The following is a 57,671-nucleotide window of genomic DNA, read 5'->3' as shown; positions in this document are numbered from 1 at the left end:
TCCCTCGGAGCCAGCTCCAGCTGGTGATGATACTTCTCCATAAATCGCTCGCCCTTAATATTGCGCAAGATAGCGCCTTCACCGCGAACCGCTTCGGATACGAGAAACCTTGGAGCTCCCGGATAACATAGAGCCGTCGGGTGAAACTGAATAAACTCAACATCCTGGATTAAAGCCCCAGCCCTGTAAGCTATAGCGATACCATCACCTGTAGCAATATCCGGATTCGTAGTATAGCGGTACAATTGCCCAGCTCCGCCTGTGCAGAGGATAGTTGCATTCGCTCTCACAAATAATTTCTGACCGTCCTGCCTTTGAACTAAAGCTCCCAGACACTCGCCATCCTCCGTAATCAAATCAATAACAAAATGATCATCCCAAACTTCAATATTCGGATCCAGCTTCGTCTTCTCTGACAAAGCACGAACGATCTCAGCGCCGGTAGCGTCGCCATGTGCGTGTAAAATACGCCGTTGGCTGTGTGCCCCTTCCTTCGTAAGAGCAAACTCACCATTTTCCAAATCAAACTGTGTCCCCATATGTATTAAATCCTTAACGCCTGCAGGTCCTTCATGAACCAGCACATCGACAGCAGATGGCGAACATAATCCCGCTCCGGCAACCAAAGTATCCTGACGGTGATAGGCAGGTGAATCCTCATCCGAAATAACCGCAGCAATCCCGCCCTGAGCATAGCGGGTATTACTATCAAGAAGAGATTTCTTGGTAACCATAAGCACTTTATACTTTTCGCTAGCCTTTATAGCGGTAAAAAGACCGGCGATTCCCGCGCCGATCACCATTACTTCAATATGCACTTGAGGCAATTCATTAATATCAAAATCTACAAGATAACGTGGAATCATAGTTAGGCTCACCTCTTCTTACAAGAGAGTAACGCATGCTACTTCACTAGCAGCATGCGTTCCAGGGATGCTCTGGCTTGATCTGCGACATGTGGCGGCACATAAATTTGCGGCTGCATGGTTTCAAGACAGCGTACTACCTTTTTCAAATTATTTACCTTCATATTAGGACAAACCAAATATTTAGTAGCAAAATGGAATGATTTGTTCGGACTATCCAACCTTAATTGGAATCCTGTACCGTCTTCAGTACCAACAATAAACTCCTGATGTTCGGATTCTTTGCAATATTTAATAATCGCTGTAGTACTGCCGACAAAGTCTCCAAGCTTAACTACTTCAGGACGGCATTCCGGATGAACTACAAACTTGGCATTCGGATACTGAGCTCTCATTTCCTCCACATCTTTTACAGTAAGCATATCATGGGTGTTGCAATACCCTTCCCAAATGATTACTTTTTTGTCGGTAAACTTGGATACGTAATCACCCAAATTTTTATCCGGAACCCAGATGATTTCATCCGAATCAACCGACTCGATTACTTTAATCGCATTAGCTGAAGTACAGCAAATATCCGTCTCTGATTTAACATCGGCCGATGTATTGATGTAAGCAACTACCTTAGCATTCGGATGCTGCTTCTTTAAGGCGCGAAGTCCATCCACATTTACCATATCGGCCATCGGACAGCCAGCCCGCTCATCCGGTATTAAGACAGTTTTGGTCGGAGCCAAAATCTTAGCGCTTTCTCCCATAAAATGCACACCACAGAACACTATAACATCAGCATCGGTTGATGCCGCTTTTTGTGCCAATAAAAAGGAGTCGCCCCTAAAATCTGCTACCTCTTGAATTTCATCACGCTGATAATAATGAGCAAGAATAATGGCATTACGCTCTTTCTTCAATTGAAGAATTCTTTCCTTAAGCTCACGCTTTTGTTCCTCTTTACGCTCTAAAGCCAAAGCTTCCATCTTCACACCGTCCCTTCTGTCCTTGTTCCCCTTTATTAACTGCAAATTACCTAGTGAAAATGTTCACATAATATTTAAAGATTTACACCTAATTTACACAACATCCTTGGTGGTGTCAATGCTTAAATAACCACAAATTAGCCCGAAATTACTATTATCAGTCGGCCTTATTCCTCGTTCTTTCCCTTAGGACTAGTTTCTCGTCTGAAGTCGATATTTAACCTTCTCTAAAGAAGAAAAAGCCGGAAGCATTGGAAAATGCCCCGGCTTATTTCTAATAGTGAAATTAAGATTCTTTCTTCTCGTCATCGCCTGGATCAGCAGCTTTATCGAAATCCAGTTTGTTGGCTTCAGCCGTTGTCTGCTGGCTTTGAATGTTAACCTTCACATCCGTGGAGCTGACCTCGTCTAATTTGCCGGTATCGATTAACTGTTTGATCTGATCCTTCTCCAACGTTTCCTTCACAATCAAAGTTTCTGCAATCAGGCGAACCTGATCCGCATACTTCTCAAGTGTTGCCTTAGCGTTAGCATAACAGCTGCGGATAATCGTCTGCATTTCCTGGTCGATTTCGTATGCAATAGCATCACTATAATTCTGCTCATGTCCCAGATCACGGCCAAGGAATACTTGCCCTTGTACGTTACCGAATTGCATCGGACCCAGCTTATCGCTCATTCCGTACTCCATGATCATTTTACGAACAATAGTCGTTGCACGTTGGAAGTCACTGTAAGCGCCAGTTCCAACTTCGCCAATAAACATTTCTTCAGACACACGACCCGCAAGGAGACCTGTTACTTTATCAAGAAGCTCGGTCTTGGTGTTCATCATGCGGTCTTCGCCATCTTTAGGGAGCATCATTACATAACCGCCAGCGCGTCCTCTCGGAACAATCGTGACCTTATGAACCATTTCCGCATTTTCCACATGGTAACCAACAATAGTATGTCCCGCTTCATGGAAAGCGACCATGCGTTTCTCACGTTCGCTGACAACCCGGCTCTTCTTCTGTGTACCTACAACAACACGGTCGAAGGCTTCGTCCAGCTCTTCCATTGAAATATCTTTACGATTGCGGCGTGCTGCAATCAGCGCCGCTTCGTTCATTAAATTCTCCAAATCGGCACCGGTAAAGCCTGTTGTATAACGTGCCAATGCTTCAAGCTTAACATCTTTATTAAGCGGTTTGTTGCGAGAATGCACTTTCAGTACCGCTTCACGGCCCTTGATATCCGGGCGATCAACCGTAATCTGACGGTCAAAACGACCTGGACGCAACAATGCTGGGTCCAAAATATCCGGCCGGTTTGTTGCAGCAACAATGATAATACCTTCATTGGCGCCAAAACCATCCATCTCCACGAGGAGCTGGTTAAGTGTCTGCTCACGCTCATCATGTCCGCCGCCTAAACCGGCGCCACGCTGACGACCTACAGCATCAATCTCGTCTATAAATATAATACAAGGAGCATTCTTCTTGGCATTCTCAAACAAGTCACGTACACGGGATGCGCCGACACCGACGAACATTTCCACGAAATCGGAACCGCTTATGCTGAAGAATGGAACGCCTGCTTCACCTGCAACAGCACGTGCCAGCAAGGTTTTACCTGTTCCCGGAGGACCATTCAATAGTACCCCTTTTGGAATTCGAGCTCCTACAGCAGCAAATTTCCGAGGATCCTTCAAAAACTCTACAACTTCTACAAGCTCTTGTTTCTCCTCATCGGCCCCCGCCACATCTTCAAAGGTCACGCGCTTCTTCTCTTCATTATACAGCCTAGCGCGGCTCTTCCCGAAGTTCATTACTTTACCGCCGCCACCCTGCGCCTGGTTTAACAGGAAGAAGAACAGGATGAAAATAATAACGAACGGAATAATGGAGGTAAGGAAGCTGATCCAAACGTTGTCTCCTTCCATTTTTTCAACATTAATGGTCGGAACTTCGCCCTTTTCGATCATCTGGATAACTTCTTGGTCAAAAGGTGCACGGGTTTCGAAATTTTTCTTATCCGGCGTAGGCGGATTTTTGTATTTACCGCGAACCAAGTATGTATATCCGTCAAACTTCACACTGACCGATTCTACATTTTTTTCTATTAAGGCCTGTCGGAGCTTATCGTAGCTAATCGCGTCTTTCTGATCATTTTGTGTGCTGATAAAGTGAACGATACCGACAGTGACCAAAAAAATAAGCAAATAAAAGCCTGTATTGCGAATGATTCGATTCATCCCCTACCTCCTCTCAAAAACGGCAACTTTGTTTATTGTACCACAGCAAGTCTTGGCATCACAAGAAATGCTAATGGGAGTACACCTCAGGTTTCAAAATGCCTACATACGGCAGGTTGCGGTACTTTTCCGCATAATCGAGACCGTACCCAACAACAAATGCATCAGGGATAACAAACCCTTTATAGTCTGCATCTAAATCGACCGTTCTACGCGCAGGTTTATCAAATAATGCGGCAACGGTAATCGATAATGCATTACGGCGCTCCAGCACATCGATTAAATAACTCAATGTGAGGCCACTGTCGATAATGTCCTCAACAATTAGAACATGACGACCCTCTACCGAAATGTCCAAATCTTTGATGATTTTTACGACTCCTGTAGATTTAGTGGATTGCCCATAGCTTGAAACCGCCATAAAATCAAGCTCCAAAGGTATGGTGATTTGTTTAACCAAATCAGCCATAAAAATAAACGCTCCCTTCAGCACACAAATAACCAATGGATTGCGCCCTTCAAAATCTTGGCTTAGCTGCTGGCCCATCTCCTTTACTTTGTCTTGAATTTCTTGCTCACTGTAAAGTATTTCTTGAATGTCTTTTTGCAAGAGAGAACCTCCTACTAGAATAATTACACAATTATTTATACTATCTTGACATGCTAAAAGTTAATCCCTCTGGCATGTGAAGCTTCATATACAAAATCAGTCGGGTCGAGTCAGTAACCGTTGAAAGCGATGACCTTCGAACACCAGATAACCAAATAATACGGCCGTGACCATCGGTTATAATTGGAACCTTGGTACGTAAGCTCGGCGGAATTTTGGCATCGATAAAAATATCTTTTACTTTTTTTGACCCGTTTAATCCGAACAGGCTCATACGGTCTCCATCCCTGCGGCTTCGTACTTCTAATGGCTGCTGCAACTGATCCGCATCAAACCAAGCCGTGTATGGATTATCTGAAATCGGCACTGCCGCCTTATTGAAACGCTCGCGGTCCAACCATGTGCATTCCAGGCTCACACCTATTTCCGGTATTTCCAAATGGTTCTGGCCGGGCTCGAATGAGTGAGAAAAAGGGATAGGTGGTACCACATAATTATGTAGATAAACCCTATCATATTCCCTGGTCAGAATCAGGCTGCCCCCAATATTTAAACGTATATTGGAAGGTTCAACCTTAACAATAGCTTCCCGCATCTTCTCCAGCTTCAGGAAATCTATCGAATCAGGGTCTAAGCCAAGATAATTTAATATTAGTTTAATCAAACGCCTTTGTAAAGCAACATGTAACCCTGCGAACCAATTTCTTGACCATTTGGCGCAATCGCTTTCTTTAGCCACGCCCTCTACTAATAGAGCCCTTGCCTGCGCCTGCATATAGTCGTCTTCAGCAGTCATTAGCTCCGATAACCGATTAAGCGCCTGAGGCAGTTGTTCATTATACTGCTTCTGAAGCGAAGGCATCAGCTCCAGTCTTATTTCATTGCGAACATACTTGCTGTCCAGATTACTGCTATCGATACAATAGGATAAATGCTGATTGCGGCAATAATCTAATATTTCTGTTTTATATATACGGAGCAAGGGGCGAACAAGTTCCAATTCTTTTTCCTCGCGGCGTTTTGGAATTCCTGTCAGTCCGGACGGTCCGGTACCGCGGAGCAAGCGCATAAGAACAGTCTCAGCTTGATCGTCAGCATGATGCGCGAGAGCAATTCGATTTGCCTTGAACCGTACAGCCGCCTCGTGTAAAAACCGATACCGAATCTCTCTGGCTGCGCTTTGAGAATTTTTGCCCGTTTCTTTAATATACTCCGGAACACTGACATGAGCAATTTCTATGGGCAAACCAAGCCTTGCCGCCAATTCCGACACGAACGCCGCCTCTCGCTCCGATTCCTCAATTCGAAACCCGTGATTCAGATGGGCTACGCTTAAGCGCCACTTCCATTGTTCAGACAACGCAAAAAGGACATGCAGCAAAGCTACGGAGTCCGGCCCCCCCGATACCGCAACTACGATACTGTCCCCTACTTCAAAAAGGCGTTCCGCTCTGATTTCCTGTTCAACCCTGGACACTAAATCCATTGTTCAATTCCTTTCCTCGAAACAACACGCATTACGATGGCCAATAAAAATAAAGAGCTAGTCCAAACATTAATAAAGAGAGGGTGAAACATAACTTCAGCAAAGAGGACAGGCTGCCCTTCTTGGGGGCTGAGAGCGAAGGTTTGCCGTACCCTTGTCTGCGCCAATCAGCCAAAGCTTGCTTCGAAGTCGAATATTGCCCAAGCAGCGCTTTACGAAGCATCGGAGCAACCTGCCGTAGTGCCGGGTTTGACTGAAGCATGTTGATAAGAATATCCACGCTGCGATTTTGCGGCAGCAGCTTATCGATCCCCTTCATTCTCTGCTCTGTCTCCACACTACTGATGATCAGCACGGCAAAAGCGAACAAGTCATATGCCTCATCTGCTGAACGGGTCCCGGCTCCCCAATAGCCTCGATCATATACTTCTGTGAACTGCTTAACCGAACGGCCTTTAGCAGTAACCCCGCCGAAATCAATCAATTCAACATCACCATAACCGGACACAAGCATATTTTGTACTTTGATGTCGCCAAAAATATAGGCTTGCCCATGCAGCTCCACCAGCTTGCGAAGCATATTGGTCCCAATTAAACCGATCCAATCTCGTCCGTTTCGCCATATGAAGTCAGTCATGGACTGTCCTTTAATATAGCGCATTACATAGAAGGGTAGATTGACACCGTTCTCCTCGTAATCATCCACATCCAGCAAATAATGACGAAACGATGTATTCGACTTCGACAGTTCCTTAAGTGCATTGATCTCCGATTGATGATCCACTGCATCAAAGCCTATTTTCATTGCATATTGAAGCTTTCCCTTCATCACGAGATAGACTTTTCCGTTAGCTCCTGCCCCAAGCATTCGTTCAACACGGTACTGTGCCTTGTTCCATTTTCCGATGATGATTTTACCAGTATGTAGGTCTTGCTCAAACGACGTAATCACCCAGTATCCCTTCCTTGCCTGCAGGCGTGCGCCCTGACGCTCGCCCAGGATTCGCTTCATCGCCTTCTTTACTGATTTTATCGTCAGCAATGCCGCTTGTCATGAGTTGAATTACTTTTAGAAGCGCAGGCCCCGTAGGTGTCGTACCCTTCATGTTTAATTTATAGAACAAACGGTTCAAATTTGCAAGGTCTCGTGTCCAATCCAGGTCCATTTCCACATCAAGCCGTGATGAAGGAGAGCCCGGAAAATGAAATACTGCTGTCTCGCTCACACCCGATCGAGCTTGCAGACTAAGCTGCAAATCATAAATCGCTTCCTTCACGGCTTGCAGCTTGGGTTTCATACTTGCGCTCGTATCAATCAGCAGTGCAACCCTCAAAGTGGCGGTTTCACTTAGATCATCCAGAACTTGAACGACTTGTGAACGCTTATCCGGGGGTAAGCTTTCGATTTTGGAGTCTCCTAATATGTGCTGCAGCTCCTTGCCAATCACCTGCTGAATCGTCTGGGCAACTGTCTTTCGAGTCATCATCTGAACCGTCTGAGATAGCTGGGCCGTCGTAACTATTCGACTCATTCCTCCGCCTGCCAGCGCGATTTCATTGATTTCCTCGGAACCATGCTCTCCCAGCAAACCGGAATCCAAGAGCCCTATGACATTTACGGTAATGCCTTCCACTTTCGCATTCGCAGCTGCAATAACCGGACTAATCCCTACATTTGAACAGCCGTCGGTAATAAGTATAATCTGTTTCATTTCTGTTCCCTCCCAAGAGCAAGCATCGAATGGATCCTACCATTCCTATCAGTTTTTCCACTTTGCAAGTTTCCTAAACTTGGGAATCGAACTCAAACAAGGACTATCCGAAAAGAAATCGGAAGTCCTTGTTATGTCAGATCTCTTATTTGCGGGCTAGTAGAGCTATGAAAACTGTTTCGCATTAACTAACCGTTTTAGGCCGCTCGATACGCTGCATACCTGGCCAACTGAACGTGGCCCATTCCGGTTGATATTTCTCCAAACGCGCTACAACAACCGTCATATCGTCATATATTTCGCCATGGTGATACCGTACAATCCTCTCCAGCAAAATGTCCGCAAATTCCTGCGGTGATTCCGTATCGATTTCTGTAAGCAAACGCTTCATCCATATATCTTTATTGACGGCATGTCCTGGCGCATCATAAATGCCGTCAGTCATCATTATCAGAATATCACCTGGCTGCAGCGGCAGGCTCACCAAATCGACGTCAATTTCGTGAAGAATACCTACCGGCAAATTATTACCCGTAATGGGAAACACTTCGCCTCCTCGTTTAATAAAGCTGGGTGTGGAGCCGATCTTCAAAAAAGTCGTATGCGCATTGTACAGATCAATAATGGCCACATCGACTGTTGCATACATTTCGTCAGAGGAGCGCAGCATGAGCACAGAATTAACCGATTTGATCGCCAACTTTTCATCCATGCCTGACTGCAGCAGCTGCTGCAGAATCGTCAGTGCGGTGCTGCTTTCTGCTCGCGCCCGTTCCCCATTGCCCATGCCGTCGCTCAACGCAACAGCAAACTTCCCATTACCAAGCTCCACCGTACTGAAGCTGTCCCCTGACAGCAGATCTCCTCCTTTTGCCGCTGCGGCAATCCCCGTCTCTACCTCATACTCCTTAGCTGATCCGAACACTACGGTGCTGTAACCTTCCTTTCGCTCCAGCATCTGTTCATTTTTCACCGCGATATGCTCACCTAATATATCCGTCAATAAAGGAGCTATAATTTTACGGCATTCGTCAAACCCCCTTGTATACTGGTGGATGATTTCAATTTCCACGTTCCCTTCGTCCAGGCTGATGATATCAATACTGTGAATAGATAGGCCCAACTCCTCCAGTCCAACTCGTATTTGCTCCTCCTGTAAAAACAGCTCCTGCCCCTCTCGTTTGATTTCCTTAGCCAAATCCTCCATAACCTGTGACACACCGGATAGCTGATCGGCTACTAATTGACGACTATCGATAATTTGTTTTTTCCAATGCTGGTCATTTCGGTATAGGCTATACTGCTGTTTCATCACTGTAAGCACCTGATCGGGCTTGATACAGACCTTCTTCCATTGCGGCAAAATATCTTTACGTCCCATCTCCTCCCTAAGCTCGACTTCCGTCATCATATCGGTCATGAACTTATGCGTTTGATAAAATTTATCATTCCAGCATTGATTTCGTTTCCAGCAAGAGGAGCATGATCGTTCAGCCACCGAGTTCATAAAATGCCCGACTTCCTCTTCCTTCTGCCTCGGCTGGGAGTCTACGGTAATTTGCTTAAAGCTTTTGGAGAGCTGGCGGAATACCTCCGAGAATTGCTCCACACGATTTGCTGTAATATCTCTTACTCTTTTCGCATAATCATGTTGAGACTTCAAATTTTCCTGAGTACCCGGCACGTATTTAGCCAATGTATCAATGACCCCTCTAGGGGTGAGGAGAAACAGCAGGACAGCCGCTACTGATTCCCAAGTAGAATTAATGACTTCAGCTTGATTGCCAATATAAAAAGAGAGAATCGAAGAACCAAGCAACATCCCTAGCCCCACGGCGAGCTTATTGCCTTCTTTTAATAAACCTGCGAGCATCCCAGCAAATGCCAGCAAACTCATCTGGTAAATGGCGTTGGAGTTAGCAAGGCTCAGGATTAACCCTGTAATGACACCGACCGAAGCTCCCAGCGGCGCTCCTCCGACTAACGCGAATAGTAAGATAAGATATCTCGATAAAACATGCTCCACAGTGACAGGCCCGATCGACCAACCAACTGTTCCCGTCATTACGGAGGCAAGCAGAATGATAAGACAGATGACTTCCTCGTTTTTTAAACTGTAGTTTTTGCGGGTAAGGGTAAATACAGGGACGGCTTGCAAAAAGATATGGGTTAATATTAAGCTCAGCATCGCCTCGACCCCGGTCAACATAAAGGAGTACCAGCTCAATTCCGTTGAAACGAGATGCACGAACAATTGAACGAGAAAAACCGATACAAAAACAATCACGGGGGAATACGAAATATCTGAGCGCTCAAACCTTTCCACACCTTTCTGGATAAGTACAAACACGAGTATTTCTGACACCATGTAACTGGTATGCTGGGGATCTCCCGAGAGTAAACCGCCCAAAACCAGGAAGAATCCAGTCATGAACAGAAGCTCTCGCCGCAAAAAATACACAACAGCAAAAAATGCAATCGCAAACGGAGATAACTGATCAAGAATCATAGCTCTGCCTAGCAAAAATGCCATTAACAATAACAAGATTGACCACTTCTTAGTGTTCACCGACTGTACCAGCCGATTCTCCAGCAACACGCTCGCCGTCTTCTGCTTCGCTTTCTGACTCCATCTGTTCCATGTAAGCCCAACGTGACTGAAACCTGATTTTCTTTGCATACTTTATGAACACCACCCATAGCCTATTAGTGGTCTTAGTATAACGGCACTCTATTATAAAGTTTGTCAGAATGAGTTGGTAGGTATAAAGTTTTTTCCGACAAAAATCAAGACTGACGCGCTAATGACGAAAACCCGCCGCCCCTATATATGAAAGCGTTTCCAATAATTTTCGTAATACCTGCTTCTTCTCAATACTTCATAACAAAGGTCTACTAAACGTACGTTATTGCCGTTAGATGTTGTCGATTCACTCTATTCATAATAATATACGACAAAAGCTCCAAATCCAAAGAAGCTATTCAACACAAAAAACGCCCCGCCGGAATCAAAGTTCTCGGCAAGGCGCCTTTTTTTCATCTTACAATAGCGGCGAAGGGGATCGAACCCCCGACCTTACGGGTATGAACCGTACGCTCTAGCCAGCTGAGCTACACCGCCACAACAAGCATGAGTATATAATAGGCCTGGACATTTTGTCAAGCAACAATAAGGGGTGATTTCGCTGCCAATAGCTTGAAATAACTAAAAAGCCGTGCAGGCGAATTCCGCCCAAACGGCTGCATATGCTATAGTTAATCGCGTCTAGCGCCTCGGCCTCCACGTTTCCCTTCGGTGTTCTTCTTCAGGGACGAGATGCGTTCCTCGCTATCTTTTAGAAAGCGCGATACTTTGTCTTCGAATGTAGGTTTACCAGCAGGAGGTTTGCCTCCACGGCCGCCGCCGCCAAATCCACCGCCTCGGCCTCCACGGTCTCCACCGCCGCCGCCGCCAAAACCGCCTCCACGGCCACCGCCGCCAAATCCACCACCAGGGCGACCTCCACGATCTCCGCCGCCAGCGCCAGGTCCGCCGGGTCCGCCACCTTGTCTTTCAAAACGAGGGGGCCTTGGAGCTTCAACCGGTTTGTCTACCGCTTGTTTAATCGATAGGCCGATTTTGCCATCCTTGTCAACATTAATCACTTTAACGGTAACCATGTCATTCAACTTAAGATGATCGTTGACATCCTTAACATAGTTATCTGCTATCTCCGAGATATGCACCAGGCCCGTACCGCCCTCAGGCAGTTCAACAAACGCCCCAAAGTGAGTAATGCCCGTAACCTTTCCTTCCAGCTTGCTGCCGACTTCAATTGCCATAAAGTAAAATGTTCCTCCCTTAAATAGTTAACGAAACCCTGACAATGCAGATTATAACGTACAGCTACAATATGGTCAACTAAAGGTTTGATAGCGCTATCGTGCCTATCTCTTCTGTTCCTTAGGTACATAGAACAGGGTTTCTCCCTGCTTAACATAATGTAACTCTTTTCGAATTTTTTGTTCTACGTATTCTGGATCGTTCAACCGAACAATTTCACGTTTCGTAATCCCATTGGTTTGCTGCGTTTCTTTGTATTTCTGCTCCAATGCGGTTAGTTTCTCGCTTCTGTCATTGATTTTACCGATTTGATTCCACAGAGTGACTCCAGCCCAGCTTAGAAAGCAAGCAAGAACAATCATGACCAATCGGCGTCTGCGATAAGAGCCTTTGTTAAACGGCTTGGTATTGTTGCTTGCCAATCGGGCAGAATTCATAGCTGTAAAACCCTCCTACGTCCGACCAAAAAGCCGCCGAATAAACGACGAGACCACTTGACCTGATTTGTTTATCCATGAAGGAATGTGAATCCGACGGATTAGCGGCTTACTTAGCCACCATAACAGTTTCCACACAGGATAAAGCAATTGTAACATAATTTTATACAGGAAAATAGCTATGGCTAATAAAAATCCTAAAATTATAATAGTTGCCCTATACATCCATACGATAGGTTTTATTATCAAAATTTCAATTGTGCGTTTACCTATACGGATTAAAGCTCGAACAAACCGAATCATCCATAGAATCATTTGGACGACCGCTCGGCTGAACAGCATAAAGTACACAGCAATTCCTAGCAGCAAGCCAACAAAAATGAACATCCGCACTTGTCCTAAATTGCTTGCATACAAAAGCTTGAATACAAGCAAGGTTCCGATGAGCCAAAACACGAGATCCAGGAGGTAGTAAGCATACCGCGGCGCCTTCAGCTGGCTTGCAAGCACCCGGTATAAATCAAACAATCCCCCTAAGGATAACCCACCCAGCAGCATCATGCCCATCGTAACAAACTGAGTTTGCAGTGTCACTTAAAGAGCTTGCCCCATAATCCCTTGGATTTCCCTTGGGAGTTTGCGTCAACATAGGCCAGCTCGTTCACTAATCCTTCAATCGCCACCAGCCCCTGCTCGAGGCTTAAGTTTTTAATGTGCAGGTTCTGACCTCTGATCATAAGAAACCCAAATTCGGTTTCCAGTAAAAACTCTTCGCTGTCAAAGCTTTCTACGTTCATAACTCCGGACACTTCGAGCAGCTTGCGATTGAGCATTTTTATTTCTTGTCGCTTCACTTTTCCCGGCTCGATTGCCATGGACGATCCCTCCTGGCAGCTTTGGTTGTTTGGATGCGGTCTTGCCATGACTTCGTCAGGCTGCGGATCAGTGTAACGACCTCCGGCCGCTGTTGAAAACGAGTTTCTTGATTAGACTAAGAGGTGAAAACTCGTTTTCAAAGGCGGCACGTAAACTCTCCGGTTCGTTACACTGCCCTCCGCCCACTAACATGGCAATAAAAAATACCTAACAACAAAGCTTGTTTACTTAAAAATATGGGGGGATGTCCAAGAATAGAACTACAAAAAAAAGAAGACTGAACGCGTCAGTCTCCCTGGCTTTGCCATAATTCGGTTTTGTGCATTTCTTCTTTAAGCAGAGTGTACATGTTCGCCGCATCTTCCTTGCGGGTAGATTCGGCAAGTTGTTCCACACGAACCGTCACGCTCTTTTGCCCGAATTGAATTTTCAATTCATCGCCGACCTTGACGGCACTGCTTGGTTTTGAGTCTTTCCCATTAATCCAGACACGCCCTTGATCGGATACATCCTTAGCAACGGTGCGCCGCTTGATTAACCGGGAAACCTTGAGAAATTTATCAAGCCGCATTATTTTACCGCTTCTTTAAGCTTGTTACCTGCTTTGAAAGCCGGAACTTTTGACTCAGGAATTGTAATTTCTTTACCTGTTTGAGGATTGCGTCCAGTACGTCCGGAACGTTTGCGAATTTCAAATGTTCCAAAACCGATTAGTTGGACTTTGTCACCAGTAGATAAAGCATCGGTTACTTCGCCCAAGAAGTTGTTAAGAACGGTTTCCACGTCCTTCTTGGTCAAACCGCTTTTTTCTGCAATGTTGCTGATCAAGTCTGTTTTGTTCATGGATACTTTTCCTCCTCAAAATAACTCTATGTTATGTATTCTTTGTTTTTCAGGAAATTCCTGCTAGTTATTGTCGATATATAAAACTTTTTTTGCTTCCTGCCACAAAGATTCCATCTCTTGTAGATCAGTTTGGTCAAAATTTTTGCCCTTTAAACGCAGCTGCCGCTCTATATACCCGAATCTCTCAAAAAATTTGCGATTGGCGCCAGACATAGCTTCCTCCGGCTCAATTTTAAGAAAACGGGCCAGATTAACAACCGAAAACAGCAAATCTCCAAGCTCTTCCTGCTGCTCTTTTTTCGAAAATTGAGCTATTGCTTCTTTCACTTCAGCCAGCTCCGATTCGACAACCTCCAACACTTCATCCAATCGGCTCCAATCAAAGCCGACAGCAGCAGCCTTCTTCTGAAGCTTATAAGCCTTCATCAAGCCCGGCAGCTCACGGGGAACACCGCTCAGCAAAGGAAGCTCGTCAGGATCAATCCCTTTTTGACGTTTCTCTTCTTGTTTAATCTGCTGCCAGTTTTGAAGAGCTTCATCCGCATCCCCGGCCAAAGCCTCTCCAAAAACATGAGGGTGGCGGCGAATCAGCTTCTTATTTAAAGCTTCAATGACGTCCAGCACTGTAAATCCGCCTTCTTCAGCTTCAATCTGGGAGTGCAGCATTATTTGCAGCAATAGATCTCCCAATTCCTCAGCCATATGATCAGGATCTTCTTCATCGAATGTTTCCAAAACCTCGTAGGCTTCCTCTATTAAATTTTTGCGCAAAGATTGATGCGTCTGCTCCCGATCCCAAGGACAGCCCTCCGGGCTGCGAAGAATTGCCACAATTTCATGCAGGCGGGCAAAGGTCCGGTTGCGAAGCTTATCCTCATCCGTCCGCGGAATCCAGACAAGCGACAGATTGCCGTAATCCTGGAGATGATCCAGCTCGAACAGCGGTATGCGATGTATCTTTTCTTCATCGGCTACACCCAAAGCATGTCCGACCACGACTTCCATGTCGTCCGGGTACAGCTCCATTAACGTAAGCTTCACATCTGAGGCTGTAAAAGTGTCATACACTTGACCGATCACTGTATGCAGCTGCGGGTTCAAGCTGTGAACGGATAGTGCCGTTCCATTAAGCAATTGGAACCCGTCAATCGGATCAAAGCCAAGGCGCAGAAACGCTTGGTCCAGAAAGCTTTCTCCACCCAGAAGCGCAAGCGTCACCCCCTCCTGCGGACAACGATCACGCAGCAGCTGTACTGTCATCTCAGCCACCATCGGATGGCCGGGAACTGCATAGATAATACCTGCCGGCGCGGACTTGGCCAAAGCTAGCAGCTCAGCGGCAATTGCCTCATATACACCCTCGAAGGTGTCATGACTTTCATATAACGCGTCAAACGATTCATAAGCGATATTGTTGTTTGTCAGCATGCCGATCATTGGATGCTGATCCGTTCGCAGATACAGCTTATCCGCTGCCTGCAGCTTCTTCCAGACGCCTAGCGTCAGCTGATCTTCATTGCCGGAGCCTAAACCGACAACTGTGATTTGAGGTTGCATGAATATTCGCCTCCTTCGTTCAAGTGGGTCGAGAATGGGGTAAAGATTATGAGTGGGAAATATAAGTCACGATAAGTAGGAGTTCAAACCATTCTTATCTCAGCAGCTTCGTTCTGCGCAGCAGCGCGAGAGGTTTGCCTCTCAGCTGCGGAACCTGCTCCAGCTCGGCGGAGGACACGACGCCGAGACGAAGCAGTGCGAGCGCGTATACAAGCGCTCCAACGGCTACGCCTGCGAGCGAGACCACGGTGGCCATGCCCCGAAGGGGCAGGCCCACGTGGAGCGCTCCCAGCAGCGCAGGCAAGCCGCGCGTCACGGCGAGCAGGCCCACCGTCATCAAGCCGAGGCTGAGCATCGGTTTGATGACGGTCTGGCCGAACGCCGGCGTGACGCCGGTGGCGCGCAGCGCGTGGGCGAGCGCGAGGCCGCCTGCGAGCGCGTAGGCGACCACCGCCGCGGTCGCGGCGCCATCGATGCCCCAGCGGGGCACAAGGGCGGCGTTCGCCGCGATTTTGGCCGCCGCCGCGGCGAGCAGGTAAAACGCCGGCGCAGCCACGGCGCCGAAGCCCTGGAGCACGCTGCTTGCGACGATGTTGAGTATGCTAAACAGCGCAGTAAAGCTAAGAATAACCATCGCTAACGATCCTTCACCGCTTCTGAAGAACATCACATTAATCGGTTCAGCCAGCACGGCCAAACCAACCGAAGCAGCCAACCCGATCAGCCAGGTTAGACGAAGCGATTGCTCCGTCCGGCTGCGAAGCAGCGCAGAATCCCCCTTAGCCTTCGCCTGAGCTATAGCAGGCACCAGCGCTGCGGACATGGAGGAGGCCAGCATTGCGACCAATTGAACCAGGGGGAGTCCATGATTGTAAAGACCAAACTGATATAACGCCCCCATTTCATCCAATCCGTGATGCTTCAGCAGCCTGGGCACGCTAAACGAATCTACAAGGGTCAGTATCGGCAGAGCAATGGTCCCGAGACAAATCGGCAGGGCGTAAAGCAAAAGACGGCGTATTAGGCTGCTATTGCTTTCCCTTGCATAGCAAACTTCTCCAGACTTCGCTGGAGCAAAAGCCGCAGTCTTCAGAAGAGAACTATCTTTTCCTTTCCTCCGCCCCTTCAAGTAATAATGAAGCATTACCAGCAATCCGGCAACAGCTCCCATTACCGAGCCAAATGTTGCCCCAGCAGCAATCCAATCGGCCCCGTAGCCATAATGAACGAAAAGCAACAATAGCCCAAACATAGTCGCTACACGAATGGTTTGTTCGACCACTTGAGAGACTGCGGTAGGTATCATATTCTGATAGCCTTGAAAATACCCGCGCAGCGCAGACATCACAGGCACTAACAGCAGTGCGAAGGAGACGCTGCGAATAGCCCTGCTTGTTTGACTCGCCCCCATCAATCCTGCCAGCCAATCAGCGCCGCAAAACAAAAACAAAAAAAACAAGAAGCCCGTAGCAGCCAGTACCGCTGACGATACCCTGAGTACGCGATGAGCCTCCTCATGACGTCCAGCAGATACATGCTCCGACACAAACTTGGAAACTACAATGGGAAAACCCGCCGTTGCCAAAAACAAGATTAATATATACAGTGGATAAACCGCATTATAAATACCGAACACTTCATCCCCTGCCACGTTTTGCAGCGGAATTTTCTGTATCGTTCCAATTAACTTCGATATAACAGCAGCTACACCTAGAACAGCTGCTCCTTTCAGCAGAGTCGCACCTGCTAGCTGCCCTTCTTTGCCTTGAGCCTCTGAATCTTCTTTCATCCCGCTTCCCCTTCGTGCAAACAGAGCTTATCCATCTTCCTGCTTTTTCCTTCTTACAATCCATTTATTATATACTATCTGGACACAACAAAAAAAGGGATCCCTAGACCCCCTTTTCAGGTTCCTCTATCTCTCCCTTTAATTTGTTTTACTATTTCACTGCTCCATTTGTTTGGCCAAAAACCCTGCGGCCGTTTCAGACATTTTAACTTCCATTTGCCCCATCTTAACATTTTCGTCCTTGCTGAAGAGAACCACTGATCCAATTGGATCGCCACCTGCAATAATGGGGGCAATGACATAAGAGGTATACGTATCACTTACATCCTTGATAACCTCATATTGGCCTGTGCTGCTTTCCATTGAAGTTTTACGGTTTTCCATACACGCTTCCACCAAAGAGCCGATTGATTTCTCCAGATAGTCTTTCTTGGACGCTCCAGCAACGGCAATGATGTTGTCACGGTCCGTGATCATAGTGATATGATTCGTGCTCTCATACAATGATTCCGCATATTCCTTCGCAAAATCACCTAATTCACCGATTGGAGAGTATTTCTTCAAGATGACTTCTCCATCGCGATCCACGAAAATTTCCAGCGGATCCCCTTCCCTTATCCGTAATGTGCGACGAATTTCCTTGGGGATAACCACTCTTCCTAAATCGTCAATACGACGAACGATTCCAGTTGCTTTCATGTTTCTTGATGCCTCGCTTTCCTTGAAGAGTTAGTTACGACTGGATAGCTAAAGTTTTATTCAATGTAGAGGGAATTTCATATTGTAACCATAGTATTCTTCGATTCCCATCGGCTTATACATGTGTTGCGTGTAAGACGTCATTTGAGCTAATTTAACCCATGTTGTTGATCTCTTTGATCAGCCACTTTGAGTTTATGTACCCGTGACGCTGACGTCGTTGCCTTCATTATGTCCATATTTGAGAAATAAAAACAGAGTACCCTCTCGGGTACTCTGGTAATATATTACTTAGCCGGTGTATCCGCCTTCGGTGCCTCAGGAGTTGGTGTTCCTGCTGGCGCCGTCGGGGCTGGAGCTGGGGCTGGCTTAGGCAAATTATTAGTTTCAATTAAAGTAGGCAGTTCTTTTTCTACAAATTCATACACTTGCGTTTCCGCCGCTTCCGAGCGCAAGCTTGGTTTTACCTCATCAAATGTTTTAGTTTTACGGGATTCTACCTTCATAATATGGTAACCGTAAGAGGTTTCAACAGGATCGCTAACTTGGTTTATAGGCAGTTCAATTGCAGCTTTCTTAAATTCAGGAACCCACTGAGAAATTTCAGCATTCTCATATTTACCGCCTTTATCCTTGGAGCCCGGATCTTCGGAGTACTCCTTGGCCAGTGCAGCAAAATCACCGCCATTCTTCAGCTTGTCCTGAACTTCGATTGCGCGTTTCTTCGCATCTTCCTTCGTACGGCTTTCCTTTTGGGTGGCCGGATCCATTGTTCCAATTAGAATATGGCTGACCGTTGCAATGTCATACGCATTTTTATCCTGCGCAAGATGCTTATCATACGCATCCTTCACCTGTTGATCCGTAACCTTGCTCTCCATAGCTGCAATTCCCTGCATACTGCGGAGAATAAAATCATTAATATCCTTTTCTGTCAGGCTGGCATCCTTAAGCTGCTTCTCTAAACCGCCCTCCTGCATGCCAAGAAACATTTTGATCTGATCCATTTGTTCTTTCGCCTTAGTTTCCGCTTCCTTTTTCGCTTTATCGTCCGCACGAGCCGAAAGCACACGGAATGTAACAAACTGCTTCATCATATCCTGCTGAAATGCAGGGTCCTCTTTGTATTGCGCATATTCTTTATAGAAAAAAGTATTGATATTCAGGAACGTATTGAATTCGCCACGCGTTACTTTCCCGCCATCCTTGTAGGTTACCAGCACCTCACTAGGGTTCGCTTCAGGTTTTGCCGGTGTTGTAGCACCTGGAGCCGGTTCTTCAACCTTTTTCCCACAGCCTGTAGCAACCACCGAAATCAAGGTTACCGCGGCTAAAACAGCAATAAGCCCCTTTTTTGTTTTCATCCATTTACTTGACAGCATTTTGCAATTCTCCCTTCGATTTCAAAGCACGCTTGTATTGATTCAGGAATTTTTCGAGCAATTCGATGGATTGCTCCGGCTGCAATCCCTTGCCCTTAAGATGGATATGAATTTGCGGACCGGCAATCAATTTCACACGGCCTTCAAACTCACTTGCTATGCTAAACAACAACTGCCCATCCAAATTGCCGGTTTGATCCGCATGAATCTTAATCTCATAATCCAGCCCTTTTTGCGAAATGGATTCGATGGCATACATGGAGCCATATGCCTTCAATCTCGCAACGGCAAGCAGATTGTGCACAGCTTCCGGCAAATCACCAAAACGATCTACAAGCTCATCATGCAGTTCAGCAGCCTCTTCCAACGACTTAACGGCTACAACCTTTTTGTAAATCTCTATTTTTTGCACGCTATCGTAAATATAATCACCGGGAATATAGGCATCCAATTGGATGTCCAAATGAGTTACCCAAGATTTAATTACTTCCGGCTCTTCGCCTGTAATCTCATGTTTCCGTTTGGCAATTTCCTCAGCAAGCATTTGGGAATACAAGTCAAAGCCTACCGATGCAATAAAACCATGCTGCTCGGCTCCAAGTAAATTCCCCGCACCGCGGATGGACAAATCCCTCATGGCAATTTTAAACCCTGACCCTAATTCTGTAAACTCTTTTATAGCTTGAAGCCTCTTCTCAGCAACCTCGGTCAGCACTTTATCACGCTGGTAAGTAAAGTAGGCGTAAGCAATCCGATTAGAGCGCCCTACACGGCCTCTAAGCTGGTACAGCTGGGATAAACCCATCTTATCGGAGTCATGAACAATTAATGTATTAACATTCGGGATATCAACACCGGTTTCTATAATGCTCGTGCTGACCAGTACATCGTATTCTCCATCTAAAAAGTCGAGAATCGTTTTCTCCAGCTCTTGCTCGGACATTTGGCCATGGGCAACCGTTACCCTCGCATCAGGGACAAGCATCGAAATTTGCTCAGCCATCTGATTAATGCCCTGGACACGGTTGAACAAATAATACACCTGTCCTTCACGAGCCAATTCACGTTCAATAGCTTCACGAGCCAATGCATTGCTCTGCTCCACCACATAGGTCTGTACCGGGAACCGGTTCTCTGGCGGCGTTTCGATGACTGACAAATCACGGACTCCAAGCATCGACATATGCAGTGTCCGAGGGATCGGCGTAGCTGTTAGCGTGAGCACATCTACATTCATTTTCAGCCGCTTCAGCTTTTCTTTGTGCGACACACCGAAGCGCTGCTCCTCATCGACGATAAGCAGTCCAAGGTCTTTAAATTTCACATCCGCTGACAGCAATCTGTGAGTACCAATGACGACATCCACAGTTCCCGCCTTGACACCCTTCATAGTCTCAGTCTGTTCCTTTTTGGAACGGAAACGGCTCAGCACTTGAATATTAAAAGGGTATCCAGAAAAACGCTCGCGGAATGTTTCATAATGCTGCTGCGCCAGAATCGTTGTCGGCACCAATACGGCCACTTGCTTGCCGTCGATGGCTGACTTGAACGCAGCGCGGATGGCGACCTCCGTCTTCCCATAACCAACGTCGCCGCAAAGCAGCCGATCCATGGGACGCGGTTTTTCCATATCCTCTTTGATCTCACTAATGGCACGCAGTTGATCCACCGTTTCCTCATAAGGAAACATACCTTCAAACTCCTGCTGGTATGTGGTATCCTGACTGAATCCGTATCCTGTTGTCGCCTGGCGCTCTGCGTATAATTTAATCAGGTCATCCGCAATGTCTTCAACAGAAGCCCGCGCCTTGCTTTTGACACGATTCCAATCAGCACCGCCAAGCTTATAAATCTTCGGCTCCTTCTCTTCGGAACCTACATATTTTTGGATATGGTCAATCTGGTCAATCGGGACAGACAGCTTATCTCCCCCGGCATACACAATATGCAAATAATCTTTATGAATTCCATTGATTTCGAGTGTGCCAATACCAACAAACTTGCCGATACCATGGTTAACATGAACCACATAATCGCCAACCTTGAGCTCCTGATAGCTTTTGATGCGCTCGGCGTTTTCTATTTTTTTATCAACTTTACGCGCTTTACGCTGCTTCTGAGTGAACATTTCCCCTTCGGTAATGACCACTAAATGAATATTCGGAAGCTCGAAGCCTGCCTGCAAGTTTCCCCTTAGAATGGTCGGCTCGTCAATATTATAATCAGCAAGCACACGGCGAACCCGATCCACGCGCTCTTCCCCATTGGCCAGAATCAGCACCTTGGCGCCAGATTTTTTCCAACGTTCCATCTCGGACTTCAGCACATTCATCTGACCGTGGAAATTTTGCATAGCCCGGCACATGAAGTTCACAATATTTTGCGGTTGCGTTTGTGGAACTTGCCGCAAAAATAAAGACATATACAGTGTCGGATAAGGCTTCCGCTGTAGTAAAGTTTCATAGGACTTCGACAGCACAAACGCCGGAATGCTCTTTCCATCCTGTAGCGACATGGTCGTCCATTCCGCTTCATCCCGCTCCAACTGCTTGGCTGTTTCCAACAATCTTGCCGGCTCATCGATCAGCAAAATAGTTTCCTTAGGCATATAATCAAGCAGAGTTTGCCGTTCCGGGTACAGTAAAGAGATGTATTTGAAAATCCCCGGGAAATATTGTCCCTCCCGCATCATTTCAATCTCATGCCCCACACCTTCAAGAAGACGGTCCTTGGCTCCCCGATCCGCCATCTTCTCAAGTTGAGCCTGCAGCAGATCATAAGCGTGCTGGGCCGCAACTTGTAAACGTTTTCCATCCGTAATAATCTCACGGCATGGCGTGATCACTAAAGCATTTAACTTGTCGATAGAACGCTGGTCCGTAACATCAAAGGTACGAATGGAATCAATATCTTCATCGAACAGCTCGACCCGGTAGGGATGGATTGAATATAGCGGAAAAAAGTCAATAATACCGCCCCGCACACTCATCTCACCCTTTGCTTCGACACGTTCCACGCGCTCGTAGCCCAGTCCAACCATGCGGGCAATAAAATCATCCAATTGAAGCGTCTCGCCCACCTTGATCGGAATCCTCGCTTCGGCAATCAACCCTTTGAGCGGAAGAACGCGTCGCATCCCTGCATAGGGAACAACGACAATGCCGTGAAATCCGGCTGCCAGTCGGGTCAACGCATCAATACGCTGCGCCAGCATCTCCGGACTTGCAACAGCCGTTTCCGCAGCCATAAGCTCCTGTGCCGGGAACAACAAGACTTTGTCGGCAGGCAAGCACTCGATCAAATCTTCAAATATTTTTTGCGCCGAGAACATGTTATGTGTCACGATAAATAACGGCTGCTGTAACTCCTCATAAAGAGCCGCCAGCATGACCTGTCGTGAGGAACCCGACAAACCAGACAGCAGCTGCTCTCTCATCCCGGAGCGTACGCCCGATACAATACTCTGCAAATCAGGATCTGCGGAGAATGCTTGAATTAAAGCCTGCAAAAACGTACACCCCTCTCACCCATTAACAAAAGCAACCCAAGGATAATTAGTCGCATCGTCTTTTAAGGACGAGCCATCCTGGGCTAGATTATACATATCCCATCCGTGTACCTGAAAAAGCGCCTAGACATTAATTCAGCCTAGGCGGTATCCGTCAACATTTGTAAATCTGTGTTAAAATCAAACCTTACTGGAGCGGACTGGTAAGAAGCGACAGCTCCGGGTTACTATCCAAGGCTTCCTTGCAATAGTCGCACACCACTTTAACAGTGACATCCCCATTTGGGTTATACGATATTATATCTCTCCGTTCCTCAGGGGTCAAGAAATGGAAGCCTAACAGCTCCTCACTGATATATTGTTGCTCCAACTCGCCTATCAGTGTCTGGCAATGACGGCAAAAATACTTTACTCCCACAAGCACTCTCCTCCTTTTCCTTCATTATGACCAAAAAAGGAGGAATTTAGCCCGGATTTCCAAATCTGTCATCCCGCAGCAGACCATGACTGGCTTCGAAGCCAAAGCAATGAATTAAACATTAAACTTTGCCATTGTCTTTTCAAAAGGATTATCAAGGGTGTATTCCAATGCTTCACAAGTCGTATCCAGGATTTGCGGCATGGACTTGAATTCCTCCTTGGAAAAAGAAGACAATACATAATCTGCTATATTATATCCGGGAGCAGGCCGATTAATGCCCATCCGGATGCGATAGAAGGACTGTGTCCCCAAATGTTGAATAGTGGACTTAATTCCGTTATGTCCTCCGGCACTGCCCTGATAGCGTAACCTTATTTGTCCGTAGGACGTATCCAGATCATCATACACGACGACTAAATCTTCTATCGAGGCTTTGTAAAAGTCCATAAAAGCGCGGATGGATTCTCCGGATAAATTCATATAAGTCATCGGCTTAATTAAATAAACCTTAGTCCCATTTACATTTCCCTCGCCTATAAGCGCTTTGCATTTGCTCTGGGTAATTTTGATACCATGCTTGTCAGCAAACCGATCCACTGCCATAAATCCAATGTTATGCCTTGTCGATTGATAAGGCGTTCCAGGATTCCCTAAGCCTACAAACCATTTCACGTTGCACCTTCTCCCCTTCCTTGAATCGATCATACCAAACTTTTCTCCATACATGAAGCCTGATAAAGGACACAACAAAAGAGCGCATCGCATATCGACACGCCCTCAGACAAGGCTCACTTCAACAGATTCGACCGATGCATGCTGCTTTACTCTTGATCAGCCGCTCCTGCAGGCACCGCTTCCGCCTTCTGATCCTTTTCATCTTCCGCATCATCAGCAATAACTTCTTTCTGAGGCATCAGCACTGTAGCCAAAACATCATTCATATCCGTTTTGATTTCAATAGTGGCTGGAAGCTGCAGCTCTGAAACCAGAACGTTGGTTCCAATCTCCAGAGCGCTGATATCCACCTGAATGGAAGCAGGAATATCCCTTGGTAAGCATCGAATTTCTATTTCGTGATGCTGAATTTGCAGAATGCCGCCCGCTTGTACACCGGCTGACTCACCTGTAAAATCCAATCGAACGGTCGTTGTTACGGGCTCGTCCATATTGATTTGATGGAAATCGACGTGCAGAACACTTCTGGAAAGAGCATCACGTTGCACCTCGCTGATCATAACGGGTTGTTTCCCAATCTGCGGCACATCCATCTCGATAATGGCATGCGGATTGGAGCGAAGCAGCACCAAGAGCTCCTTTTCTGATATAGCGATAGGAGTACTGCTAACCTTCGAACCATATAGAACTGCCGGAATTTTCCCCTTCGCGCGAAGCCCTTTGCGTTCTGATTTTGTGCCTCTGTTTCGTTCTTCCGCTTTCATTGTAACTGTCATAAGGGTAATACCTCCTTCAATTTAGCAAATCGGGATTAGGCATTTACAAATTTCCTAATTTTAATTTACCCAATTGAAGGAGAATCAAACCTCTTATTTCTAAGCGAGCCTATGAAGCGTCCGCTTAGTTCTTTTGCGGCCGCTGTTTCTTCTCGGAAAACTTATTGCGTAATTTCTCCGCATAACCCGGTTTGTTAACCTGCCGCTCACGAGCAATAGCCACATCATTATCGTCCACATTATGCGTAATCGTTGAACCGGCCACTACATAAGCGCCCTTGCCTATTTTGATGGGAGCAATCAAATTCACATTACTGCCGATAAATGCATCTTCTTCCACTTCGGTCAGCTGCTTATTGAAGCCGTCATAATTAACCGTGATCGCGCCACATCCGAAATTCACATTTTTACCTATCCTGGCATCACCGATATAGCTAAGATGCGAAACCTTAACGTCATCAGCCAAAATAGCATTTTTGATTTCAACAAAATCACCGATTTTCACATTTTCCCCAAGCTTGGCACCTGGACGCAAATAAGCGAAAGGTCCAACCGCACTTTGGCTTCCCACTTCAGCATCCAAAAGCACCGATTGCTTGATGTGTACTCCATCTCCAATCGTGCTGTCCGTAATTTCTGTATTCGGGCCGATTAAGCAGTCTTCCCCAATAACCGTATGACCTTTTATAATAGTTCCAGGCAGCACAACCGTATCCGATCCAATTTGCACATCAGCATCGATATAGGTATTTGCAGGATCAATTAAGGTAACCCCGTTCAGCATGTGATTACGGTTTATACGCGAACGCATGATTCGCTCCGCCTCGGACAGCGCTACACGATCATTAACGCCGAACGTATCCATCGGATCTGGAGTGCAATAAGCCTCGACAATCTCATTTTGACCAACTAATATACCTAACACATCAGTTAAATAATATTCATTCTGTGAATTGTTGTTCGTCACTTTGTTCAAGGCGTCAAACAGCTTGCGGTTAGAGAAGCAATACATGCCGGAGTTAATCTCTTTGATCTCTCGTTCCTCGGCATTGCAATCCTTCTGCTCTACGATACGGGATACACGGCCATCCTCGCTCCGGATAATACGCCCTAAACCGAATGGATCATCCATGATTGCCGTCATAACTGTCGCGGCCGCACCCTTTTCACAGTGAATACGGATCATTTCCTGCAGCGATTCACTAGTTATCAATGGAGTGTCGCCATACAGTACAACCGTTAACCCATCTTCATTTCCTAACAGAGGCTCCGCTTGAAGAACTGCATGTCCAGTACCAAGCTGCTGATCCTGCATAGCATATTCAACTCGGTCTCCCAGATACGATTTAACCGACTCAGCCCCATGTCCAACCACTACTATGGTTCTTTGTGTCTCTATTTTCTCTAATGCCTGAATCACATGCCCAACCATTGGCTTCCCGCCAACTTTATGCAAAACCTTGTACAGTTTCGATTTCATACGCTTGCCTTGTCCTGCTGCCAGAACGATCCCCAATATATTCAATCCGGTCACTCCCTCTATCAAAAAATACTCACTAGTGTCATGTCGCAAAAAGAAGCGAGCCAAAAACACGCGCGCCCCATTATTTCAAACATCCTCATTATCAAAATAATCCTAAAAACAGCTCCTACTATCTTATGCGCAACATACTACGCCCTGCATTCAAATATATATGAATTTATGCAAAAAGAAAAGAGAGCCGCTTGCGGCTCTCCCAAACTCGTCGATTATGCCCCTTCAACGATTACTTCTTCCTCAGTCGCTGCACGGTCGTACTCTGCCAAAACAGCAGCTTGAATCTTTTCGCGGGTAGAGGAAGAAATCGGATGAGCGATATCCCTGAACTCTCCATCGGGCGTTCGTTTGCTTGGCATCGCCACGAACATACCGTTGTTACCGTCAATCACACGAATGTCATGAACCACAAATTCGTTGTCGATGGTTATGGAAGCAATGGCTTTCATTCTTCCTTCGGAGTTAACCCGACGGAGTCTCACGTCTGTAATCTGCACTAGTGTTCACCACCTTTTCCCATCTAGAAGACTTGGTCTATAAAATTCCACATTTTAGGGCAAATTCCTTCTTATTTTATATAAATTTATTTAATTTAATAAATATTTGATTAATTTTAAATTATTCGACAATAACTGTTGCGATCAGCTCTATTTCGACAAAAACATCCTTCGGCAGCCGCGCTACTTCGACAGTTGAACGAGCCGGTTTATGGTCTCCAAAGTACTCTGCATAGATTTGGTTGACCTGCGCGAACTGATTCATATCTTTAATAAATACTGTCGCTTTAATTACATGAGCAAAAGATGAGCCTCCCGCTTCCAAAACCGCTTTCAAATTTCGAAATACTTGATGTGTCTGTTCTTCGATCCCACCTTCTACAACTTGTCCATCAAGTCCAAGCGGAATTTGTCCGGATGTAAAAAGAAGCTCTCCAAATTGTACAGCTTGCGAATAAGGTCCTATAGCTGCTGGAGCTTGATTAGTTGCAATTATATTCAATCCCATAATAGGTCACTCTCCATCGTAGAAATAATTACCGGGCACAACCGTAATTTGCTTGGTTTTCGGATCAACTCCAGACAGCTTGGCCAGTGAAATATACTCTTCCACCAGATGCTCCTCTACTTCTCCGGACTCCACAAATACGCCGACCCCTTTTACTGTCGCTCTAAACTCTTTCAACAAGTCCATCATCCCATGCACCGTACCGCCAACCCGCATAAAATCGTCTATAATCAGCACTCGCGACTCTTCCTTCAAAGCTCTCCGCGACAAAGACATCGTCTGAATACGCTTGTTGGAGCCGGATACATAGTTGATGCTCACTGCTGAGCCTTCCGTTACTTTGTTATCGCGTCTGACAATTACAACAGGCAGATTTAAGAAAGAAGCCGTTGCATAAGCAATCGGAATTCCCTTGGTTTCCACTGTCATAACTACATCAATGTCCTTCGAAGAAAAAGCGGTTGCAAACATCTTGCCTACTTCATTCAAAATGAACGGCTGGCCCATAATATCCGACATGTACATATAACCGCCCGGCAAAATGCGTTCCGGCTGCTCCAGCTGTTTGCATATACCTTGAATAAACTGCAGGGATGCTGCTTTGGACACTTTAGGGATAAACTTCACCCCTCCGGCCGCACCCGCTAAAGTTTGTAAATCACCAAGCCCCTCTTCCTCAAACACTTCCTTTATAATCGCTAAATCTTCGCTTATAGATGATTTAGCCGAATTGTACCGATCCGCAAATGTAGTTAAAGGAATAAGTGTATGGGGGCGAAAAAGCAAGTATTGCGTCATTTCGACCAATCTTGCACTTCGTTTTAACTTTTTCATTGGTGGCACCCCTCATCGTAAAATGGCATAAAATCCGAATAATATAACATGAATATACCATTTTTATACGTATTTTTTCAAGATGTCCATGAAAATTATTCTAACATGTATGTGACATCACGGAATTTAACATCATCAGGTCAAAAGACGAACGGCGAATACATCCTTGCAAAATCCCCGCAGTCCATTATAAATTCTGGCTACCTTCGCTTCCTTGGACACCAAACCGAATACGGTAGGCCCGCTGCCCGACATAAGCACACCATCAGCACCAAGCCGCAGCATACATTCCTTGAGCCGTCTAACCTCCGGGTACAAATCCAACGTAACTTCCTCCAGCACGTTTCCCAGTCGATCACACAACAAATCAAATCGCTTCAGTCGAATAGCCTCCAATACCAGCTCCGCTGACGGATGATGCTGGATGGCGTTAGCTCTCAGCTTACCGTAAACATCTGCCGTCGAGACGTTAATTGGAGGCTTGGCCAATACAACCCAGCATTGCGGCGGCGCCTCGATCGGCTCCAGCTTTTCGCCACGCCCACGAGCAATTGCGGTTCCGCCAGTAACACAGAAAGGCACGTCAGAGCCGAGTTCGGCTCCTAATCGCTGGAGCTCTGCCATCGGAATGCCAAGCCCCCACAGCCGATTCAGACCGCGCAGAGTGGCAGCCGCATCACTGCTTCCTCCAGCTAGGCCTGCAGCGACCGGTATTTTTTTATCCAAATGTATGTAAACACCTTGCTTCACATCGTAACGATCTTTGATTAATCTGGCTGCCTGGAACGCCAAATTTTTCTCATCCAACGGTATGTATCCGGCTTGGCTTGAAATCATAATCGTATCTCTGGGCAGCTCCTGCATTTCAATACGGTCGGCGAGGTCTACCATGGTCATAATCATTTCAACCTCGTGATACCCATCTTCCCGTTTACGCAGTACATCCAGCATGAGATTAATTTTGGCCGGCGCTTTCTCAAAAACTTTCATAGGACACCTTCTTTGCAGCTCTATTGCTTCACAGCAGTCATTCCACTAACGGAAAAATGCTGGAAAAGTTCTAATACTAATACTATACCAAAAAAGCAACAAAAAAAAGCTAAAGCCGCGCTCTGCGCACTCTAGCCTCCGTTGAACGGTTTTGAACTACTTAATCAATACCTTGGCGGTTGCTGCGGTTGCTGTTTGGATGCTTGCTCGGCAATTTGAATCGCTCTTTTTACCATGTTGCCCGCATCCTTCGTACGTATACCTCCCCAGCCTTCACGCTGCACAGTTTCATAAAAACCCAAGTCCTTCGCAAGCTCGTATTTGAACCCTTCCGACATTACTCCACGGTTCCTGCGTGACATGCGTGTTTCCTCCTTTGCGGTAAGATAGGAGTAGTATGTCCGGAGGTTTAGCGTTACATGCAGGCAATAATAGGGGCATATACAAAAAACAGCACGCCCCGCAGGCATGCTGTTTATGTATATTATTGCTGTATAGTGATCCGTACTTGTCCGTCATCGTTACAAACGGTAACTTCCACGGACTCCGTAAGTATGTCTGCGTAACTGTATGAGACTCGCTTAAACGCGTTTTGTTCCTGATCCAGCTTCACGATAAAAACGGAAGGGTAGGTCTCCTCCAATACACCGGATCGTTCGATCGTTTTACGGCGACCACCATTTGCTCTTAGCATGATTTTCTGTCCGACATGAGGTTCCAAACTGCGTTTGATCTCCAACAGCGCGTTTTTAGCCATTGACCACTCCACCTCTTTCCTTACAAAGTATACAGCAATAGTGGTAGTATGTCAAATTAGAACAAATATTATATCAGTCACACAAACCTGTTGTCAACGGCATATTTCCTATATGGAGTAAGGTTTTGGCTATAAAAAGACCTCGTCCGTTCACAAAATCGTCTTATTTTCAAAAGAAAAAGCACCCTAGGGTGCTTGAACAGGAATATTTTTTTGAACTCTGGGCACTCCACGACGGTAGCTTCCCCGGGATTCAATCCCACCCATGCCTTCCAATCCACTGTGCGTAAGCCTGATAACATCGACCATATTAACCGTATCCTTAATAGATGTGAAGGACACCTTGGCTGCTACACACAGTGGATCAAACGCATGAATCAAGACCCTTGCCGGTGAACTGGCATAGTTGGCCCCCGCTTGCAGCAGTGCTTCAAAATGAGATTGACATGCACCCGCAATGACTGTGAGCGTATCTTTATTCTTCTCATATTGTCTGGCCACCCTGACCGCTTTAACAAAGTTGTGTGAGTTCTTATAGCTGCTGAGCTGGCCGATATCTCCGTTTCGTCTACCTTTTAGTATGGCATCATGACCTGTTATGACTACTATATCCGGCCTGATTTGCGGCAGCATTCGATATAAAGCATCGGCCATATCCACCTCAGCCACATAAAAGCCCTCTACAGGTACTCTAAGCTCCCCGTACAGACTCATGCATTTTCGCAAATAAGCAGGGTCTCCGTCCAAATGAAGCACCTTTCCAGGCATTTCAAAGTAACTTTGAGCAGCATTCTCTGCTGATGGCATACTTAGGCTATCCTGCAAGGGTGCAGTGGCAGATTGCACCTGTTTCCTGCGCATCGAGTCCATCCATGCCGGTTTAACAGATCCTGCATATTGATAGGGGTCAAATTGTGACGCTGTGGTTAAATCTTGAATAGGAGCATCGGCTAGCAAACGATAGTCTACCCCTCGCAGCACTGCTTGCTGCTGCAGGATGTCCTGAATTCTAAAAAGGATGTCACCACCATAAGATCTACGAGTGACCAGGTCTCCCTGTTTCATGGGCAAATCGCCTCCCTCGTCTATCCTATGGCCTTTATAGGCATTTGGTGAATAGCGATACCCCTTTTACATTCAGATGACCTGTATGGAATGATTTTGTCGATCTACTGCTATCCATTCTCAAGTTTTCCCAAAGCTGCTGATAACGCTCGGCTGAGTCGCGCATATTCTTGCATAGAAAGCGTTTCTCCCCTACGGGAAGGCTCAATCCCCGCCCCCTGTAATATGGCCTCCAGCTGCCCTTTCGTCTCTTTACTGAAATAACGGGCTGCCAAGTTGTTATATATCGTTTTTCTGCGCTGTACGAAGGACGCTTGAACCACATCAAAGAAAAAAGCTTCATCCTCTACTTCAACGGCAGGCTGCTGGCGCACCTTTAATTTAATGACAGCAGAATCCACATTGGGCTGAGGAATAAAGACTGTACGCGGAACTATAGTTACAATCTCCGGTTCGCAATAATACTGTACGGCAATGCTTAGGCTGCCATACTCTTTGCCGCCCGGCTTTGCAGACATCCGATCAGCTACTTCCTTCTGAATCATGACAACAATATTCTCAAGAGGAAGTTTCTCTTCCAACAGCTTCATAATAATCGGCGTCGTTATATAATAAGGCAAATTTGCAACAACACTGACTTGTTCGAACCCTTGAAACTGCTCGTCAAATAAAGGACTTAAATCCACCTTCAGTACATCACCATGAATGACACTAGCGTGAGAATAAGCACTTAAAGTCTCCTGAAGAAGCGGCAAGAGCCGCTGGTCGATCTCGATAGCTACTACTTTACCTGCGATTTTGGACAGCTGCTGGGTTAATGCGCCGATCCCTGGACCGATCTCCAGCACTCCTTTAGATACATCCAGCCCGGCAGCGGAAACAATTTTATGTAAAATGTTCGGATCCACCAGGAAATTTTGGCCCAGACTTTTTTTCAATACAAGACCATGTCTTTTCAAAAGTTCATTGGTTCTCTTTGGGGAAGCTATATCCTCTTGTACGGTTGGTTTGACTGTATCCATGGTTAACTCTACTTACCCCTCTTCTTTATCCAGCTGCCGCCAAGCAGCCGCAAATTCTTCACGTGTGATTTGGAACATTCTGCATCGTTTATAAAATTGCTTGCCGTTACAATAGCCAATCCCCAACACTTTCCCTACAGCCATACGTCGCGAAGCAGCTTGGGGATGAACTATTAATCCTGCCGCAACCAGATCGTCTAAAGTAATATCGGACTCTGCTGACTCATAATCCGTACGCAAGTTAGAGAGTGCTTCACGGATCGTCTCCACAGATGCATTCTCTACCCCAATATCCCCTTTGCTTGTCGCATTCTCCTGCGTTATAAAGGCATGCTTGCAGCCAGGCACTTGGGCAGTAATAATCTTACGAATCCGCTCTCCGGCATGATCCGGGTCGGTCAGCACAATTACACCACGCCGCTGCTGGGCAAGCTTGATTCGTTTAATAATGTCCTTGTTAATCGCCGATCCGCCGGTCTCAATCGTTTCCGCCTCAACCGCTCGTTTTATAGCCGTTGTATCATCTTTTCCTTCAACCACAATAATTTCCTTGATCACTTATTTCACCCCTCCCAAACCCTCCGGATTTCCCCCTCCCAAACCCTCCCCGCCGGGAGGGTTTGGGGGAGGAGGTTTGATTGGCGCTTCCTTGGAGCCTTATGTACTTACATCGCTACCGTCCCTACGGGACACGCTTCACCTCTGATCTCCTGCCTTTATGAATGGGACACTCTGATCTAGCCTGTTACCGCACACTATGCAAGCGTGGAGTGGCTTGCTTCGCGAAGCCAAAGCAGCCACGACTAACGCGCTCATATCACCTCCACCCCATCGAAGAACTGTCGAAGCTCCTTCCCCAATAAAGCGGGTGTCCAGAGGGCGGTAGCCCTTGGAGCCCTCCCGGCGGGGAGGGTTTGGGTGGGGGACTCTGGAGGGTTTGGGTGGGGGCGGAACACTAACTGAAAGCGTGTCCCCTAGGGACGAAAGCGATCCTCCACCTATAATAGCATACGAAACGCCAATCTGCCTCCCACCCCAAGACGTTAGCGGGTGTCCAGAGGGCGGCCAGCCCTTGGAGCCCTCCCGACGGGGAGGGTTTGGGTGGGGGACTCCGGGGGAAATCCAAATGAACAGAAAAAAGAAGAGGATGCCCCCTTCTTCTTTCAAAACCTATATATGATGAGTCTGCCCTAATTGCAGGCCTTTAGTCCGCTGTAGGTTTCTTGGGTCCAATTACGTAAATGGTATACCCGCGTTTAGTGCCGAAACGGTTCGCATAATCGTTGTTGTCAAAATAGACATCAACTTTGTTACCCTTAACTGCACTGCCGGTATCTTCGGCTCTGCGGAATCCAAGTCCGTCAATATAAACCCACCAACCGAGCGGAATTACTTTAGGATCCACTGCAATCGTTCGACCTTCCGTTACTCTCGTGCCTGAGGACGTTAGTCCATACTGCGGGTGTTCGGCGCTTTTGCCAGTTGATGATGCTCCAGCCGAATAGGCCGTTAGCGTCACATTGTTAATAACCTGCTTCACTCCGAAAGAAACGCCGCTCTTCATCACATCTTGCAAATTCGGCGAGGATGCTGATAATACTACTACCGGATTTTTCGTTCCTATTGCAACAATTTTATTGATGCTTTCAGACTTTACCTTTTCATCAACCACTTGTTCGGATACAAGCTTACCATCTTCAAACAGCTTTTCTTTCGTTTTTAGGAGCAGCCCTTCTTGTCCTTCTTGAACTATTTGCTCTTTCCCCTTAACAAGCTGAGGATCATTCTTTTTCTCCACATCAAAAGCAATCGGTTCCGTTACCTCTTCCGTCTCTTTCTTGACACGGACGATCTGGATTGCCCTATTCTCCGCCAAATTGGCATCAATAGCCGGACTAACCTTGTCTAGCTCGCCAACCGGCACTTTTAATTCGCTTAAAGCAGTCCCCACGGTCTTAGCCACCGTATACAGGGTCTTGGTTTCTCCATCCGCTGTTAAATGCACCGGTTGTGCATGTTCTATCGCAATCCGGTCCCCGCTCTTCAGCTTGGCTCCAAGCTCTGCAGAGAGACGATCGTGCTCTCCAACAGATATTCCTTGCTCATCCAGTAAACTCTGTAGAACCCATTGTTTAGTATAAACAACCGATTCCTGTCCGTTCACAACTACAGATACCTTCTTGGTAGCCGTACCGTGTAACATCATCATAAACATGAAAGTCATAGCGATTGAAATAAGTCCAATGATCCAAATCAAACGCAAGTTTTCATGCTTCCATCGCATTGCGAAGGACATGCTGGATGATCGTCTTACATGGGGTTGCTCATGGTGAATAGCTCCCACTTGTTCGGTCCTCCTTCAAAGCCCCGCCGTCGTGTGTTACGCATGATTCATCTGACGCGACTATGGTTTAATTTTGCAATCTTTTCGTTAATCAACTAGGGGCTGCAATCTTACTTTCCATATCGTTCTTCCTGCGTGCGGCTAGCACCTCCTTGGTTACCTGAGCAGCTATGTACCCGGTCTGTGAATTGAATATCGTAACGAAGAACACAAAAAAGTCGCGGAAAGAGGACTCTTCCCGTGACTTTGAGTTATTTCAGCAATATGAAATAAAGCGCACGACAATCGTTACCTCTCTCTTAACGCTTACGAGGTTAGCTGACGGATTCGGACTTGAGAGTCGCCCTACTTGGGTCGGTTCACTGTAACATGACCTAACCATGATTCACCCCTGAAAATGCGACCTTTGTCTCATTGAAAAAATGGGACAGTCACTTTGCGGTTCCCCCGTTTCCCTGATGGAAACTCAGCGAAAATGAAAACTTGGTAAACGTATTAAGTTAATATTGAGTTTACGCTGTCTGATACAAAGTTGTAAAGTATACAAACTGGTCAAAAAACCTTGATTTTTGACCATATTAGGTATTTTCATCCGTTTTCAGGAATAAAACCATTGTTTTTCTGTTGAAATCGTACAATATACCATATATTTCTTTGATTATCGTGTTTTCGACGAAAATAGACTCGTCCAAACCCTTATAACCAAATTAAAGTAACCCGAATAATGTAACCGCATTTTGGGTAGTTACCCGAGCTAATTCTTCCAAAGTCAGCCCTTTAAGCTCAGCAGCCGTTTCTGCGACTAATTTCACATATGCCGTCTCGTTCCTCTTGCCGCGAAATGGGTGCGGGGTTAAATAGGGGGCATCTGTTTCAATCAAAAGACGATTTAACGGTACCTTTTCCAACACTTCTTTTGGCTGCTTTGCATTCTTGAATGTAACAGGACCTCCGAAGGAAATGTGAAAATTCATATCCATACAGAGCTTCGCCGTTTCCCAGCTGCCTGAGAAGCAGTGCATGACCCCTCCAACATCTGAAGCCTTTTCCTCACGAAGAACCTGAAGAATGTCATGGTGCGCATCGCGGTTGTGAATCACGATCGGCATACCCAGCTTACGCGCCAACCGGATTTGCTCCCGAAATACACGATCCTGCACATCTTTAGGCGAGGTGTCCCAATAATAATCAAGGCCAATCTCACCTATGGCTACCACTTTCGGATGGGCACATAATTGTTCGATCCAATCTAAATCATCCGCCGTCATATCCTTCGCATCCTGAGGATGCCAACCAACGGTTGAATAAATAAAATCATATTGCTCCGCTAAGGCAATGGAGCTAGGGATGGTTTCCCGATTAAATCCGACATTAATGATTCGACTGATTCCGCTCTCCAGCGCGCGCTGAATAACGTCATGTCGATCTTCATCGAACTGGGGAGCATTAAGATGAGTATGCGTGTCTGTTAACATTGAAGTAGCCATTCTCCTTTATTTGCTTTATGTAGGTAAAACTTTCGCTTAATCTATGCCCAGCAGCCTGCGAATATCCGGTGCAAAAGTCTGCCGCTGGCTATGAAGAAGCAGCTCTTCCGGGAAATACAAATGATATTTCCCCATATGAATACCACTGATTGATCTTACAATGTCGGATTTAAGCGATATCTCAGTTAATCTATCCTTGTTATCCAATAACAAAATGGGCAGTTTTTCGTCATGATCGCCAGGGCGGTACACATCATAGGAAAGATCGGACGGAAAATCAATGGCCAGATAAAAAATAGGGTCCATTCCAAGTCCTTCCATCGTTTCCCTCAGCCGTTCGATCTGTTCAGCTTCAATCCGCTCCAAGGACACATATTTAAAAAGATTACGATTCAGAAACCGTGAGCACAGGTCTGACAAAATTTCATCCTTTTCATACGCCCACTGCATCAGCACCGTTTGCATTAACGCCTCATCCAGCATGTGATATTCCTGAACGGTAAGCGATTGACGGAATAAGCTCAGCAATGGCGGCAGCATGAAGGCGAAGCTGTAGCCTTCTTCGAATAACTGCTTTGCTCTTTGAAACACCTTATGTAATACAATCTCAGCGCTGCGTGTTACCGGATGGAAATATATTTGCCAATACATCTGATAACGTGACATTAAGTAGTCTTCTACAGCATGCATACCGCTTTCTTTCATTACAATATGTCCTTGAAAGGGCCGCATAACACGCAATATCCGCTCCAAATCAAACGTACCGTAATTCACACCAGTGAAGTAGGCATCGCGCAATAAGTAATCCATACGATCCGCATCCAATTGACTCGAAACTAGACTGACCACAATTTCTTTATGATACGTTTTGGCGATGACACCCGCTACTTGCTGAGGAAAAGTGGGTGAAACCTCTCTTAACACCCGATTGATTTCCGTGTTGCCAAGTACAATGCGGCAGGACCAGTCCTCATGATGGGTTCCAAAGGTTTTTTCAATGGAATGGGAGAACGGACCATGACCTACATCATGAAGCAGCGCGGCGCATAAGCACAACAGCCGTTCTTCACTAGGCCAATCCTCGTATTTGTTGCGTTCAAATTGCGAGATGATTTTACGGGTTACTTCATATACGCCCAGAGAATGAGAAAACCGGCTATGCTCCGCGCCATGAAACGTTAAAAAGCATGTCCCCAACTGACGTATCCGGCGAAGCCTCTGAAATTCCTTTGTATTAATAAGATCCCAAATGGTACGGTCCTGCACATAGATATACTTATGAACCGGATCTTTAAATACTTTTTCTTCTTTTAAGGGACTGGACATAAGGGGTCACCTCCTGGAGTTAAAGTATATTTTTCGACATAATAGGTTTTACTGGCCACTCGTTATGTCGAATAATGTCATATTCATCTTCCAATTACAAGCTGTAAAATGCTTACATTTTTTAGGTTAATAGCAAATAGCTGCAAAAACACCTTCTAATAGGTTTGTTCACAAATTTGCTTTATTCTCAAGGTTTATCTAAAAAAATAATAAATTTTTGGTTAAATCGGTTGGTTTTTACCAAATATTGAGAGGCAAAATGCCAATATGAAGGTTGACTATTATGGGAATGGTTGGTATCATGAATAATAAGAATTATGTCGAAACATGACGATTTATTTTCCGAGAGGGGTACTTATATTATGATGAAATCTACTGGTATCGTTAGAAAAGTCGACGAATTGGGTCGCGTTGTTATACCTATCGAGCTTCGCCGTACTTTGGGCATAGGCGAGAAGGATGCATTGGAAATCTATGTGGACGGCGAACGCATTATGTTGAAGAAGTACGAGCCAGCTTGTATCTTTTGTGGCAATGCCGAAAACGTTTCTTATTTTAAGGGAAAAATTGTTTGTCACGAATGTTTATCAGAAATGCCAATACCTGTGACAAAATAAGAAAAATAGGTTATAATAAGGATAGCACTTCTTACTTAGGTAATTCTAACCTTTTTCATATCTCCTCTATGTCCCTGATTTGCAGGCTTTCTGCAAATTAGGGATTTTTTTTGGGGTGGTGGTGGGAGTTTGAAAAAGTGTAACTAACGGTGATAAGGGATGTGCCTCCGGCCGCTGTTGAACCTGTGTTCCCTAATTAAACTAGGAGGTTGGAACACAGGTTCAAAGGCGGCGCGTAAACTCTCCAGCACAAACCCTTATTCACCTATCCCCTTTTTCAAACTCCACTATATTATAGTAGAGAGACGAGCGCTTGGGCTTTGCAAGTCAAGCGGGAGTTACATTGCCGTAATTGGCAATGGCCCACATATAAACTCAAGATATCCTAAATGACTTACTTATGCAAAAAATTATAAAGCTCGCGCTTAGGCATCTGCCGATCGGCGGCGGCGCGTTTGATCGCTTCTTTGCGGTCGAGCCCCTGTGTCACATAATGCTCCACATGCTCCTCCAATCCGAATGCCTCCCACCATGCTACAGATGCGGCATTCTCGGACGCAGTCATGCCTTCAACTACAATGCAATACTCACCTTGGGGAGGCTGTTCCAGAAGTAAATCATAGCACTCTTGAATGGTACCTCTGGCCGCTTCCTCGTACTTCTTGGTGAGCTCGCGAATCAGGCACATTTGCCGTTCCGGGTTCCACACCTCAAGCATGGCTTCCAAGGTCTTCATAATCCGATGGGGGGATTCATAGCAAATTAGTGTTTCCTTCGCAGAATGAAGCAGCTGAAGCTCCTGGAGCAGAGGTTTCCTGTCTCGCGGCAGGAAGCCGAGGAAAGTAAAGCGATCCGTAGAAAGCCCCGATATGATTAACGCCGACAGTGCCGCATTGGCACCAGGTATCGGGATGACATCGATCCCCGCCTCCACAGCTTGCCTTACCAAATCAGCCCCAGGATCGCATATAGCAGGGAGTCCCGCATCGCTCACCAATGCTATCGATTCACCCGACTGCATGATACGAATCAATTCAGGGCCGCTAGCCTGCTTGTTATGCTCATGGTAGCTGATTAACCGGGTCGATATTTCAAAATGCGTCAGCAGCTTGCGTGTCTGCCTCGTATCCTCAGCCGCAATCCACTGTACTTCCTTCAAAATCCTGATAGCCCTGAAGGTGATATCCTCCAAATTGCCGATTGGGGTACCTACTAAATAAAGCTTGCCTGCTCCTGCATCCTGATGATAGCTCTTTTGAATTTTCACATGCGTTCCCTCATTATAGTACGGGCGGTTGGATGAGTTCAGTTCGCTGGCCATAATAAATCTCCAACAGCTCATCGCAATATTCCGTTTTATTTTTGTAAACAATCAATGGAGGCAGCGTTCTAATCTCCGGCTTCCCATCCCTAACTGCTTCTATAAGCACCATATTTGCTTCTTCGCCAGCTCGCGGATGCACATAGCGGATTCGCTTAGGCTCCAGCCTGTACTCGCGCATTGTACAGAAAATCTCTACTAGTCGACTGGGCCGATGTACCATGGCTACACGTCCGCCATTTCTGACCAACCGACTGCTCGTCCTGACTACATCCTCCAACGTACAGTGGACTTCATGCCTCGCGGCAGCAAAATGCTCATTCATGTTCTGCTCACCGTTCGGGACCGGCAAATAGGGCGGATTAACTGTAACCACATCAAACTCCCCGTAACCCAGCTTCTTATCGACATTGCGCAAGTCACCGTGTACGATTCGAATTTGCTGCTCCAGCTTATTGATCCTTACATTGCGCTCTGCCATATCAGCAAGTCTGTCCTGAATTTCTACGCCGATAATGGAAGCTTTGGTTCTGGTTGTAAGCAGCAGCGGAATAACGCCATTACCTGTACACAAATCCACAATACGCCCTTTAGATGATAGAGGAACATAACTGAAGCGCCCCAACAGCACAGCGTCCAAAGAAAAGCTAAATACTTCATCGCTCTGAATGATTTTTAAATTTTCGGTTAGCAGATCATCAAGCCTCTCACTGCTATTTAATTGAACATTATCCATAATATTGTTTTCCTCTTTCTTCAAAAAAACCGCAGAGAAGTGTATACTTCCCTACGGTGGTTCTTATTACATGAAAGTTTTCACACTGCACATGCAGTTATTTATTTAGAAATGACATGCAGAACAAGCAGTCTCCTTCTGTTCGTAAATGTCCGTAATAAACGTTGCATATATGGAAGCCTTCGTGGTACAGCTTAGCTAAATTATCGTGGCCAACACCCGTAATTTCTTTGGCTTGTGCTTGCGCTGCCGTAATAGGCACGAGTGGCACCCCTGTGTTTACTGGGCTGGCATCCTTCTTCAGCACCTTGCGCAGCTGCTGATTTTCTATGCTTAATCTTTTATTCTCTTCCAAAAGCTCAATAATTTGCTGTTTCATCTGACCTAATTCCGCATATATGGTACCCATCTGTTTTTCCAACTGATCGATTTGCACAAAAACGTCCCGTTTATCCACACGCTCACCTCAAAAGCTTAATGCTGCGCTACCACATCGTCAAAGGAAAGATCCATTACTTTTCCTAACTCGTAAATCTGTACTTTGGCTATTCGCCCACCAATGTTCAGCGACACCACGCGACCATTACCTAACGAAGTAATGACATCACTGCCTACTCGCGGCACGTCCTCTTTGGCACTTTCATAATTATCGTGCTCATATTTCAAGCAGCACATTAACCGGCCGCAAAGTCCGGAAATTTTCGTAGGATTTAATGATAGATTCTGATCCTTCGCCATTTTAATGGAAACCGGTTCAAAATCACCTAAAAAGGAAGAACAACATAAGATACGGCCGCAAGGACCGATTCCTCCCAGCATCTTGGCTTCATCACGAACTCCAATTTGCCGCAGTTCAATCCGTGTACGGAACACACCCGCCAAATCTTTTACCAGCTCCCGGAAATCAACTCTTCCTTCGGCCGTGAAGTAAAAAATAATTTTATTGCGGTCAAATGTATATTCAACATCTACCAACTTCATCTTCAATTGATGATCTTTAATTTTTTCCTGACATAATGCAAAAGCGTTCTTGGCCGCCGACTTATTATCTTCTACAAGCTGGGCGTCCGTCTGATCTGCAATCCGAATCACTTTCTTCAAAGGCAACACAACATCTGATTCCTGCACCGTCCGTTTGCCGATAACCACTCTTCCGTATTCTATCCCACGAGCCGTTTCAACGATAACCGCACTTTCATTGTCTACAGGTAGATCAATAGGATCAAAATAATATATTTTACCCGCTTTTTTAAAGCGAACGCCAACCACTGAGTACATGCTACACCCCCTTCAGTTGCATTAACATTTTTTCCAGCACAAGCTGCGGGTTAGCGTGAAAGCGGAGTCTTTTTTGCAATTCAATCGCTTGATCCAAGCAGGTTACCCAGTGCTTCATATCATAAGACAGGGATTGTCCTGCCATCCATTCCGTTTGGTCTGCATAAACCAAATCGTTTCGATCACCGAGACTTAGCCGTACCATATCTTTAAGCCAAAGAATCAGCATATCCATAAACATAGGAAGCTGGTCCGAAAGCTCCGATTTAGCCATCTTTTGCTGCGCTGTAAGCATAGCCGTCGGCAATCGGGTCAAGCTTTCCTTAGTCAATTGTATCACTAGGTTTCTTATTTCTGCAAACCCATTTCCTTGAATAAGTTCACGAGCGGCATCCGTGCCTGCAGCCAGGCGAACAGCGGCCTGAATTAGCACAGAAGAATGGCCTTCGGATTGAAGAGCAGCTACCATCAACTGACGATTAAGCGGTGCAAAAGGAACCCATTGGGATCTCGACCGGATAGTCGGTAAAAGAGCTTGTCCATTATCCGTAATCAGTATCGCTACGACACGAGAGGTTGGTTCCTCTAAAAATTTCAACAGGCTGTTAGCCGCCTGCACGGTCATTGTATCGGCATTCTCGAGCACATACATTTTTAGTCCTGAAGCAACCGCACGATATGAAAACTGCTTTTGCAGCTCGCGAATTTGTTCAATCTTGATCGATGCGCCGTCCGGCTTCACCCAATGAAGGTCCGGGTGATTGCCATGCTCTACCTTGCGGCAGTCCAAGCATTCCCCGCAAGCATCGTCAGGCAGCACCTGGCAGTAGAGCGCTTGAGCAAAAGCAAGCGCCATCTGCCTCCGCCCTGTGCCGGAAGGGCCTGTAAAAATATAGGCATGCGAAACTTTATCTGTACGCAAACTGTTTTGTAATATACGTTTAACACGATCTTGCCCTGGTATGGATTGAAAAGACATCTCGGGTCCATTAAATCCTTTCCTAATTATCTATAGATGTATAATGCATTTAGCCAATATTAAAGTTAAAAAGTAAGATTAATCAGCATGCCTCGAATCTCGCCGATTTTATGAAGCAAATCGATACGTCCCTGCTCACTCTCCAGCATGTCATCAGCCATCATGAGCAGCTGTTGATCCACTTCCTCAAGCAGCTTGTAACGTTTGGCGCGCCCACGGCGATCCCAACCCCTCGTATCGCGAAGTTGAACGCCGCGGCGTGCCGTTTCCTCCAGAAACTGTTTGACGAGCAGCTTATACTGGCGCAGCTCGCGCACCGTCATAGACTTGGCCAGCCTATCGCCCTGCATGCTGATCTGCTGTAAAATGCGCTGCAGCTGTTCCTGTGACGCTCTTTCGTCCTGATTCTGCATCATATCGGAGAATGATTTATTTTGCAGCTGCTGAGTGGATGAACTTTCACTGCGCTGAATTTCTTTGCCGAAAGTACGTATGCCGGGATTTATTTTCACGCTGGTGTCCAACCTTTCTGTTCTTTCAAGGATACACGGCTGCGCTATCCTTTGAGAACGGGGTCGATCTTAGAAATGCTCAAACCTTTCAACCGGAAGCACGAATACTGCTGCGCCGCCAACCTGTACCTCGACAGGGAAAGGGATATATGAATCCGTAGTGCCGCCCATGGGGGATACCGGTGTTACCATTTGCTCACGAATCTTACAATTCGTTTTGATCACCTGCATGACTTCGCTAATACGTTCGTCTTCTATTCCGATCATAAAGGTCGTATTACCGGCGCGTAAGAAGCCACCTGTACTTGCTAATTTCGTTGCCCGAAAACCATCTTTAATCAAAGCATTAGAGAGACGGTTACTGTCTTTATCCTGTACTACGGCAACAACTAATTTCATGGCATTGCCCTCCTTTAACGTTTATGAGACGACTTTTTTCTTCATTAAAGTATGATAGTAGTGCGAGTTCACGAAGCGGCTATTTTATAAAACCACTACTCTAATAATTTGACATAAGTACTCATAATTCCTGCTTACCTAAGGAAGCGGTCCCAAAAGATGAGAAATGTTTTCCGCTTCAAACTATTCGTGGTTACCAGAACGGCTGCTCCAACCCGTCTATCTATAGTATATGAAGAAAATGCCTTCCAGGTTCGGACCTCGAGCAAGGGGTTTACCATGGTGCTGCAAATATGCCGATAAAATAAAAAGCTGACCATAAAAGGACAGCCTGTACAGTTAAAGTCATGACCCGCTTCTTAAATCTTCAGAAATAGCTTAAGAGCCTGCTTCACGCGTTCAAATACTTCTTCTATATGATGGTTCGCGTCCACTTTAACAATTCGATTGGGAAAAAGCTTTTCAACCTCCAAATAACCCTCACGAACCTGTTGATGGAACGCTAATGATTCTAAATCAAGTCTATTAATCTCTCTATCCTCATGGGCATGAATACGTTTAAGTCCAACTTGCGGATCAACGTCCAAATATAGCGTTAAATCGGGCAACACATTATCTATCGCAAAGTTGTTAATTGCCAATACCTCTTGAATGCCCAAGCCTCTCGCATACCCTTGATAGGCCAGGCTGCTGTCGATAAACCGGTCGCATATCACTATCTTACCTGCAAGCAGAGACGGTACGATCTTTTCTACCAGGTGCTGCCTTCTTGCTGCTGCATATAGTAAAGCTTCAGTGCGTCCGTCCATTAACGTATTTTTTTTATCTAAAATAACCGATCTTATTTGTTCGGCAATTTCTATTCCGCCCGGCTCACGGGAAGTAACGATCTCATAGCCTTTCGAAGCAAGATATTCGCTGGCCAAGGTAATGACGGAAGTTTTTCCAGCTCCCTCACATCCCTCTACGGTAAAAAAGTACCCTTTTTGCATATCTATATATATTCTCCATTCATTTTGTGGATCATACTCTGTAAAAAAACTTCCCTTAAAACCCCTTCAAGTTTACCATTATTATAATGGGTTTGTGCCGATAATGAAAGAGCCCCTCCGTTAAGAGGGGTTCATGGAGCTGTTCATCCAATCGCGAAGCTCTTCAAGCATTTGTTTGATCGTAGGGGTTTCATATTGTATAGAGCGCGTGCTTTTCAACGTCCTGTCAAGGTCAATAACATCATTTGGTTTAATCTGGACATCCCTCTTTTTGAAAACAACTCGACATTGCTCCAGCAAGTTGTATTTACTGACCATTTCCTTGCCTGTAAGGTGAATAATCCCATTAAGCCTGGGCTGCTTTTCTATCAGAAAACAAATAAATTTAGCTAATTCCAGTGTTGTTACTCCATTCCATGCTACATTGACGAAGCCCTTGACGCCTCCCCGTTGACGCATAAACCATTCGAATAAACCAACAGGCTCATTTACCAGCTCCGGCCCAAACATCGATACCCTAATGGTCACATGGGGAGCCTTCACTTCCCCCAATGCCTTGGTTTTGGCAAACACACTTGTTCCATCAGGCACATGAATTTCCTCGTAATTCCCTCTGCTCCCTTCAAATACACCATCCGAGCTAATCTGCACCAGTCGAGCTCCATAGCGTTCTGCAAGCTTTGCCAGCTGATGCGGCAGCAGAGCGTTAATCCGGTAAGCCGAGATCTCTTGCTGACGTGCCAAATCGTACCAGACGCCGCTTGAATTCACGATAACATTGGGACGAACCAGAGCGACCAGCTTTTCCACCATCACCATATCCTCCGGATCCCAGAAGAGAGCCCTCTCCGGCTTTACTTTGGGATGCAGTTCCGTTGCTGTATAAAACAGCTCATAAGGGGAGCAGCGGGATAAGTAATTAAATAACATATGACCTGCCATTTCATGACCGCCAAGGATTAATATTCTCATAATAGTATCACCTTTAAAGCTTCTTCAGAGTCTTCCGCCTTGTAGAGCGGATTCTTTTGGATGACATGAATGATTTCCTCCTATGGCTTATCTTAAAATGCAGCTTCCGTTTTCTTCGGGATGGCGCCACTTTCCTTGCACGCCTGATGATCCGTGACGAACTTAGCCGGCGTTTCACCAGTCTTCGGCCTCGGGCGGTTCGCTTGCGCTTCTTGCCTGCCCTTTTATGAGTAAATAAAAGAGGTTTCGATTGAGAGGGGGGACTCTGTGACCGCGGCGGGGCTTGAATAACTGGTTGCTGCTGGATTGTAGGACCGGTCACCTCGGGTACAGGAATGTTCGAAGGTGTTGGAGGCGTTGAATCAGTACGTGCTTCCTCCGAATGAGTAAGACGAGCTGCAGGTGCGTCCGATGAGAGAGGAGTCCCGTTCGGGATACCAAGTAACCACGCTTCTGGAACCTGGATCACATCTTCCCACCGATACCCGCAAGCTTCAAAGCTGTCTGGTGTAGGAATATGTCTCTTTTTTCCATTCTCAACAACAAATACAACTGGGGATTGCACTCCGGCATATAGACCACCTTCATTGGGTACAGGTTCGAGACTTGATTGTATGTTTTCAAGCGCCTCGCCAGCCTTGCTGCGAAATTGACGAAGGAGAGGCTTCAATCGGCTTCGATAGGCTCTCAAGCCATAAACATCCATGACCGCTTGACGCTGCAGCTGTGCTGACGCACCTGTATCCGAAAGCCGTTCCAACACATGGTGAATAAGGCTATCCAGATCTTTTTTGGAAACCAATCCGCTCCCTTGGCCTGTGGACATTAAAATTTCCTCCAAGCCTCCGGATCGGTAAGCGATAACGGTTTTCCCAAAGCCCAAGCCCTCCAACGCAGTAAGGCCAAAGCCTTCATCCACCAAGCTGGGGACGACAAGAATGTCGATAACAGGATAAATTCTCTCCAGTCGACTCTCAAATCCGGTGATCAGGAAACGATCTCTATAACCGGATGCTTCTATCAGCTTCATCCCTTCATCTAAGTAGTCCCCTTCGCCTCCAGCGATCAGAAAACGGACATCGGGCCGGGATTTCCCCACCTCGAGTGCCATCTTGATGAAATGCTCCAATCCCTTCTGCTTGTGCAGGCTTGCGGAAATAAAGCCTACCACCGGATTGGACTCACCGATACCCAATCTTTGTCTCTGGCTTTGAGACTGATCATCCCAGGTTTCGGGATGGTACACTTCCTCACGCCAGACTGGAGGGAGAAGATGCCATTTATGTTCGATATCCCGATGCTCGAATGGCAGGCGAACCGTTTTGGATATTCCGATGATCCAATCGGAATATCGGTCAATTTGCTCTACCGCGAGCGGAGTCCAAGCGTTCTCATTGATTTTTTCCGTAATCAACCAAGCAACGGGTATTCCCAGCTTTTTAGCAGCCATAGCAGGCAAAATATTCACGCATGTATTAACAATAACCAGGTCGGGGGCCTGAAGCAGCAAAAGCTCCAGCAGTTCTCCATAGCCCTCGCTGTTTCCTATGCGCACTGCTTGCTGACGAAGTGTTCCTTCGGGCTCATACAAAGACCATAATAAAGGATAGCTTTGTTCAATAACTTTAATTTCTAATTTTGCAGCTGCTGAGGAAAGAATACCCTTTTCGGGAACAACCAGCACACAATCCAGATAGGGTGACAGCTCCTGTACCAGCATTAATAACGATTTTTCAGCTCCGGTCATGAATTGGTCCCCGCACATATGGGAAAACAACATTACTTTCATCCGTTCCCAACTGCCCCAACGCTTAATGATTGCCTCCTGCATCCTAAATCACCTCCTGCGAGCTTTCCATAGGAAAGCTGTCTTCGTAAGCATTTGCAGAGCTTTCCCAAGGGAGCCTAGTCTCTCCAGCATCTAACGGATCTCCCCAGAGGACTCTACCTACCCTTTCTCTTATGGCGCATAGCCTTCCTATAAATGGCGAGGGTAGGATCGACCATTCGCTGAAGCGACCAGCGCTCCCGCCCCCAATTCCTCGCTTGTGCAGCTAAGCTTGAACATAGCGCAGAGCTGCTTAATGCGGCACGCAGCTGCTGCAGCAGCTGCTCCTCGTTGCCGGCAGAGAACATAAGCCCCGTCTGCCGGTGAGTTACCATCTCCGGTATTCCCCCTGCATCGGATACGACAAGAGCAACACCGGCAACCTGCGCTTCCATGACCGCCTGCGGATGATTATCCTGAAGACTCGGGAACACAAACAAATCAGACAGCTTCAACAGCGCAGGAACATCATGACGGTTGCCCAGAAAAAGGATGTGATCCTTCAGGCCAAGTGCCTCCGTCGCCTCCCGCAGCTTGCCTTCAAGGGCCCCCTCGCCAGCCAACCAGCACACCCAGTCCCTACGCTCCCCCTTAAGCCTTGACAGGCTTTTGAGTAAATTCATATGCCCTTTGACCACATCGAATCTCGCTGTGCAAATGATCACTTTTTTCCCTTCCGGACGCTTGATGTCGGTTCTTTTCTCCAACTGCCCAAGGAAAGAATCTATATCCATTCCATAAGAAGCGATATGCATTCGCTCCCCTGGGATATGAAAGTGCTGCATCATGGTGTTCTTTAACCATTGCGTTGGTGAAATTACCGCATCGCTGCACATTACGCCTTGCTGCTCACGAAGCATGGTATACGACCAGAGCTCTCCGGTCGGATCAGCTTCAGGCAGCCTACCCGCTTCCTTCAGCTGAGAAAACCACTCCGTAGCCAAACAGCCGTGTAAGGTAGTTACTAAAGCCGTTCCCGAATGCTTAACCCGGGCAAGAGCTTTAGCTGAAACTACATCATGGGCGTGGAGAAGATCATATTTTTTAACATTAAAGTATGCGGCGGCCACTTCGTAACAGCAGCGATCCAGCTCCAGCTCCTTAATCATAGGATGCAGTACCGGAAATCGCTCCTCCCAATAATGCTCCAGCTTGACACGAATCATTGGCTGGATGCTGCTTTTGACCAAAACAGTCTCTGGCTTATTCACAATATACCAGCCGCTCTCATCAGGAGTCTTGGAGAGTATATCCACGATGTGCCCCTGCTGTTCCAGCCCTTGCTTCAAATAATGCAAATGGGTTTGTATACCGCCTACTAACGGAAGACCCCAAGATGTAGCCATAAGGATTCTCATGATGATCTTCCTTCCATTTAGAAGTCCATATAAGTGTATGTCAGAAGATTTGAGGAGGATAGGGATAGATGACCATTTTTCTGCAGGGCAGCTTGTGACATTTACTCATTTAGTTCGGGTGCAATCTCTCTTAAAATATCCACTTATAAAGTAAATCGTGTGAATCTAACAACCGGAATCATCCAACTTAGACAGATGGTCAGACAAACTCGGGTCACTCTACCATTTTTTGATCATACAGGCTGTAATCTATTACGAAAATCATAGCGAGTGCGTAGGATGGAACAGTAATTACGAAATATAAAAGGGAGAGTGCCAGAGGTGAAACAAAGTACCACGTATAGGATCGCTGTGATCGGGCTTGGTTATGTCGGTCTTCCTCTCGCAAAGCTGTTCTTGGAACGAGGCCATACCGTTTATGGTATTGACTTGGATGAAAGAAAGCTAGATAAGTTGAACAAACATCAACCCTATTTATCCGACTTCACAAGAGCAGAAATGAAAGAAATGTTCGCGAGAGGCACCTTTCATGCTGGCAGCTCATTTGAAGTGATCTCAGAAACGGATGTCGTCATCATATGTGTACCAACACCGCTTAATGAACAGGCACAGCCTGATCTCACCTATGTAACCGGAGCTATGCGCAGCTGCCTGCCTTATCTTCATGTAGGACAATTGATTGTCCTTGAAAGCTCCACATACCCGGGTACAACAGAAGATGAGCTGCAGCCATTGATTGAATCACGCGGATTCGAAATCGGCAAGCATATCAGCTTGGCCTATTCACCCGAAAGAATAGATCCTGGGCAAAAGGCCTTTCCGCTTCACTCCATTCCGAAGATCGTAGGCGGTGTAACTCCGCGATGTACTGCTTTTGCAGAAGAAGTTTATGGCTCTGCTTTCGACCGGGTTGTTCTTGTATCTTCCCCGCGAACGGCGGAAATGACGAAGCTGCTTGAAAACTGCCAGCGTTTTGTCAACATTTCCTTTATGAATGAGCTCCTTCCCCTTTGCGAGGAGATGAACATTAATCTATGGGAGGTCGTCGCAGCGGCCAGTACCAAACCATACGGGTTTACCCCTTACTATCCGGGGCCAGGTATTGGCGGTCATTGCATCCCTATAGATCCTTTATATTTACTTTGGAAGGCAAGGACCCTTAACCAGGATATACCATTTATCGAACGATCCCATGAAGTGAATGAGGCGATGCCGGCCTATGTGGTAGAACGTGTGAAGAAAAGCTTGCAAGGCATTCCGCTGTCCGAGAGCAGTGTGCTTGTAGTTGGCGTTACTTATAAAAAAGATGTCAACGACCTTCGCGATTCGACCGCCATTCCGATAATAAAACAGCTGGCTGAGCTTGGAGTCCTGGTGAATTACTATGATCCGTACTTCGATCAGCTGCAGATAGGCGATAAAATCTACAAATCTTTGCCCCTTACGGCCAAAAATGTGAAGAAGCATAAATGTACGCTCATCCTAACCGATCATTCCAATCTCCCTTACAATCTAATTGTCGCTCATTCTTCCATTGTCATTGATACCCGTAATGCGACAAGTAAATTGCTGGACCGAAGTAACGTGATCATGCTGTAAATCCCACAAAAGGAGAGGTTTGACTTTGAACATATTGGTCACAGGCGGTGCAGGCTTCATCGGCTCCAACTTGGTAAAGCAATTGCTTGAGGCAGGGCATGATATATGGAGTCTGGATGATTTATCAACAGGGCGGACTACCTATCTAAAAGACGTACTTCAGCATAAGCATCATACCTTTGTAAATGGCTCGGTGCTTGACCGCGGCACCTTGGCCATTTTGATGGATCATGTAGACGTCATCTTTCATTTGGCAGCCGTACTTGGGGTAAAAAACACGGTCGATAATCCTATTAAAGTGATTGAGGGTAATATAGACGGAACACGCAACATTCTGGAGCTTGCCTATTCGAGGGGGCTTAAAGTCATATTCGCTTCCACATCCGAAATTTATGGAAAAAATGAAAATCTCCCGTTCCACGAAGCCTCTGACCGTGTCTATGGAACGTCATCGATTCATCGTTGGTGTTATGCCACCGCCAAATCATTGGATGAGCATCTATGCTTCGGCTACGCGCAAAAAGGCTTGCCCGTCACGGTGCTCCGTTATTTCAATGCATACGGGCCTGGACAAACGAATACCCAATACGGGATGGTAGTTCCCCGTTTTATACAAGCCGCTTTGGCCGACCGTCCGCTTGAAGTGCACGGTGACGGAACCCAATCGCGCTGCTTCACCTATATTGATGATACGGTAAAAGGAACAATAGCCGCTATAACACCGTCTGCCAACGGACTTGCCGTCAATATCGGCTCCAGCCATCGTATTACCATCATGGAGCTTGCCCAAAAAATCATTGCATTGACCGGTTCAAAATCTAAAGTTGTACTTAAATCATACAATGACGCTTACGGCCCTGGTTATGAGGATATGCATGCCCGAATTCCTGACTTAACCAGAGCTCGTAATGTTCTCGGCTACGAGCCTGGAGTCACGTTGGATGAGGGCTTAATGCGGACCATCGCTTGGTACCAAGCCGAAGCCGAAGCTGGTGCTGCTGCTGCGGCAAAGACTTTCACGGATTCAGGCGAGGGCAGGTGAAACCAATGAAAATTTTGGTGACAGGCGGAGCCGGATTTATTGGCTCTCATCTTACGGATGCTTTGATTGCGCATGGTGCTGAGGTACATGTAATTGACAACTTGAGCACAGGAATCCGTTCTCACGTTCACCCTCAGGCTCTTCTGCATATTATGGATATCCGAAGTCAGGAAGCTATAGAGGCCATCCAGCGAATTCGTCCGGAGCTGGTCTTTCATCACGCGGCTCAAGTCGATGTACAGCATTCCGTCAAAGAGCCTGCTAACGATGCAGGCATCAACATCGCCGGCACTGTGAATGTGCTTGAGGCTTGTCGGCTTGCCGGGGTGCGCAAAGTAGTCTATGCCTCCTCTTGTGCGGTTTACGGTGATAATGCCGCATCTATGGTGAAGGAGACTGACCCTATTATCCCTATATCCTATTACGGCATATCCAAGTATACTCCCGAGGCCTACTTACGGGTATATCGCGAGTTATACGGCTTGTCGTACACGGTGCTCAGATATGCCAATGTTTACGGCCCCCGGCAAACTCCCAAAGGAGAAGGTGGCGTTGTTGCGATTTTTATGGAACGGCTGCTCCATAAAAAACCGATGATTGTGTTTGGCGACGGTGAACAAACAAGAGATTTCGTCTGCGTACACGACGTTGTACGCGCGAATCTCGCTGCCATCCACCGCGGCGATCAGGAGACTCTTCACGTCTCGACGGCTATCCGCACCTCCGTGAACACAGTCGCAGCCGAATTGCAGCGCATCCATGGGGCTCCGCTTGAGCTTGTCTATGCTGCGGAACGTCTGGGAGATATCCGGCATAGCTGTCTGGATAACTCATGCATAGCCTCCTCACTCGGCTGGTCACCCATATACACACTGCGGCTCGGTTTAGAAGAAACCTATCGTCATGTCATGAGTGATTCATAGCAAACGCAAATATCCCTGCTGAGCAAGCTTCCTTACAAATAGGAAAGCTGTTCAGCAGGGATATTTTTCATTCCAGATTCGTAGGAGCCAACACTACCTTTTGCCAGCTATCGATGGGTCCCTTATACTGTGCTTTGAACTTTCCTCCCCAACGTTCAAGAGCCTTATCCGTAAAATATTGAATGACCTGATTATACTGTGCAGCATTTTTATCAGCACTTAGATTGTCTTCATAGGTTCGAAAATGGTACAAAATCCGGTTAACAAAAGCATATTCATACTGATCTAACAAGCGCAGCAAAATTCGTCGATCCTCCAGCATCCTGCCCTGTGTCAGATCATCCGTTTCCCAGCCACCTACCTCCCGAACACATTTAGTACGGTAAAATCGGGGCTGAACCATCCTAGGATATGTGGCAAAATCATATCGGTTCCTGAACAAGTGATGCTGCCGAATGCTCCCAAAATGATCTACGTTATTTCCATGGTTCCATTGAGCGCTGTTAGCATAGGCCAACGCCGTAGTCTCGCTCTCTTTTTCCATCGCTTCATAGAGAGCACGCAACGTATCCGGTTCTAACCAATCATCCCCATCCACCTGGACAAAATATTTCGTATCTATATACTCCAGTGCGTGATTAAGTACATGGCAAATTCCTTTGTTCTCTTGAAGCTCCACAATTCGAGTGCGATCCGGGTCGGCATACTGTTTGGCTTGATGCAGCGTATTGTCCGTTGAAGCATCATCAATCATAAGGATCTGCCAGTCTTGAAAGGTTTGCCGTCCAATCGATGCTAGCGTTTGCGCAATAAATTTTTGCTTGTTATAAGTAGGGACAACGACCGTCACTTTTTTGAATCCATCAGGTGATCACCTCTGGCTATTCATTTTCTTGTTTTTTAAGTTCCAAAAAGGAAATTCTTTTCCAGCCACCCTCCGTTTTCTCAAACGCAGGCTCGTACAAGTCACCCCATCGTTGCAGAGCATTCCTGACGCTCCATTCCATTACTTCCGTGTAAGTATCCACTTGACGTGTATGGTTGTTTTGATGAATCCGATGCTTATAGAGAGTCTTATCGACCCAATGAAAATGATAATCCTCTATGAGGCGGTATAGCGTAAGCATATCTTCCCGGTACCTTCCCTCGTAAGGGTCGTCCACTGGCCACCCGCCAATGTCATGCAAAGCTGAAACCTTGTAAAACCTAGGACATAAGGAAGTGTTAGCCATCAAAAAAGAGTAACGATCATCAAAGGCTGCGCCTCTTTTTGTTATCGTTTTTGTAATCTCACCCTGTTCATCCTCATAAAAAACAAGTAAATTACTACAAATCAAGCCAACCTGCTCCGGTTGATCCCTTGCTTCATTTAACAGTACCTCCAAAGCCTCCGGAACTAACAAATCATCGCTGTCCAGCTGCAACAGGTAAGGTGTCTTAGTATAAGCCAGACCTTTATTCAGGCTCATAGATTGGCCCAGGTTCCATAGATGCCGGATCAGTCTTACCCGGTCATCCTTCAAGTACTTTTGAATGGAAGACAGGTATTCTTCTGTAGAAGCATCGTCAATCAGGATCAATTGCCAGTCCTCATAGGTTTGTTGGAACACACTTTTGATGGCTTCAACAAGATAAGGTCCGCTGTTATAAAATGGAATTAGCACCGTTACCTTACTTTTCATAGCTTCCCCACCCCACACCTATCGAAAATATCCCTTAGCTTCATAATATGTGATCAGCAGCAATTAGTTTGGGCGGCTCCAAGCCTATCTCGGTCTGTTGTTTGGAATGGAAAAACTATCTGGCCTCCACTTCTGCCGTTACTAGCTATCTCTTATATACATAGAATGGGGAAGTAGAAATTCAAACTATGTTCGAGGTGAACCTATCCATGAAGGCTGAAGTAACTGTTGTTATCCCTTCGTACAATCCGGCGCGCTATTTAATCGAAGCATTGGACAGTGTGTTTTTGCAGACGTATAAAGGATGGAAAATCATCATCGTAGATGATGCATCAACAGACCATAGTCTTTCCTTGGTCGAGGAGTACATTGACAACAAAAGAGTCAAGCTGGTACAAAACGAAGTCAACATGGGGCAATCCGAATGTATGAACATCGGGCTAACATTAACCACTACGCCTTACCTGATACAACTGGACGCAGACGACTGGCTGTATCCGAATGCTTTAGAAATATTGATGGCAGAAGCGGAAAACGTATCCGAAAAGGTTGGATTAATTAGCGGAAATATCAATGTGATCATGGAGAATGAACAGGGGGAAGCGGTCAACAGCTTTCTAATGAAAAATCGCTCTTTTAGCGATCCTTATGACTATTTGCAAGCCAACGTGTCCCAATGGCCAAGATTTTACCGCACATCCGCATTGAGAGCAATCGGCGGCTGGCCAACGGACGACCCTTATAATGGAAGATTCATGGAGGATAAACGCGTACTAACAAGACTGATAGAAAAGTTCCGGTTTCATTGGATTGACGTTCCACTATACTATCACCGGAGACATGGCGCCAATCAAACCCATTTGTTCGAGGTTTATCAGCATATTACGGAGTGGAATATAAGAGATGCTTTGGTACGCTGGGGTGACGTATACGAGCCTGAATTCGGTATAAACAATGATGGCTGGATTTATTTGGCCAATTTAAGGGAAAAGTAAAGCCTCATATCGTGGAAATCAAAAGCAAAAGGGGATTCTTTTGGCCAACACTAAAACAAGAATCCCCACTTTTTATTCCAAATATATACGGCTGCCCTGTTCTTTAAGGAACGAGCTCGTTTGTGAGCAATCCTGCTATTATTCTCTTCCTGCTATTAATACAGGCAGCATGGGTACCTCCCCGGAAATCATCCCATGGATTCGCGCTCCCATTCTGACCAATTGGGTTAAATATTTAACCACTTCCTCTGTAATACGCTCACCCGGACATAGAATGGGTATTCCCGGAGGATAAGGCACAATCATCTCGGCCGACATCTGTCCTATTGATTCTTCAAGTGGAAGCTGAGCTGTCCCTTTTTGCCTGTACACATGCTCATCGAACGAAACAGGCTCAGATAACCCCGGTACAATGGAATACGTATAAGTTGATTGCCCTTGCTCCACATTGATCTCAGTGCGATGTGCCCTATCATCAATTGCTGTGTTCCCTATATTCTCCAATGCCTCAGCTAGCCTGCCCGCATCGGTTTGTGTGGAAGCTAAGCTGAAGACAAGAAGCACGGCCTGCGGGTCGGCTAGCTCCACGAAACAACCCCGCGCCTCAAGTGCATCCTTCAGCTCAAACCCGCTCATTAAGCCCTCGCGATCCCTCAGTATCACTTTAAACGGGTCTTGACGGATACTGCCGTAATCCACCGGTTTAGTCTCCAGCAGCTCAAACCTGCTCAGCTCCTTCATTCTTTCCTTAAATTGCTCCACGACAGCTATGCCTTGTCCTAGAAGCTCTTCACCATTGGTATGCATCTGCTTTCGGCTAATATCCAAGCTTGCCATTAAAGGATAAGACGGACTCGAGCTTTGAAGCATCGTCAAATACAGCTTGATTTCCTTCCGCTCAATAAGATTGCCCTGTACATGCAGCATGGCTCCCATAGTCATGGATGTTAGCAGCTTATGAGTTGATTGAACTACTACATCCGCCCCGCAGGATAACGCCGATTTAGGCAGCGCTGGATGAAATCCGAAATGCGCTCCATGCGCCTCATCCACTAATAGCGGCTTCTCCCTATCATGAAGAAGCTGCACAATGGGTTCAAGCGGCATAGCCCTTCCATAATAGCTAGGACGTGTTATGAGAAGCCCCTTGGCTTCAGGATACTTATCCAGTGCCAGTTCTACTGCTTCAGCCGGCAGACCAAGTGTCATACCTGTTTGCGGGTCTACCTCAGGGTTTAGAAATACCGCTCTCGCTCCTGCCAGCATAAGTCCATGAATCACTGATTTATGCACATCCCTCTGAACGAGCAGAAGCTCACCCCGTCGACAGACGCTAAGAATCATCGCCAGATTACCTACCGTGCTTCCGTTCACAAGGAAGAAGGTTTCCTCAGCCCCAAAGCAGTCTGCTGCTAATTGTTGTGCCTCCAATATCGCCTCTTCTGGATGATGCAGATCATCCAAACCGGCTATTTCCGTCACGTCCAGCCGCAGCATGGCTTCATAATAAGGCCGGGCGGATGCCTCCAAGCCTTGTCCTGATTTATGACCAGGGACATGGAAGCTGGCGTGCTCTCCCCCGGCGTGCTCGATTAACCGCTCAAATAGCGGAGCCTTATGTTTATTCATGTCAGTTATTCTCCCTATCAAACCAATAAAATGTATAAGCCTATTGTAACAAACAAAAAGCTCTCAACCAACGGGTAGCCGCCGAGATGAGAGCAGTTCTTTTTTCATAGACGAACTATGCGTCTTTTTTATATAAAATTTGCTTCATTTGATGGATAAAAAAAGAATACTTGGCATCCATAACATCGGTTTGGACCATCTCGTGTTCGCAGTCCTCGCAAATAAATTCTGATATAATTATAATGCCGTATTCCTTTGTTTGCCCGCAGATGATGCAGTTATGGGTCATAGTCTCAAGCATTGGGTCTCCCACACAACTCACCTCTATTCTTCTTTTCTATCAGTATGTCCTCATTCTCTTAAAGTAAACCTTACTGCTATATTTTTATGAAAATAGCTCGTACATAGTTCCAAAAGCTTATTTTTGACCCTTTTCCTGCCGATATAATAAATAATTAAAGAAATCTATGAAAATGGACGAGTGAGGTTATTGTGAGGGAACAACAGCTATCCAAGGAATCAACAGTTTATCATTACCGTCTTTTACAAAGGATTCACTCCAATAAGGTTTATTTCGGTATGTACTGGGGCCTAATCGCCGCACTCTATATCTGGGATTTAATTCATCTGCAGCCATTTTTTCTGCCCATTGGGCTTATTATCATTCCATTTCTACATACTCTTTTGATATACCTGTACTATAAACTAAAAGAGAAACGCAGGCTTGCACACTGGATGCATCAGCTTCGATTACCTTGGATCGGATTTGTTCCAACTAATTTCATAGCCATGCACCGTTTAATGAGGCTTCATCTTCAGTTGTTGTGGATCCCTGTTGTGATTAGCGCCAGCTTCTACCCCTGGGTATCGCTTGACCTTATTATACATATAATATTTGTTCATTTTTGGATTTTACTGCCGCGATTTATTATTTTTTTCCGATTTCGGCGCCATATTGAGAATGGCCTTCTAAAAATTAATGAGCAGGACACCTCTTGTTACACACAATAGTGAATGGTTTAAACAACAACCCTATCTCTAAACAACCTATAACTCTTTCTTGCTTTCTATCATAGTTATGCAGTTTCATCAGGTCTGGCTTCCCCCAAAGGAAGCCGCCTTTTTCCGAAATCTGCCTGGAATATTCTCCTTAACGGTGAATCGTTTACAAGGAAACCTTTGTAATTTTATTCTTATAGGTACTATCCCCTTGCTTCAGTAAAAATCCACCTTCTTGAGACTAGCCTCCTCCCAACACTGTCGTCGGGCACATCTTTTTGGAGACATAACAAAAAAACCTTTTCGGACTAAGTTTAAGTCCAAAAAGGTTTTTTCTGTTGTTTGCTTGGCAACGTCCTACTCTCCCAAGACCCTGCGGTCTAAGTACCATTGGCGCTGGAGGGCTTAACGGTCGTGTTCGAGATGGGAACGCGTGGTTCCCCTCCGCCATCATCACCAAACGAATGTCAAGGTTATTCCTTGAAAACTAGATCCGAAACAAGCAGCGTTGAGCAACGCTATATATTTTCACGGTTTCCTCACAACGTATTCGGAGTCGGCTTTAACGCTTCTCTCCACCTTGTGAAGGTATTCTTGGATAAGCCCTCGACCGATTAGTATTCGTCAGCTCCATACCTTGCGGCACTTCCACCCCGAACCTATCAACCTCGTCGTCTTCAAGGGGTCTTACATACTGGGAAATCTCATCTTGAGGGGGGCTTCACGCTTAGATGCTTTCAGCGCTTATCCCTTCCGTACGTAGCTAT

At 46.2% G+C, this 57,671-nt stretch carries 55 protein-coding genes, 1 tRNA gene, 2 rRNA genes and 1 riboswitch (1 of these 59 running past the window's edge); of the genes, 5 read left to right on the top strand and 53 right to left on the bottom strand.

Annotated elements, in window-relative coordinates; all coding sequences use genetic code 11:
• The 36 genes from nadB to NV381_RS33365 all read right to left on the bottom strand — a co-directional run.
• A protein-coding gene (gene nadB, locus NV381_RS33540; protein WP_258217657.1) for an L-aspartate oxidase crosses the window boundary here: on the bottom strand, window positions 1-866 show its 5' portion. 745 nt of this gene lie to the left of the window's left edge; only the first 866 of its 1,611 coding nucleotides appear in the window; it begins with the start codon at window positions 864-866; the stop codon falls past the left edge of the window.
• A 38-nt stretch (window positions 867-904) separates the two neighbouring features.
• On the bottom strand, window positions 905-1,843 hold the full coding sequence (nadA, locus tag NV381_RS33535; RefSeq protein ID WP_258217673.1) for a quinolinate synthase NadA: 939 nt from the start codon (window positions 1,841-1,843) through the stop codon (window positions 905-907).
• A 286-nt stretch (window positions 1,844-2,129) separates the two neighbouring features.
• Window positions 2,130-4,079 carry an ATP-dependent zinc metalloprotease FtsH gene (ftsH, locus tag NV381_RS33530; RefSeq protein WP_258217656.1) on the bottom strand — a complete coding sequence of 650 codons (1,950 nt, stop codon included), beginning with the start codon at window positions 4,077-4,079 and terminating at the stop codon, window positions 2,130-2,132.
• A gap of 70 nt (window positions 4,080-4,149) precedes the next feature.
• Window positions 4,150-4,689: a hypoxanthine phosphoribosyltransferase gene (gene hpt / locus NV381_RS33525; RefSeq protein WP_258217655.1), complete on the bottom strand. Its 540-nt coding sequence runs from the start codon at window positions 4,687-4,689 to the stop codon at window positions 4,150-4,152.
• Window positions 4,690-4,729: 40 nt separating this feature from the next.
• Complete coding sequence (tilS, locus tag NV381_RS33520; protein WP_258217654.1) at window positions 4,730-6,175, bottom strand: tRNA lysidine(34) synthetase TilS; 1,446 nt, start codon at window positions 6,173-6,175, stop codon at window positions 4,730-4,732.
• Window positions 6,176-6,206: 31 nt separating this feature from the next.
• A complete protein-coding gene (locus NV381_RS33515; RefSeq protein ID WP_258217653.1) occupies window positions 6,207-7,127 on the bottom strand; it encodes a protein kinase domain-containing protein in 921 nt (306 codons plus the stop codon).
• On the bottom strand, window positions 7,111-7,887 hold the full coding sequence (locus NV381_RS33510; RefSeq protein ID WP_258217652.1) for a vWA domain-containing protein: 777 nt from the start codon (window positions 7,885-7,887) through the stop codon (window positions 7,111-7,113). Before NV381_RS33510 ends, NV381_RS33515 begins: the two co-directional genes overlap by 17 nt.
• Window positions 7,888-8,071: 184 nt before the next feature.
• Window positions 8,072-10,567, bottom strand: a complete 2,496-nt coding sequence (gene spoIIE, locus NV381_RS33505; RefSeq protein WP_258217651.1) for a stage II sporulation protein E — start codon at window positions 10,565-10,567, stop codon at window positions 8,072-8,074.
• Between the two features lie 367 nt (window positions 10,568-10,934).
• Window positions 10,935-11,008: transfer RNA gene (locus NV381_RS33500), tRNA-Met, on the bottom strand.
• A 134-nt stretch (window positions 11,009-11,142) separates the two neighbouring features.
• A complete protein-coding gene (locus NV381_RS33495) occupies window positions 11,143-11,709 on the bottom strand; it encodes a S1 domain-containing RNA-binding protein (RefSeq protein WP_258217650.1) in 567 nt (188 codons plus the stop codon).
• Window positions 11,710-11,814: 105 nt separating this feature from the next.
• Entirely contained in the window at window positions 11,815-12,147 is a 333-nt protein-coding gene (locus tag NV381_RS33490; protein ID WP_258217649.1) for an FtsB family cell division protein, read from the bottom strand.
• A 15-nt stretch (window positions 12,148-12,162) separates the two neighbouring features.
• Window positions 12,163-12,741, bottom strand: coding sequence for a spore cortex biosynthesis protein YabQ (yabQ, locus tag NV381_RS33485; protein WP_258217648.1), 579 nt, complete (start codon window positions 12,739-12,741; stop codon window positions 12,163-12,165).
• Window positions 12,738-13,022, bottom strand: a complete 285-nt coding sequence (gene yabP, locus NV381_RS33480; protein ID WP_258217647.1) for a sporulation protein YabP — start codon at window positions 13,020-13,022, stop codon at window positions 12,738-12,740. Before yabP ends, yabQ begins: the two co-directional genes overlap by 4 nt.
• A 287-nt stretch (window positions 13,023-13,309) precedes the next feature.
• On the bottom strand, window positions 13,310-13,594 hold the full coding sequence (locus NV381_RS33475) for an RNA-binding S4 domain-containing protein (protein ID WP_171656573.1): 285 nt from the start codon (window positions 13,592-13,594) through the stop codon (window positions 13,310-13,312).
• On the bottom strand, window positions 13,594-13,866 hold the full coding sequence (locus NV381_RS33470) for an HU family DNA-binding protein (protein ID WP_258217646.1): 273 nt from the start codon (window positions 13,864-13,866) through the stop codon (window positions 13,594-13,596). Before NV381_RS33470 ends, NV381_RS33475 begins: the two co-directional genes overlap by 1 nt.
• 63 nt (window positions 13,867-13,929) lie before the next feature.
• Window positions 13,930-15,426 carry a nucleoside triphosphate pyrophosphohydrolase gene (mazG, locus tag NV381_RS33465; RefSeq protein WP_258217645.1) on the bottom strand — a complete coding sequence of 499 codons (1,497 nt, stop codon included), beginning with the start codon at window positions 15,424-15,426 and terminating at the stop codon, window positions 13,930-13,932.
• 94 nt (window positions 15,427-15,520) lie between these two features.
• A complete protein-coding gene (locus NV381_RS33460; protein WP_258217644.1) occupies window positions 15,521-17,215 on the bottom strand; it encodes a putative polysaccharide biosynthesis protein in 1,695 nt (564 codons plus the stop codon).
• A 156-nt stretch (window positions 17,216-17,371) separates the two neighbouring features.
• Window positions 17,372-17,914, bottom strand: a complete 543-nt coding sequence (gene spoVT, locus NV381_RS33455) for a stage V sporulation protein T (RefSeq protein WP_258217643.1) — start codon at window positions 17,912-17,914, stop codon at window positions 17,372-17,374.
• 287 nt (window positions 17,915-18,201) lie between these two features.
• Entirely contained in the window at window positions 18,202-19,296 is a 1,095-nt protein-coding gene (locus NV381_RS33450; RefSeq protein WP_258217642.1) for a peptidylprolyl isomerase, read from the bottom strand.
• Entirely contained in the window at window positions 19,283-22,804 is a 3,522-nt protein-coding gene (gene mfd / locus NV381_RS33445; RefSeq protein ID WP_258217641.1) for a transcription-repair coupling factor, read from the bottom strand. Before mfd ends, NV381_RS33450 begins: the two co-directional genes overlap by 14 nt.
• 187 nt (window positions 22,805-22,991) lie before the next feature.
• On the bottom strand, window positions 22,992-23,222 hold the full coding sequence (locus NV381_RS33440) for an anti-sigma-F factor Fin family protein (protein WP_171656580.1): 231 nt from the start codon (window positions 23,220-23,222) through the stop codon (window positions 22,992-22,994).
• Window positions 23,223-23,336: 114 nt separating this feature from the next.
• Window positions 23,337-23,897 carry an aminoacyl-tRNA hydrolase gene (gene pth, locus NV381_RS33435; protein ID WP_258217640.1) on the bottom strand — a complete coding sequence of 187 codons (561 nt, stop codon included), beginning with the start codon at window positions 23,895-23,897 and terminating at the stop codon, window positions 23,337-23,339.
• Window positions 23,898-24,046: 149 nt separating this feature from the next.
• The gene (locus tag NV381_RS33430) at window positions 24,047-24,676 is read right to left on the bottom strand and encodes a 50S ribosomal protein L25 (RefSeq protein WP_258217639.1); all 630 of its coding nucleotides are present in this window, start codon (window positions 24,674-24,676) and stop codon (window positions 24,047-24,049) included.
• Window positions 24,677-24,800: 124 nt separating this feature from the next.
• On the bottom strand, window positions 24,801-26,201 hold the full coding sequence (gene glmU, locus NV381_RS33425) for a bifunctional UDP-N-acetylglucosamine diphosphorylase/glucosamine-1-phosphate N-acetyltransferase GlmU (RefSeq protein ID WP_258217638.1): 1,401 nt from the start codon (window positions 26,199-26,201) through the stop codon (window positions 24,801-24,803).
• A gap of 224 nt (window positions 26,202-26,425) precedes the next feature.
• A complete protein-coding gene (spoVG, locus tag NV381_RS33420; protein WP_089201676.1) occupies window positions 26,426-26,710 on the bottom strand; it encodes a septation regulator SpoVG in 285 nt (94 codons plus the stop codon).
• A gap of 121 nt (window positions 26,711-26,831) precedes the next feature.
• On the bottom strand, window positions 26,832-27,218 hold the full coding sequence (locus tag NV381_RS33415) for a RidA family protein (RefSeq protein WP_258217637.1): 387 nt from the start codon (window positions 27,216-27,218) through the stop codon (window positions 26,832-26,834).
• 6 nt (window positions 27,219-27,224) lie between these two features.
• The gene (gene purR / locus NV381_RS33410; protein ID WP_258217636.1) at window positions 27,225-28,052 is read right to left on the bottom strand and encodes a pur operon repressor; all 828 of its coding nucleotides are present in this window, start codon (window positions 28,050-28,052) and stop codon (window positions 27,225-27,227) included.
• Between the two features lie 135 nt (window positions 28,053-28,187).
• Window positions 28,188-29,042, bottom strand: coding sequence for a 4-(cytidine 5'-diphospho)-2-C-methyl-D-erythritol kinase (ispE, locus tag NV381_RS33405; protein WP_258217635.1), 855 nt, complete (start codon window positions 29,040-29,042; stop codon window positions 28,188-28,190).
• Window positions 29,043-29,206: 164 nt separating this feature from the next.
• A complete protein-coding gene (locus tag NV381_RS33400) occupies window positions 29,207-29,404 on the bottom strand; it encodes a small, acid-soluble spore protein, alpha/beta type (RefSeq protein ID WP_171656586.1) in 198 nt (65 codons plus the stop codon).
• Between the two features lie 122 nt (window positions 29,405-29,526).
• Window positions 29,527-29,799, bottom strand: coding sequence for a biofilm formation stimulator Veg (gene veg, locus NV381_RS33395; RefSeq protein WP_133236016.1), 273 nt, complete (start codon window positions 29,797-29,799; stop codon window positions 29,527-29,529).
• 186 nt (window positions 29,800-29,985) lie between these two features.
• The gene (gene yabG / locus NV381_RS33390) at window positions 29,986-30,864 is read right to left on the bottom strand and encodes a sporulation peptidase YabG (RefSeq protein WP_258217634.1); all 879 of its coding nucleotides are present in this window, start codon (window positions 30,862-30,864) and stop codon (window positions 29,986-29,988) included.
• A 110-nt stretch (window positions 30,865-30,974) separates the two neighbouring features.
• Window positions 30,975-31,886, bottom strand: coding sequence for a 16S rRNA (adenine(1518)-N(6)/adenine(1519)-N(6))-dimethyltransferase RsmA (gene rsmA, locus NV381_RS33385; RefSeq protein WP_258217633.1), 912 nt, complete (start codon window positions 31,884-31,886; stop codon window positions 30,975-30,977).
• A 12-nt stretch (window positions 31,887-31,898) separates the two neighbouring features.
• On the bottom strand, window positions 31,899-32,444 hold the full coding sequence (gene rnmV, locus NV381_RS33380; RefSeq protein ID WP_258217632.1) for a ribonuclease M5: 546 nt from the start codon (window positions 32,442-32,444) through the stop codon (window positions 31,899-31,901).
• A 646-nt stretch (window positions 32,445-33,090) separates the two neighbouring features.
• Window positions 33,091-34,230, bottom strand: a complete 1,140-nt coding sequence (locus NV381_RS33375) for a ubiquitin-like domain-containing protein (protein WP_419182327.1) — start codon at window positions 34,228-34,230, stop codon at window positions 33,091-33,093.
• Between the two features lie 287 nt (window positions 34,231-34,517).
• A riboswitch (cyclic di-AMP (ydaO/yuaA leader) is annotated at window positions 34,518-34,712 on the bottom strand.
• A 225-nt stretch (window positions 34,713-34,937) separates the two neighbouring features.
• Window positions 34,938-35,705 carry a TatD family hydrolase gene (locus tag NV381_RS33370; RefSeq protein ID WP_258217631.1) on the bottom strand — a complete coding sequence of 256 codons (768 nt, stop codon included), beginning with the start codon at window positions 35,703-35,705 and terminating at the stop codon, window positions 34,938-34,940.
• Window positions 35,706-35,753: 48 nt separating this feature from the next.
• A complete protein-coding gene (locus tag NV381_RS33365) occupies window positions 35,754-37,043 on the bottom strand; it encodes an HD domain-containing protein (RefSeq protein ID WP_258217630.1) in 1,290 nt (429 codons plus the stop codon).
• Window positions 37,044-37,405: 362 nt separating this feature from the next.
• Between NV381_RS33365 and NV381_RS33360 the strand changes: the two genes are divergently transcribed.
• Entirely contained in the window at window positions 37,406-37,660 is a 255-nt protein-coding gene (locus NV381_RS33360; RefSeq protein WP_010501678.1) for an AbrB/MazE/SpoVT family DNA-binding domain-containing protein, read from the top strand.
• A gap of 394 nt (window positions 37,661-38,054) precedes the next feature.
• On the opposite strand, the gene rsmI is transcribed toward NV381_RS33360, so the two are convergent.
• The 11 genes from rsmI to NV381_RS33305 all read right to left on the bottom strand — a co-directional run bounded on the left by rsmI (window position 38,055) and on the right by NV381_RS33305 (window position 48,023).
• Entirely contained in the window at window positions 38,055-38,981 is a 927-nt protein-coding gene (gene rsmI, locus NV381_RS33355) for a 16S rRNA (cytidine(1402)-2'-O)-methyltransferase (protein ID WP_258217629.1), read from the bottom strand.
• Window positions 38,941-39,717, bottom strand: a complete 777-nt coding sequence (locus NV381_RS33350; protein ID WP_258217628.1) for a tRNA1(Val) (adenine(37)-N6)-methyltransferase — start codon at window positions 39,715-39,717, stop codon at window positions 38,941-38,943. Before NV381_RS33350 ends, rsmI begins: the two co-directional genes overlap by 41 nt.
• Window positions 39,718-39,814: 97 nt before the next feature.
• Window positions 39,815-40,174 carry a DNA replication initiation control protein YabA gene (gene yabA, locus NV381_RS33345; protein WP_258217627.1) on the bottom strand — a complete coding sequence of 120 codons (360 nt, stop codon included), beginning with the start codon at window positions 40,172-40,174 and terminating at the stop codon, window positions 39,815-39,817.
• 17 nt (window positions 40,175-40,191) lie between these two features.
• On the bottom strand, window positions 40,192-40,995 hold the full coding sequence (locus NV381_RS33340) for a PSP1 domain-containing protein (protein WP_258217626.1): 804 nt from the start codon (window positions 40,993-40,995) through the stop codon (window positions 40,192-40,194).
• Window position 40,996: 1 nt separating this feature from the next.
• On the bottom strand, window positions 40,997-41,974 hold the full coding sequence (gene holB / locus NV381_RS33335; RefSeq protein WP_258217625.1) for a DNA polymerase III subunit delta': 978 nt from the start codon (window positions 41,972-41,974) through the stop codon (window positions 40,997-40,999).
• A gap of 65 nt (window positions 41,975-42,039) precedes the next feature.
• Window positions 42,040-42,486 carry a YaaR family protein gene (locus tag NV381_RS33330; RefSeq protein WP_258217624.1) on the bottom strand — a complete coding sequence of 149 codons (447 nt, stop codon included), beginning with the start codon at window positions 42,484-42,486 and terminating at the stop codon, window positions 42,040-42,042.
• Between the two features lie 69 nt (window positions 42,487-42,555).
• Entirely contained in the window at window positions 42,556-42,885 is a 330-nt protein-coding gene (locus NV381_RS33325; RefSeq protein ID WP_171656598.1) for a cyclic-di-AMP receptor, read from the bottom strand.
• A 359-nt stretch (window positions 42,886-43,244) separates the two neighbouring features.
• Window positions 43,245-43,877: a dTMP kinase gene (tmk, locus tag NV381_RS33320; RefSeq protein ID WP_258217623.1), complete on the bottom strand. Its 633-nt coding sequence runs from the start codon at window positions 43,875-43,877 to the stop codon at window positions 43,245-43,247.
• Between the two features lie 120 nt (window positions 43,878-43,997).
• Window positions 43,998-44,849 carry a dTDP-4-dehydrorhamnose reductase family protein gene (locus NV381_RS33315; RefSeq protein ID WP_258217622.1) on the bottom strand — a complete coding sequence of 284 codons (852 nt, stop codon included), beginning with the start codon at window positions 44,847-44,849 and terminating at the stop codon, window positions 43,998-44,000.
• 13 nt (window positions 44,850-44,862) lie between these two features.
• Window positions 44,863-46,680, bottom strand: coding sequence for a glycosyltransferase (locus tag NV381_RS33310; protein ID WP_258217621.1), 1,818 nt, complete (start codon window positions 46,678-46,680; stop codon window positions 44,863-44,865).
• Window positions 46,681-46,793: 113 nt separating this feature from the next.
• The gene (locus tag NV381_RS33305) at window positions 46,794-48,023 is read right to left on the bottom strand and encodes a glycosyltransferase family 4 protein (RefSeq protein WP_258217620.1); all 1,230 of its coding nucleotides are present in this window, start codon (window positions 48,021-48,023) and stop codon (window positions 46,794-46,796) included.
• Window positions 48,024-48,356: 333 nt separating this feature from the next.
• Between NV381_RS33305 and NV381_RS33300 the strand changes: the two genes are divergently transcribed.
• Genes NV381_RS33300 through NV381_RS33290 form a run of 3 tightly spaced genes read left to right on the top strand, consistent with a single transcriptional unit; the run spans window position 48,357 to window position 51,599 of the window.
• Window positions 48,357-49,634: a nucleotide sugar dehydrogenase gene (locus tag NV381_RS33300; protein ID WP_258217619.1), complete on the top strand. Its 1,278-nt coding sequence runs from the start codon at window positions 48,357-48,359 to the stop codon at window positions 49,632-49,634.
• 25 nt (window positions 49,635-49,659) lie between these two features.
• Window positions 49,660-50,676 carry an NAD-dependent epimerase/dehydratase family protein gene (locus NV381_RS33295; RefSeq protein WP_258217618.1) on the top strand — a complete coding sequence of 339 codons (1,017 nt, stop codon included), beginning with the start codon at window positions 49,660-49,662 and terminating at the stop codon, window positions 50,674-50,676.
• A gap of 5 nt (window positions 50,677-50,681) precedes the next feature.
• Window positions 50,682-51,599, top strand: a complete 918-nt coding sequence (locus NV381_RS33290; RefSeq protein WP_258217617.1) for an NAD-dependent epimerase/dehydratase family protein — start codon at window positions 50,682-50,684, stop codon at window positions 51,597-51,599.
• A 67-nt stretch (window positions 51,600-51,666) separates the two neighbouring features.
• On the opposite strand, the gene NV381_RS33285 is transcribed toward NV381_RS33290, so the two are convergent.
• Together NV381_RS33285 and NV381_RS33280 are read right to left on the bottom strand one after the other, a co-directional pair.
• Complete coding sequence (locus NV381_RS33285) at window positions 51,667-52,449, bottom strand: glycosyltransferase family 2 protein (protein WP_258217616.1); 783 nt, start codon at window positions 52,447-52,449, stop codon at window positions 51,667-51,669.
• A 31-nt stretch (window positions 52,450-52,480) separates the two neighbouring features.
• Window positions 52,481-53,281 carry a glycosyltransferase family 2 protein gene (locus NV381_RS33280; RefSeq protein WP_258217615.1) on the bottom strand — a complete coding sequence of 267 codons (801 nt, stop codon included), beginning with the start codon at window positions 53,279-53,281 and terminating at the stop codon, window positions 52,481-52,483.
• A gap of 209 nt (window positions 53,282-53,490) precedes the next feature.
• On the opposite strand from NV381_RS33280, the gene NV381_RS33275 reads away from it, so the two are divergent.
• A complete protein-coding gene (locus tag NV381_RS33275) occupies window positions 53,491-54,276 on the top strand; it encodes a glycosyltransferase family 2 protein (RefSeq protein WP_258217614.1) in 786 nt (261 codons plus the stop codon).
• A 138-nt stretch (window positions 54,277-54,414) separates the two neighbouring features.
• On the opposite strand, the gene NV381_RS33270 is transcribed toward NV381_RS33275, so the two are convergent.
• The 4 genes from NV381_RS33270 to NV381_RS33255 form a co-directional block, all read right to left on the bottom strand.
• On the bottom strand, window positions 54,415-55,905 hold the full coding sequence (locus NV381_RS33270; protein ID WP_258217613.1) for an aminotransferase class I/II-fold pyridoxal phosphate-dependent enzyme: 1,491 nt from the start codon (window positions 55,903-55,905) through the stop codon (window positions 54,415-54,417).
• 115 nt (window positions 55,906-56,020) lie between these two features.
• Complete coding sequence (locus tag NV381_RS33265; RefSeq protein ID WP_258217671.1) at window positions 56,021-56,206, bottom strand: sigma factor G inhibitor Gin; 186 nt, start codon at window positions 56,204-56,206, stop codon at window positions 56,021-56,023.
• Window positions 56,207-57,248: 1,042 nt separating this feature from the next.
• A 5S ribosomal RNA gene (rrf, locus tag NV381_RS33260) occupies window positions 57,249-57,365 on the bottom strand.
• A gap of 133 nt (window positions 57,366-57,498) precedes the next feature.
• Window positions 57,499-57,671: ribosomal RNA gene (locus NV381_RS33255) — 23S ribosomal RNA — on the bottom strand; the annotation flags it as partial.

The sequence above is a fragment of the Paenibacillus radicis (ex Xue et al. 2023) genome, assembly GCF_024722015.1.
GTDB lineage: Bacteria > Bacillota > Bacilli > Paenibacillales > NBRC-103111 > Paenibacillus_S.
The sequence above is the reverse complement of the archived record's forward strand: the minus strand, read 5'-3'. Positions and strand labels throughout refer to the sequence as shown.

What these genes read in the sequence shown, in the direction of transcription:
- nadA (WP_258217673.1), bottom strand. Translation starts at nt 1,843, where the DNA reads ATGGAAGCTTTGGCTTTAGAGCGTAAAGAGGAACAAAAGCGTGAGCTT.
- ftsH (WP_258217656.1), bottom strand. Translation starts at nt 4,079, where the DNA reads ATGAATCGAATCATTCGCAATACAGGCTTTTATTTGCTTATTTTTTTG.
- tilS (WP_258217654.1), bottom strand. Translation starts at nt 6,175, where the DNA reads ATGGATTTAGTGTCCAGGGTTGAACAGGAAATCAGAGCGGAACGCCTT.
- NV381_RS33510 (WP_258217652.1), bottom strand. Translation starts at nt 7,887, where the DNA reads ATGAAACAGATTATACTTATTACCGACGGCTGTTCAAATGTAGGGATT.
- spoIIE (WP_258217651.1), bottom strand. Translation starts at nt 10,567, where the DNA reads ATGCAAAGAAAATCAGGTTTCAGTCACGTTGGGCTTACATGGAACAGA.
- NV381_RS33495 (WP_258217650.1), bottom strand. Translation starts at nt 11,709, where the DNA reads ATGGCAATTGAAGTCGGCAGCAAGCTGGAAGGAAAGGTTACGGGCATT.
- NV381_RS33490 (WP_258217649.1), bottom strand. Translation starts at nt 12,147, where the DNA reads ATGAATTCTGCCCGATTGGCAAGCAACAATACCAAGCCGTTTAACAAA.
- yabP (WP_258217647.1), bottom strand. Translation starts at nt 13,022, where the DNA reads ATGGCAATCGAGCCGGGAAAAGTGAAGCGACAAGAAATAAAAATGCTC.
- NV381_RS33475 (WP_171656573.1), bottom strand. Translation starts at nt 13,594, where the DNA reads ATGCGGCTTGATAAATTTCTCAAGGTTTCCCGGTTAATCAAGCGGCGC.
- NV381_RS33470 (WP_258217646.1), bottom strand. Translation starts at nt 13,866, where the DNA reads ATGAACAAAACAGACTTGATCAGCAACATTGCAGAAAAAAGCGGTTTG.
- mazG (WP_258217645.1), bottom strand. Translation starts at nt 15,426, where the DNA reads ATGCAACCTCAAATCACAGTTGTCGGTTTAGGCTCCGGCAATGAAGAT.
- NV381_RS33460 (WP_258217644.1), bottom strand. Translation starts at nt 17,215, where the DNA reads ATGAAAGAAGATTCAGAGGCTCAAGGCAAAGAAGGGCAGCTAGCAGGT.
- spoVT (WP_258217643.1), bottom strand. Translation starts at nt 17,914, where the DNA reads ATGAAAGCAACTGGAATCGTTCGTCGTATTGACGATTTAGGAAGAGTG.
- NV381_RS33450 (WP_258217642.1), bottom strand. Translation starts at nt 19,296, where the DNA reads ATGCTGTCAAGTAAATGGATGAAAACAAAAAAGGGGCTTATTGCTGTT.
- NV381_RS33430 (WP_258217639.1), bottom strand. Translation starts at nt 24,676, where the DNA reads ATGACAGTTACAATGAAAGCGGAAGAACGAAACAGAGGCACAAAATCA.
- NV381_RS33415 (WP_258217637.1), bottom strand. Translation starts at nt 27,218, where the DNA reads ATGGGATTGAATATAATTGCAACTAATCAAGCTCCAGCAGCTATAGGA.
- purR (WP_258217636.1), bottom strand. Translation starts at nt 28,052, where the DNA reads ATGAAAAAGTTAAAACGAAGTGCAAGATTGGTCGAAATGACGCAATAC.
- ispE (WP_258217635.1), bottom strand. Translation starts at nt 29,042, where the DNA reads ATGAAAGTTTTTGAGAAAGCGCCGGCCAAAATTAATCTCATGCTGGAT.
- NV381_RS33400 (WP_171656586.1), bottom strand. Translation starts at nt 29,404, where the DNA reads ATGTCACGCAGGAACCGTGGAGTAATGTCGGAAGGGTTCAAATACGAG.
- veg (WP_133236016.1), bottom strand. Translation starts at nt 29,799, where the DNA reads ATGGCTAAAAACGCGCTGTTGGAGATCAAACGCAGTTTGGAACCTCAT.
- yabG (WP_258217634.1), bottom strand. Translation starts at nt 30,864, where the DNA reads ATGAAACAGGGAGACCTGGTCACTCGTAGATCTTATGGTGGTGACATC.
- rsmA (WP_258217633.1), bottom strand. Translation starts at nt 31,886, where the DNA reads ATGGATACAGTCAAACCAACCGTACAAGAGGATATAGCTTCCCCAAAG.
- NV381_RS33370 (WP_258217631.1), bottom strand. Translation starts at nt 35,705, where the DNA reads ATGTTAACAGACACGCATACTCATCTTAATGCTCCCCAGTTCGATGAA.
- NV381_RS33365 (WP_258217630.1), bottom strand. Translation starts at nt 37,043, where the DNA reads ATGTCCAGTCCCTTAAAAGAAGAAAAAGTATTTAAAGATCCGGTTCAT.
- NV381_RS33360 (WP_010501678.1), top strand. Translation starts at nt 37,406, where the DNA reads ATGATGAAATCTACTGGTATCGTTAGAAAAGTCGACGAATTGGGTCGC.
- rsmI (WP_258217629.1), bottom strand. Translation starts at nt 38,981, where the DNA reads ATGGCCAGCGAACTGAACTCATCCAACCGCCCGTACTATAATGAGGGA.
- NV381_RS33350 (WP_258217628.1), bottom strand. Translation starts at nt 39,717, where the DNA reads ATGGATAATGTTCAATTAAATAGCAGTGAGAGGCTTGATGATCTGCTA.
- NV381_RS33340 (WP_258217626.1), bottom strand. Translation starts at nt 40,995, where the DNA reads ATGTACTCAGTGGTTGGCGTTCGCTTTAAAAAAGCGGGTAAAATATAT.
- holB (WP_258217625.1), bottom strand. Translation starts at nt 41,974, where the DNA reads ATGTCTTTTCAATCCATACCAGGGCAAGATCGTGTTAAACGTATATTA.
- NV381_RS33325 (WP_171656598.1), bottom strand. Translation starts at nt 42,885, where the DNA reads ATGAAATTAGTTGTTGCCGTAGTACAGGATAAAGACAGTAACCGTCTC.
- tmk (WP_258217623.1), bottom strand. Translation starts at nt 43,877, where the DNA reads ATGCAAAAAGGGTACTTTTTTACCGTAGAGGGATGTGAGGGAGCTGGA.
- NV381_RS33315 (WP_258217622.1), bottom strand. Translation starts at nt 44,849, where the DNA reads ATGAGAATATTAATCCTTGGCGGTCATGAAATGGCAGGTCATATGTTA.
- NV381_RS33310 (WP_258217621.1), bottom strand. Translation starts at nt 46,680, where the DNA reads ATGCAGGAGGCAATCATTAAGCGTTGGGGCAGTTGGGAACGGATGAAA.
- NV381_RS33305 (WP_258217620.1), bottom strand. Translation starts at nt 48,023, where the DNA reads ATGGCTACATCTTGGGGTCTTCCGTTAGTAGGCGGTATACAAACCCAT.
- NV381_RS33290 (WP_258217617.1), top strand. Translation starts at nt 50,682, where the DNA reads ATGAAAATTTTGGTGACAGGCGGAGCCGGATTTATTGGCTCTCATCTT.
- NV381_RS33280 (WP_258217615.1), bottom strand. Translation starts at nt 53,281, where the DNA reads ATGAAAAGTAAGGTAACGGTGCTAATTCCATTTTATAACAGCGGACCT.
- NV381_RS33275 (WP_258217614.1), top strand. Translation starts at nt 53,491, where the DNA reads ATGAAGGCTGAAGTAACTGTTGTTATCCCTTCGTACAATCCGGCGCGC.
- NV381_RS33270 (WP_258217613.1), bottom strand. Translation starts at nt 55,905, where the DNA reads ATGAATAAACATAAGGCTCCGCTATTTGAGCGGTTAATCGAGCACGCC.
- NV381_RS33265 (WP_258217671.1), bottom strand. Translation starts at nt 56,206, where the DNA reads ATGCTTGAGACTATGACCCATAACTGCATCATCTGCGGGCAAACAAAG.